30 protein-coding genes are annotated in these 41,977 nt (G+C 39.2%); 16 read left to right on the plus strand and 14 right to left on the minus strand.

Annotation, left to right across the window (positions count from 1 at the left end; translation table 11 throughout):
- Positions 1–595: 595 nt before the first annotated feature.
- The 5 genes from mrdA (at position 596) to B4U84_RS09895 (ending at position 5,227) form a co-directional block, all read left to right on the plus strand.
- Positions 596–2,440 carry a penicillin-binding protein 2 gene (gene mrdA, locus B4U84_RS09875; RefSeq protein WP_131117402.1) on the plus strand — a complete coding sequence of 615 codons (1,845 nt, stop codon included), beginning with the start codon at positions 596–598 and terminating at the stop codon, positions 2,438–2,440.
- An 88-nt stretch (positions 2,441–2,528) separates the two neighbouring features.
- Entirely contained in the window at positions 2,529–3,080 is a 552-nt protein-coding gene (locus B4U84_RS09880) for a 1,2-dihydroxy-3-keto-5-methylthiopentene dioxygenase (protein WP_131117405.1), read from the plus strand.
- A gap of 3 nt (positions 3,081–3,083) precedes the next feature.
- Positions 3,084–3,719, plus strand: coding sequence for an HAD-IB family phosphatase (locus tag B4U84_RS09885; RefSeq protein WP_131117408.1), 636 nt, complete (start codon positions 3,084–3,086; stop codon positions 3,717–3,719).
- 4 nt (positions 3,720–3,723) lie between these two features.
- Positions 3,724–4,356, plus strand: coding sequence for a methylthioribulose 1-phosphate dehydratase (mtnB, locus tag B4U84_RS09890; protein ID WP_131117411.1), 633 nt, complete (start codon positions 3,724–3,726; stop codon positions 4,354–4,356).
- A gap of 136 nt (positions 4,357–4,492) precedes the next feature.
- Positions 4,493–5,227, plus strand: a complete 735-nt coding sequence (locus B4U84_RS09895; protein WP_017313516.1) for a 2-phosphosulfolactate phosphatase family protein — start codon at positions 4,493–4,495, stop codon at positions 5,225–5,227.
- A 61-nt stretch (positions 5,228–5,288) separates the two neighbouring features.
- Here B4U84_RS09895 and B4U84_RS09900 read toward each other — a convergent pair whose 3' ends face one another.
- From B4U84_RS09900 to rd, 3 genes are all read right to left on the minus strand, one after another.
- A complete protein-coding gene (locus B4U84_RS09900) occupies positions 5,289–5,714 on the minus strand; it encodes a hypothetical protein (RefSeq protein ID WP_026082178.1) in 426 nt (141 codons plus the stop codon).
- 632 nt (positions 5,715–6,346) lie between these two features.
- Positions 6,347–7,597 carry a BaiN/RdsA family NAD(P)/FAD-dependent oxidoreductase gene (locus tag B4U84_RS09905; protein WP_131117414.1) on the minus strand — a complete coding sequence of 417 codons (1,251 nt, stop codon included), beginning with the start codon at positions 7,595–7,597 and terminating at the stop codon, positions 6,347–6,349.
- A gap of 151 nt (positions 7,598–7,748) precedes the next feature.
- Entirely contained in the window at positions 7,749–7,910 is a 162-nt protein-coding gene (gene rd, locus B4U84_RS09910; RefSeq protein ID WP_044447736.1) for a rubredoxin, read from the minus strand.
- A 505-nt stretch (positions 7,911–8,415) separates the two neighbouring features.
- Here rd and B4U84_RS09915 point away from each other — a divergent pair.
- Complete coding sequence (locus B4U84_RS09915; protein WP_131117417.1) at positions 8,416–11,052, plus strand: EAL domain-containing protein; 2,637 nt, start codon at positions 8,416–8,418, stop codon at positions 11,050–11,052.
- Positions 11,053–11,134: 82 nt separating this feature from the next.
- Here B4U84_RS09915 and B4U84_RS09920 read toward each other — a convergent pair whose 3' ends face one another.
- Both B4U84_RS09920 and B4U84_RS09925 read right to left on the minus strand, forming a co-directional pair.
- Entirely contained in the window at positions 11,135–12,919 is a 1,785-nt protein-coding gene (locus B4U84_RS09920) for a M61 family metallopeptidase (RefSeq protein WP_131117420.1), read from the minus strand.
- Positions 12,920–13,029: 110 nt separating this feature from the next.
- On the minus strand, positions 13,030–13,713 hold the full coding sequence (locus tag B4U84_RS09925) for a Crp/Fnr family transcriptional regulator (protein WP_017313509.1): 684 nt from the start codon (positions 13,711–13,713) through the stop codon (positions 13,030–13,032).
- Between the two features lie 1,473 nt (positions 13,714–15,186).
- Between B4U84_RS09925 and B4U84_RS09930 the strand changes: the two genes are divergently transcribed.
- Entirely contained in the window at positions 15,187–16,155 is a 969-nt protein-coding gene (locus B4U84_RS09930; protein WP_131117423.1) for a terpene synthase family protein, read from the plus strand.
- 121 nt (positions 16,156–16,276) lie between these two features.
- Entirely contained in the window at positions 16,277–17,683 is a 1,407-nt protein-coding gene (locus tag B4U84_RS09935; RefSeq protein ID WP_131117426.1) for an FAD-dependent oxidoreductase, read from the plus strand.
- Between the two features lie 62 nt (positions 17,684–17,745).
- Here B4U84_RS09935 and B4U84_RS09940 read toward each other — a convergent pair whose 3' ends face one another.
- Both B4U84_RS09940 and B4U84_RS09945 read right to left on the minus strand, forming a co-directional pair.
- Positions 17,746–23,427 (minus strand): ATP-binding sensor histidine kinase, encoded by a 5,682-nt coding sequence (locus B4U84_RS09940; protein WP_131117429.1) that lies wholly within the window; start codon positions 23,425–23,427, stop codon positions 17,746–17,748.
- Positions 23,428–23,658: 231 nt separating this feature from the next.
- Complete coding sequence (locus B4U84_RS09945) at positions 23,659–24,234, minus strand: response regulator (RefSeq protein ID WP_017313505.1); 576 nt, start codon at positions 24,232–24,234, stop codon at positions 23,659–23,661.
- Between the two features lie 307 nt (positions 24,235–24,541).
- Between B4U84_RS09945 and lipA the strand changes: the two genes are divergently transcribed.
- The gene (gene lipA / locus B4U84_RS09950; protein WP_131117432.1) at positions 24,542–25,426 is read left to right on the plus strand and encodes a lipoyl synthase; all 885 of its coding nucleotides are present in this window, start codon (positions 24,542–24,544) and stop codon (positions 25,424–25,426) included.
- A gap of 307 nt (positions 25,427–25,733) precedes the next feature.
- Complete coding sequence (gene psaX / locus B4U84_RS09955; protein WP_016858731.1) at positions 25,734–25,880, plus strand: photosystem I protein PsaX; 147 nt, start codon at positions 25,734–25,736, stop codon at positions 25,878–25,880.
- A 139-nt stretch (positions 25,881–26,019) separates the two neighbouring features.
- Here the strand turns inward: psaX and B4U84_RS09960 are convergent, their stop codons facing one another.
- Positions 26,020–26,886 (minus strand): branched-chain amino acid ABC transporter permease, encoded by an 867-nt coding sequence (locus tag B4U84_RS09960; RefSeq protein ID WP_131117435.1) that lies wholly within the window; start codon positions 26,884–26,886, stop codon positions 26,020–26,022.
- Between the two features lie 183 nt (positions 26,887–27,069).
- On the opposite strand from B4U84_RS09960, the gene hrmK reads away from it, so the two are divergent.
- The 3 genes from hrmK (at position 27,070) to larE (ending at position 31,511) form a co-directional block, all read left to right on the plus strand.
- A complete protein-coding gene (gene hrmK / locus B4U84_RS09965) occupies positions 27,070–28,878 on the plus strand; it encodes a hybrid histidine kinase/response regulator HrmK (RefSeq protein ID WP_131117438.1) in 1,809 nt (602 codons plus the stop codon).
- 272 nt (positions 28,879–29,150) lie between these two features.
- On the plus strand, positions 29,151–30,407 hold the full coding sequence (locus B4U84_RS09970; protein ID WP_131117441.1) for an alkaline phosphatase PhoX: 1,257 nt from the start codon (positions 29,151–29,153) through the stop codon (positions 30,405–30,407).
- A 264-nt stretch (positions 30,408–30,671) separates the two neighbouring features.
- A complete protein-coding gene (larE, locus tag B4U84_RS09975; protein ID WP_131117444.1) occupies positions 30,672–31,511 on the plus strand; it encodes an ATP-dependent sacrificial sulfur transferase LarE in 840 nt (279 codons plus the stop codon).
- Positions 31,512–31,544: 33 nt separating this feature from the next.
- Here larE and B4U84_RS09980 read toward each other — a convergent pair whose 3' ends face one another.
- The 5 genes from B4U84_RS09980 to pstS all read right to left on the minus strand — a co-directional run bounded on the left by B4U84_RS09980 (position 31,545) and on the right by pstS (position 36,449).
- Positions 31,545–32,159, minus strand: coding sequence for a Uma2 family endonuclease (locus B4U84_RS09980; protein WP_131117447.1), 615 nt, complete (start codon positions 32,157–32,159; stop codon positions 31,545–31,547).
- Between the two features lie 137 nt (positions 32,160–32,296).
- A complete protein-coding gene (gene pstB, locus B4U84_RS09985) occupies positions 32,297–33,103 on the minus strand; it encodes a phosphate ABC transporter ATP-binding protein PstB (protein ID WP_131117450.1) in 807 nt (268 codons plus the stop codon).
- A gap of 56 nt (positions 33,104–33,159) precedes the next feature.
- Entirely contained in the window at positions 33,160–33,960 is an 801-nt protein-coding gene (gene pstA / locus B4U84_RS09990) for a phosphate ABC transporter permease PstA (protein ID WP_131118854.1), read from the minus strand.
- Between the two features lie 123 nt (positions 33,961–34,083).
- Positions 34,084–35,037 (minus strand): phosphate ABC transporter permease subunit PstC, encoded by a 954-nt coding sequence (gene pstC, locus B4U84_RS09995; protein ID WP_131117453.1) that lies wholly within the window; start codon positions 35,035–35,037, stop codon positions 34,084–34,086.
- A gap of 224 nt (positions 35,038–35,261) precedes the next feature.
- Entirely contained in the window at positions 35,262–36,449 is a 1,188-nt protein-coding gene (pstS, locus tag B4U84_RS10000; RefSeq protein ID WP_131117456.1) for a phosphate ABC transporter substrate-binding protein PstS, read from the minus strand.
- 670 nt (positions 36,450–37,119) lie between these two features.
- Here pstS and B4U84_RS10005 point away from each other — a divergent pair.
- Complete coding sequence (locus B4U84_RS10005; protein WP_131117459.1) at positions 37,120–37,707, plus strand: biotin transporter BioY; 588 nt, start codon at positions 37,120–37,122, stop codon at positions 37,705–37,707.
- Positions 37,708–37,972: 265 nt separating this feature from the next.
- Positions 37,973–38,443 carry a signal peptidase II gene (gene lspA / locus B4U84_RS10010; protein ID WP_017313491.1) on the plus strand — a complete coding sequence of 157 codons (471 nt, stop codon included), beginning with the start codon at positions 37,973–37,975 and terminating at the stop codon, positions 38,441–38,443.
- Between the two features lie 224 nt (positions 38,444–38,667).
- Here lspA and B4U84_RS10015 read toward each other — a convergent pair whose 3' ends face one another.
- Positions 38,668–39,156, minus strand: a complete 489-nt coding sequence (locus B4U84_RS10015) for a hypothetical protein (RefSeq protein ID WP_131117461.1) — start codon at positions 39,154–39,156, stop codon at positions 38,668–38,670.
- A gap of 441 nt (positions 39,157–39,597) precedes the next feature.
- On the opposite strand from B4U84_RS10015, the gene B4U84_RS10020 reads away from it, so the two are divergent.
- Positions 39,598–41,871, plus strand: a complete 2,274-nt coding sequence (locus tag B4U84_RS10020) for a transglycosylase domain-containing protein (protein ID WP_131117464.1) — start codon at positions 39,598–39,600, stop codon at positions 41,869–41,871.
- The last annotated feature ends 106 nt before the right edge of the window (positions 41,872–41,977 follow it).

The raw sequence follows: 41,977 nt of genomic DNA on the forward strand, positions 1-41,977 counted from the left end.
AAAAATAAGTCCTTTGTTTCAAAAATAAGTCCGTTAGCTCAAAAAATAAGTCCGTTGGTTCAAAAATAAGTCCGTTGGTTCAAAAATAAGTCCGTTGGTTCAAAAATAAGTCCGTTGCGATCGCAAGCCCCCATTTTCCATGATTTTCTATAACATTTGTCAAAAGTGATCAATTGAGCTTATATTTTTGTAACTAAACAAATTAATATAGTCTATTGACTTTCATACTGAATCAAAATGTTGTTTATTCTATACCAAGAAAAAAATAGAGGTTTGTACTACTAATATTCCGAGTTAGACTGAAATATGTAATAAATAACACAAAAATAATATGAAAATCTATTCCCTAATCCTTAATTCCTGTTTTCAAGATAGTCCATCATGGGAAAATCCCTCTAAGTAGCACGAAAATAGAACTCCTCTACACCTCTACACCCATTAGTAGAAAATAAGGACTGAAGTCCTGACTACGAACTTTCTTATACATCAATATTAAAGTTGACGCGTGCTAGCCGAATTATTTTTCTCTGAATACGGTTAGTATTAGAGCGTAATTGTATACATATTAAGTATCTTTTGGATCAAAGTTAATAGTATGTCTCTATTACAATCTCCTCTAGGAAGCAATAATAAACAATCACGTACCGTTGGACGGGGTATCCAGTCTATATTTTTGATTGTGTTTACCTTGTTGTTGACAAATGGTATTTTGGCACGGTTAGTGTATTTGCAAATTGTTCAAGGCCCTTCTTTCCGAGAACGAGCCGAGTCTAATCGGATTCGGCTTTTGCATAAGCAACCAGAAAGAGGTAACATTTTTGACCGAAATGGGAAACTTTTAGCTACTACTCGTTATCCTCATTCTGTTTATTTGTGGCCTATGGCTCACAAGAAAAATGATTCTTGGTCAAAAATAGGAGCGCGTTTATCTGAGATTCTTAACATTCCGCTAAATGAAATAGAAAAGAAACTCGAAGAAGCAGAAAAAGACCCTGATTATTCCGGACTAGTGCGGATTAAACGGAATTTAAGCCTAGATGAAATTACTGCATTAAAAGAATATGAAAGCGAACTAAACAAAGTAGAAATACATAGAGATGCGGTTCGTTATTATCCACATGGGAAAGAATTTGCTCATGTACTGGGTTATACTCGTGAGTTAACTCGCGAACAATTAGAGCAAAAGAGACATGAAGGCTACCGTCTCAGAGATGTAATTGGTCAAATGGGAGTTGAAAAAGCTTATGAAGACTTGCTTCGGGGTGAATGGGGTGGTCAGCAATTGGAAGTAGATGGTAGTGGTCGTCCATTGCGGATTTTAGGACAGAAACAGGCAAAAGCTGGTGAAGATCTGCGTTTGACCCTAGATGCGGATTTGCAAATCGCAGCAGAAAAAGCTCTAGGCGATCGCAATGGTACTATCATCGCGATGAATCCCCACAACGGCGCTATCTTAGCAATGGTGTCTCATCCCACTTTTGACCCCAATGTTTTTTCCAAACCAAAAGCTTCTCAAAAAGAATTACAACAAATCTTGTTAGGTGCAAACCATCCCTTACTCAATCGTGCTTTAAGAGCCTATCCTCCAGCAAGTACATTTAAAATTGTCACCACTACTGCGGGGTTAGAGTCCGGTGAATTTTCTCCAGGTACGGTGCTACCAACCTATGGTTATCTAACCTTTGGTGGTACTCGCTTTAATGAGTGGAATCATGCAGGATTTGGAACAGTGGGATTTGCAGGAGCGATCGCCATGAGTAGCGATACCTTTTTCTATCAAGTTGGTGCGCGAGTGGGCGGCCCGACTTTAATTGAATGGACACGTAAATATGGTTTTGGCAAAAGAACCGGGTTTGAATTCGCCTCAGAAGAATCAAAAGGTTTTGTCCCAGATGAAACTTGGAAACAAAAAACCTGGAAAATGCCTTGGACTGTAGGCGATTCTGTAAATATGTCCATTGGTCAAGGAGCGCTACTCGCCACACCTCTGCAAGTCGGTGTCATGTTTGCTGTACCCGCTAATGGTGGTTACAGAGTTCAACCGCATTTACTCGAAGACAACAAACAAGCAAAAACTTGGCGTGAACCAGTCAATATGAAACCCTCCACAGTCAAAGTTCTTCAAGATGGATTGCGGAAAGTCGTAAGTGAAGGTACAGGTAAAGCCCTAAATGTCCCAACTCTTCCTCCTGTCGCTGGTAAAACAGGAACTGCTGAAGCTTGGTTACGTCATGGCGTCAAAGCTAATCATGCATGGTTTGGTGGTTATGCTCCAGCAGACAAACCAGAAATTTTGGTTGTCGCATTTGCAGAACATTCCGGTGGTGGTGGTGGTAGTGTGGCTGGACCAATGGCGTTACAAGTGATGGAAAATTATTTCCACAAGAAATATCCAGGCAAATACAATAAGTCTGAGGCTAATAAATTAGGAAATAATTAAAACATCGTACACCAATGTAGACCTCTCCAAGGGCGTCTACCGTAAACTGCTAGAATTAGCGTACAATATCTGATGCAGGAGGTAAACTATGGCGATATTACAACTAGAAGACGGCAAAGTATATACTGACCTGAAAGATATTTCTCGCGAATTAGCGCCCCTCAACATTCAACTTGATTATTGGTCTGTAGGGGAAGATCCCCAATTACACAAACTGCTAGCAAAAGATAGTCTCAGTGAAGACGAAAAAGAACAAGTATTAGTAGCTTTAGATCAATATTTTAACGAGTTGCAAAAAACAGCTGGCTATCAATCCCGTGACTTAATTGTTCTTCATCCAGATACCCCCAACTTGGATGGACTGCTAGCAAAATTTGACAAGATTCATACTCATGCAGATGATGAAGTACGCTACATCGTCGCGGGGGAAGGTATTTTTGGCTTTGTGCGTCCCGACGGTAGTCAGGTAGAACTGACTGTACAACCACAAGAGTATATCAATGTACCTGCTGGGACAGAACACTGGTTTTATCTTACACCAGAGCGACGAGTGAAAGCTGTACGTTATTTCACCAACACAGAAGGCTGGATTCCTGAGTATACAGGTACACCAATTCATCGACGTCAGGCTGTTGCTTAAAAAATGAAACGTATCATTTTCTGTGATTTTGACGGTACTATTACGGTATCAGAAACCTTTGTGGCAGTGCTGAAGCATTTTTCACCTCAGCTTTCTGCCGAATTGATACCAGAAATGTACGCACAGAGACTGACATTACGCGAGGGAGTCAAGCGGATTTTGGAGTCAATTCCATCTTCTCGCTACCCCGAAATTTTGGAATTTACTCGCAAACAACCAATTCGTTCGGGGTTTACAGAATTACTGGACTTCTTAGATACACAAAAAGTACCCTTGGTCGTAATTTCTGGCGGACTGCGGGGTATGGTGGAAGTTGTTTTGGATGAACTATTACCACGAATTCATGCGATCCATGCTGTTGATATTGACATAAATACTGAGTACTTGCAGGTAAATTCTGAGTTTGAAGGTGGGACAGAATTAGTTGCGAAAGTGCAAGTGATGGAAAAGTATCCAGCAGATGAGAAAATAGCTATTGGTGATTCGATTACTGATTTAAATATGGCGTTGGCAACACCGATAGTTTTTGCTCGCGATCGCCTAGCCTATTATTTAGAAAACAATCAAAAATCCTACATTCTCTGGCAAGACTTTTTTGATGTGCGCGATACATTAGCACAATTGTGGAAATCTGTCTAGAATAATGAACAGCCCAACCCTAAATGATACCCGTCTGGAGTTAATTAATGCCGCCCGTTACTTTTACCAACAGGGTTGGATGCTGGGAACAGCAGGTAATCTCTCAGCACGTCTATCTGATGGTAGCTTCTGGATTACTGCTAGCGGCAAATCCAAAGGAGAATTAGTCATCGATGACTTTGTACGAATTTATCCAGATGGGAGAGTAGAACAACCCACAAAAGACTCTAAACCTAGTGCTGAGACTTCTATTCACCAGGTTATTTATGATCTTTTTCCGGAAGCCAAAAGTTGCTATCATGTCCACTCGGTAGAAGCAAACCTGGTTTCTCGGTTTGGAAATACAGATTCTTTACCTTTACCACCACTAGAAATGCTCAAAGGACTTGGGGTATGGGAACAAAACCCTGATTGTGTTATGCCTATATTTGCTAATCATTTACAGGTGCAGCAAATTGCGGATGAAATCAAAGCAAGATTTAGCAAGACAACCCCCCAATTACCAGCCCTACTTATCCGTGATCACGGTGTCACAGTCTGGGGTTCTTCCTCAACAGAAGCTCGTAACTATATTGAGTTAGTGGAATATATATTTCGTTATTTGGTTGCAGCACGGCGGGTTTTTGGTGAAAAGTAGGATTGAGTTGATAAAAACAGCAGATCATCTAGTTCAGTTGGTAATGATGCGAACCACTTAACCATTGACTTGACAAAGCACAAAAAACTAGAGTGAATGTGATATCGGCAGTCTCAAATCAGGTATAACCCAGCGCGTGAAGCTATTCATTTACCATACTCCAGAATCTACCCCAGTGGATAAAGTACCAGAATGTGCGATCGTAGTTGACGTACTGCGAGCCACTTCTACAATTGCAACAGCTTTAGCTGCTGGTGGTGAAGCAGTCCAAGCGTTCAGCGATTTAGATCAACTTATACAAGTCAGTGAATCTTGGCCAGTCGAAAAACGGCTACGAGCCGGAGAACGTGGCGGAGCCAAAGTTCCTGACTTCGATTTGGGAAATTCTCCTCTCGATTGTACCCCACAGAGGGTAAAAGGAAGGCGCTTGTTTATCAGTACTACCAATGGTACTAGGACTTTACAACGAGTCCAAGATGCTAAAACTGTGATTGCAGCAGCATTTATCAACCGTGGTGCAGTAGTGAAATTTGTCTTGGAAAAGCAGCCAGAAACAGTTTGGATTGTCGGTTCTGGTTGGGAAGGTAGTTTTTCTCTAGAAGATACCGCCTGTGCAGGTGCGATCGCTCACGATATTTTGCAAAAAACTAACTTCTCAGCTGATGAAATTTCAGGTAATGATGAAGTCATCAATGCGATCGCCCTTTATTCTCAGTGGCAAGATAATTTATTAGGATTATTTCATCATGCCAGTCATGGTAAACGTTTATTACGTCTGGAGTGTCATGAAGACTTAAAATATTGTTCTCAATCTGATACTTTAGATGTCTTGCCTATACAAAAAGAACCAGGCGTTTTAAAAAAATACTAAATATTCAGTGAACAGTTATCAGTTATCAGTTATTAACAGGTAACTGATAACTGAATCTACTTTAAGAATTTGGTTTTAGCAAGGGATACACACCAACAGCAAGACTGATAAATCCAATCACAATCCACCATGTGTCATTTTGCTCGACCTGCAAAGATGGTAGTTCGCTGTTTCTAACAAAATTATTGATTTGGGATGCGATCGCTCGCTGCTGATTTTCATTAGCGTAACTTGTAAACGAAGAAAATGCTACTTCGCTGTTACTAGTATTGATGACAACTTTAGATGATTCGTCGTTTTTTGGGCTATAAAATTTAGCACCTCGTAATCTATTTACTGGCAATTCTTTTTCTTCCGACCATAAAAAACCGGAACGTACTAACCTACATGATCCCTGCTTTTCAGTGCGAGTACAAGTAAGTTTATTTGATTGTGCAAAGGAAATTAAAATAATCCCTAGTATGATAAAGCCGAGTCTCAGTTTCAATTTTCCCTCCCAACTTACATTTAAGTCAGTTATACCTACACTCAAATAACACCGTAGTTTCTCGGTGATAAACTAAAAATTTCATAACAAGTTTCTAGAGAAAAATTACTAATTTTTCTCCTAAGAAATATTCTTCAGTGATTAATCATAACCACTGATACAGTTTGTAATGAGATAGCTTATGAGCTATATTCTATGTTTTTGAAACTTCCTTGTCAGCCCGAATTTATACAATTTTGGTGATGAATTGCAGATGATTATTGTTTATCATTTACTTAAAAAATCATACAAGGGGTAGCAGACAGAAACTATAAGCTGCAAAGAAAATAAAGTTTCGTTCTACATTGCCAATTTTACAATAAATACTTAATTGTTATGCAAATAGTCAGTAATTTTCCTGAAAATAGCAAAAATTATGTCAGTTTTTTAATTATTATTTATTTTTATTCACCTTTTTTTTGCAACGAAAAAACATTATTTAAAACATATTTGAAATTACAAATATGATTGCATTGTCACTAGGTAGCTCAGTCTTAACAAAGAGAACACAAGTTAGGAAACACAAATCCCATTAAAATCCTTATGAATGACCAATGACGATCATCACTAGTAGCTTCAGTGTCCCGATCTACTTAACTTATAGATGCAGAACCTGCTAGATAAGCTGTAGTCCAGGCACTTTGGAAATTAAAACCACCAGTGATACCATCGATGTCTAAAATTTCTCCTGCAAAGTAAAGACCAGAAACCAATTTACTTTCCATCGTCTTAAAGTTGATTTCTTTAAGATTTACACCACCACAAGTTACGAATTCTTCTTTAAACACTCCTTTCCCATTAATGGAGTATTGTGCTTGGGTAAGTTCTTGCACTAATTTATTTAAACTTTTGTTTGATAATTCTGCCCAACGATCTTCAACAGAAATACCTACACAAGAAACAATGTATTGCCATAGGCGATGGGGTAAGTCAACATCGCGATGAGATGCAATCAGACGCTTCGGTGAATTGTTCTTAACTGTCAACAATTGTTGACGCACTTGTTCTTGTTTGAGATGGGGTAGCCAATTAATAACTAAAGTGGCTTGGTAATTACTAGAGTGCAGCATTCTTGCACCCCAAGCAGATAATTTCAACACAGCTGGGCCGCTTAAACCCCAATGGGTAATTAGTAATGGGCCTGTTTGTTCTAGATGTGGGTATTCTGGTACAATAAGGCGCAATTTCACAGGATTGACACTCACACCAGCCAACTCTGTAAGCTTTTGATTTTTGATATTGAAAGTAAATAAAGATGGAACTGGTGACTCGATAGTATGTCCCAATTGTTGAGCTATTTTATAACCTATGGGGTTACTACCTGTAGCTAACAGTAAGCGATCGCACTGTAATTTTTCTCCTGATTTGAGAATCACCTCGAAATGAGAGAGTAGGGAATTACTGAGATTAGCCCCCTCTAATTTCACTGATGTCACCGCAGTCCCTATACGCAGTTCTACTCCAGCTGCTTTTGCTGCACCCACCAAACAATTGACGATGGTTTCTGAGGTATCTGTAATGGGAAACATTCTACCATCAGCCTCAGTTTTTAACTCTACACCATGAGCCTGAAACCAGGTGATAGTATCTTTTGGTTGAAAGCGCGTAAAAGCACCCAATAGTGCTTTGCTACCTCTGGGATAATTTTTGACTAACTCTGGTGGTTCAAAGCAAGCATGAGTAACATTGCAGCGTCCGCCACCAGAAATACGAACTTTAGCCAATGGTTGATGGCTAGCTTCAAGTAAAATTACATGGGCGCGAGGATTAGCTTTAGCAGCTGCTATAGCAGCAAAAAAACCAGCCGCTCCACCACCTACAATTACTATTTGTAATTTTGTCATTTGTCATTTGTCATTTGTCATTAGCTATTATCCCTCCTGTCTCCCCTGTTTCCCCCTCTCCCTTGTCTCCTTGTCTCCTTGTCTCCCTCCGATCCCCAATCCCCGATCCCCGATCCCCAATCCCCAATCCCCGCTCCCCAATCCCCGCTCCTCACTCATCTAATTCAAATTTATCTTTGTCTGATCCACATACAGGACATACCCAATCTTCAGATATATCTGCAAAAGCTGTGCCTGGTGGTACGCCACCATCTATATCTCCTTCCTCTGGGTCATATACGTAACCACAGACTGTGCATACATACTTTTCCATTTTTATTAACTACATTTTTTATGATCTTTATATTAATTCTATTCACTTGAAGCCCTATTCACTCTTCGGGAAGGCTAAGATCAACAAGCTTTGCCAGGGTGGGGTAGTTCAACAATTTTACGACTCCTAGTTGTAGAAGCGTCAAAAGATTCAAGAGATTATTGTTCTTATTGGGTAAAAAAATACAATTTTATTTATTATTTTAAGTAATTTACGAAAAATTTATCGGTGAGCTTGTAAGCCTAATTGCTTTTATAATGAGGGTTTTAATTTGCTTACAGTATTCTGTCTTTGATTCAAAATTTACGCAAATATACTATTTATTATACTAAGAGTTTAATCTTATTCTTAATACTTAAGAGAAAAAATGGTCGTACTATTGCTTCAGCAATGGGGATGATATCAAGTTCGGCTAATTGCTTACGATATTATACTTCGCTGTTGGTTAATGGGAGCAAGATCTTTCAGAATAAAAACCGAACAGATGAGAGTTTGAGGAAAAGTCATGCTAGGAAATGAGCGGGAAAAAATACGTCATCTGTTAGTTGTGCAAGACTTGCAAGGACAGCGAACAATTCCTTTGAAAGAGACTACATATTCTCTTGGGCGAGATATCAGAAATGCCATTGTACTTCGTTCTCGATCTGTCTCCAGACAGCACGCCATTTTATTACGAGTAACTCTACCAGACACAGAGCAATACGCCTTTCGGATTATTGATGGTAGTTTCAAGGGGAAAAAAAGTACAAATGGGCTATTTGTCAATGGTATGAAATGTTTTTCTCATGACCTCAAAAATGGAGACATGATTGAATTTGGCAATAATCAGGTCAAAGCCAAGTACTATGCGATCTCAAACTTATCAGAGCAAGCTTTTTCGGAATCTTGCGTTGCTGAGGATATATCTGGCTTCTTATCAGAACAAGCTAATCCTGTTAATCCTTTTGAAACTCTCAGTGTTCCCACAGATAGTGTTGAAGGTGCTAGCGAAGTTGCTCTGGCTCGGTTGGCGTCTTTTCCGGAATTGATTCCCAATCCCATCATTGAGATCGATTTAGAAGGAAAAGTGACTTATCTCAATCCTGCTGCGGCGTTAAAATTTCCGAATATCAGACAATTAGGTGTACAGCATACTATTTTGGCAGGATTGGCGATCGCTGTTCAAAATTGCCAAGGGAATTCTTTTATTCGCGAAGTAGAAGTTGGTAAAGAAGTCTTTGAACAATCAATTCACTATATTCCAGAAAGTGATTTAATTAGAACTTTTATTGTCAGGGATATTACAGAGCAAAAGCAAGCTGAACTCGAATTACGCCATCGCGATCGCCTGCTGCAAGCAGTAGCAGAAGCTACTAATTATTTACTGACAGAAATGAACTATGAGAAAGCCATTGAAAAAGCTTTGGCGGTGCTGGGTGAAGCTGCTCAGGTACATCGCGTTTATTTGTTGGAGAATCATCTCCACCCTGTGACTACTGAAATGGGGATGACGCTACGGTTTGAATGGAGAAGCGATTCTGTGCAGTCGGAAGTCACTAGACAAAATCAACCCAATCAATTTGCTGGGTTTAACCACTGGTATACTGCTCTCTCTCAAGGAAAGTCAATTGCGAGTTTGACTAGAGAATTAAATGTTACTGACCAAGCAATTCTTCAAGATGAAGGTATTTTATCTCTGTTAGTTGTGCCTTTGCTTCTAGATGAAAACTTCTGGGGTGTCCTGGGTTTAGCAGACTGTTCCGAGGAACGTCAGTGGTCAAGACACGAAGAATCGACGCTCTTAACAATGGCTGCTAGTATTAGTGGTGCGAAAAGACGACAACAGGTGGAGGAAATGATTCGTTACCAAGCTCTCCACGATTTGCTCACAGGATTACCGAATCGCCTATTGTTTAAAGAGCAGTTAGCTAGGACTTTACCGAATGCGATTCGCAGAGAAGAAAGTTTAGCTGTAATGTTTCTGGATTTGGATCGATTCAAAACAATTAATGATACTCTGGGACATACACTCGGCGATCAATTATTACAATGTGTTGCCCAAAGATTACAGAAATCCCTCAGAGCTGGTGACATTGTTGCTCGCTGGGGAGGCGATGAATTCATCATTTTATTAGCCGATGTTAATTATGTGGACGAGGTAGCCCAAGTAGCCCAAAGAATTCTCCAAGAATTAGAAACAGTTTTTAATATAGAAGAAAATGAACTTTATATCAGTGCTAGCCTTGGTATTGCTATGTTTGACGAGCATAGTCCTGATGTTGAAACTTTGATTCAGCACGCGGATGCAGCCTTGTATCATGCTAAAGACGAAGGTAGAAATAACTTTCAGTTTTATCAAACTTCTATAAGTTCTAAAACTCCTGAAATACTCACTTTAGAAAAGAGCTTACGCCATGCTCTAGAACGAGAAGAGCTTGTTGTTTATTACCAGCCTCGCATCAATATTGATACTGGAAAAATTACTGGTATGGAAGCGCTGCTGCGTTGGGAACATCCAGAGATGGGACTAGTTGCTCCCAGTAAATTTATTCCCTTAGCAGAGGAAAGCGGATTAATTATCCCAATTGGAGAATGGGTTCTGCGAACAGCTTGTAGGCAAAATAAAGCTTGGCAAGATGAAGGACTACCTAATTTGACCATGGCTGTCAATCTTTCTCTCAAACAGTTCCGCCAACCGAAGTTGGTGCAGACAGTGGCTAAGATTCTAGATGAGACAGGGTTAGAACCACATTTCTTAGAATTAGAGATTACAGAAACAACTGCTATTGAGGATCTTGAATTCACTAGAACGGTGTTGCAACAATTTGAGGAGATGAAAGTTTATCTTTCTATTGATGATTTTGGTACGGGTCATTCTTCTCTGTCACGTCTACAGTTGTTACCACTCCACAATTTAAAAATTGACGGTTCTTTCATCCGTGATTTGACCAAAGATGTGAAAGTAGCTCATATTATCAAGGCGATAGTTAACTTGGGGCGGAGTCTGGGGTTGAAACTGACCGCCGAAGGAGTAGAAAAGCAAGAGGAACTGGAGTTCTTAAAATCTATTAACTGCGAGGATGTACAAGGTTTTCTATTTTACCGTCCGCTTACTGCCCAAAAAGCAACGGAAATTCTTTGGGATGAAGGAATCAAAAATTAATGGTGGGCTAATACTGCTGGGATCAGACAAATTGATTGACATTTAAACCCACCAGAGACGTTGCACTGCAACGTCTCTACAACTACCGCAGATTTGCAAGCGATGCATTTAACCATCCGTCAAAGTTCCGTGTTTGTGTAGGAGAGGGATTGACAACAGGTTGTAACTGATACTTGCTTGCAGGTGGAGAAGCCAAATTGACAGGGTAAATGCGGAGTTCATCTTGGTGGAAGACCGCAACTTGGATCATGTCTGTGGGTTGGTAATCTTTCAGGCGATCGCTTAGTTGATTGGCTGTTACTTTTATCCCATCAATTGCTAACAATTCATCTCCAGGATCAATTCCAGCTAATTGTGCAGGAGAACCGACTTCGACAAATTTAATTATGTCTCGTCCATGTTCGTTACCCACTCTCATACCCAGGTAAGGTTCTGTTTCTGTGTGTGGTAATAATTGCAATCCAAAAGGCTCTAAATACTCATTGAAAGGTAATTCCTCAGTACCATCTATGTAGCATTTAAAGAAATCAGATAAATCGATTCCTGCGACAGATGCAATTACTTCCTGCAACTGTTGTGAAGTATAACCAATTTCACCTTTGCCAAATTTTTGCCACATTTGCACCATTACATCATCAAGCGATCGCTTGTTGTGATGGCGACAACGAATTAGCAAATCCAGCAAGAAGGAGATCATTTCTCCCTTCAAATAATAGGATATCTGGGAATTTCCACTGTTGGCATCCTGACGATACAGTTTAATCCAAGCATCAAAACTCGATTCCGAAAGGGGTTGTACTTTCCGCCCTGGAGTTGTCAGATACCTAGTAATTTCTTTACCCCAGTTATTCAAAAATGATTTGACATCGTAAATACCAGCCCGTAAGGGAATTAGTAAGTCGTAGAAACTAGTTGTTCCCTCACAGAACCACAAACAAGGGGTATAGTTTTCTTGATCGTAATCAAAAACTTCCAGTTCCTTGGGACGAATACGCTTGACATTCCACAAATGGAAAAATTCGTGGGCTACCAATTGCATGAAACGATCATATTTTTCGCGATCGCGAAATCCAAAACGCTGATAAATCAACGAGCAACTGTTTTTATGCTCTAAACCCCCGTATGCTTGGGAAAATAAATGCACCAGAAACACATATCTTTCATAAGGTAAACCGCCAAACATTTGTGCTTCGACTTCAACAATTTTCGTGATATCAGCAATCATCTGCTGCGCCTGAAAATTGCCACGTCCCCAGATAGCTAGTTCGTGAGGTTTATCCTGTACTTGAAAGTGATAGAGTTGATGAGAACCAATCTCAAAAGGACTATCCACAAGGGTGTCGAAATCCAAAGCACAAAAAGTGTTGACTTGTCCCGGAACAGGGGGTAGCGCTGTAGTTACCTGCCATTCTGAGCTTGGTGTGACAATTGTCACAAAAATTGATTGCTTGTCAAATTCTGGTATCCTAAAAAATAGCGCTGCACCATTAAAGTAACCGTGTGTAGAATCTAAATGATTTGTACGTACGGTAAGTTCGTTGGCAAAAATGCGGTATCTTATAGTGACTTCTGATACATTATCTGTATCTATTTGCCAATGATTTTTACTAATTTTTCGCCAATTTAAAGGTTTATTGTTGGCAAAAGCAGTAAAATCTTGTAGATGTTTAGCATACTCTCGCACTAAGTAAGAACCAGGAGTCCAAACTGGTAATTTTAAGTCAAGAGTAGAAAACGGGTAGCCGACAAGCTGTAGAGTTACCTCAAACAGATGATTCTCTGGTTGAGGCATTGCCACTTGGTAATGAATGGTCGGTAATTTTTTTTGAAGGCGCGTATCGGTACGAGGTGCTATTGTTTCATTCATCTGAGCTTAAGAGTAAACCTTGCACAATTATGAGTTAAAAGATTAATTTAACCCATAACTCCTAACTCATAACTCTTGTATGCACAGACTGCCATAATAACCTGAAAGTATTAAACTTTGCCAGCCAGGTTGGTCATTTGGCGAAAATTGACGAGATAAAGCACTTGATTAGCGGTGTCAATTTTTATCCAACCTTTTTCGTTTAATTTTTCCATAATTTTGGTGGTTTCTTCAACTCCAATTTCTGTGACATCTGCTAAATCTTTAAAAGGGATATTAAAAATTTTTCTACCTTTGTCTGATTCTTGACCATAGCTTTCGCTCAAGCTGACAAGAATGTGAGCAAGTTTGACTGCTGGTGCAAAAGAACGCATTTGCAAGCGTACGTTTGCATGTCGTAGTCGTCTCACCATTAATTGCAGCATTCGGTGGTGTAGCTGTGGATCTTTAAATAAAATATGAATAAATTTTTCTCTAGAGATACTTAGTAATTTTACGGCGGAAAGAGCAATCACATCGGTTGAACGAGGAGATTCATCCAAAATTGCCATTTCTCCAAAAAAATCGCCCCGACCCAAAATAGCTAAAGCCACGGAATCTTCACCTATAGTGCGCCGAACTTTTACCCAACCAGAAACTATGAGGTAAACTGCGTTACCCCAAGCATCTTCCATCAATACAGCTCGTCCAGCTGGGTATTCGTGTTCAATAGCAACTGAAAGTAACCATTCCAGAGTTTGTGGATTGGCTGTATTTATTAAAGGGAAAAGTTCACTAAAAACCTCTGTATGCATGTAATGCAGAAATAATATATTTAACCGCAACTTTTTGGTTAATTGCTATAGAGCTTCATTACAGCACAAAAATTATGCAATCAATATCAGCGGTTTCACTGAAAAAAACGATTGGGGAAACAATATTTTAAGAATAGCGATCGCACCTTGGGAAAGCTTTTAGTTTTACTAATTTTTTATACTATACCTTAAGTATTTTTATTTAAAAGTCTTTGGGATTATTTTTGTAGTATAAAACACTATATTTTGAATTACAAAAGTAGAAATCAAAATATATTTGACCGATATTTCCGAGCAGGGTACAAGCCCCTAACCCCCAATTTGGGCGAATGCAGGCTGGGACTCAATCCACAATCCAAAATCGGACAGTTTACCTTAGATCTACTGTTTTTGTAAATCTATCTATAGTATTAACTTTAATTACATAGATATATTTATTACTTTAAAAAGATGGTTATATTGTCATCTAACAATTTCAGTAGACAATGTTATAAATGTTATATAATTTACGATTTTAATAGCTAGTACTGCTGTGCATAAATTATAGCAGTTGTGTTTTCTAGCTTTTATCCTTATCAATAGATGATATTTTTATTTACAACACATTGTATTAGTAATTTGGCGGATTAGTTGTTAAGTGAATTAAATATTTATTCAGAAAATCTTAAAAAAATATCATTAAAACTTAACATTATCGTAATTATATTTAATTAAAAGGTTATTTTGTTACTTTTATTAAAACTAAAATATAAGCTATGTAGTATAAATACCAGTACAAAAACTTTAAAACAAGTTATTAATAATACGATGTATTTTTTATTGTGATTAAATATTAATATTTAAGAGTATTTACGGATAGATTTTTAATAAATAATTAAACATCATGTTTAGTAATGGTTTTTGGATAAAAAACATAGTTAACAAACATAAACAGTGTGGGCAATTGTCCCAAAATTTGATTTTGATACTGTTTGATTTTTTGTATGTTTAACTGATTGCTTTTTTATCCCAAATTCAGTATTTCCAATCATTGGATATTTATAATTTTGTCCTTTGTATTGGTTTGTTTATCTTTTTTCTGCAAAATTTCATTGTATACCCCAGATAAAGCTTAGTTAGACATCAGCTTTATTTAGTTTGTGTATCGGGAAAAAGCAGATACTGTGTTGATATGTAATGTTATCAAATAATCATCTAATTTGATTTTCAGACCTGTGTGTTAACGCCTCTAAAAACATATAGCGCGGTTAATTGCAGATACACCCGCCCTGTGTAAAGTTAGGGATGAATTTTAGTCATCACTAGAGGCTTAAACTAGTTGTCTTAGAAATCAAATGAATTTGCAATAGATATTTGGTAGCAAAGTAAATTGTACTCATCGTTAGTACGTACCAGTATTTCCTTCAATTTTTATACGCATATAGACTTACGGGGTCAAGTTGATCTGGTTTTTACTTGACTTGCAGAGTTTTTATGAATCAATTTACTTTACCTGAACTATACTGCCCATTTCCATCTCAACTCAATAAGCATGTGGATGTTTTGGAAGATTATGCTCTCAAATGGGTTTTGCGTTTTAATCTTCTGAGAAATGAATCAGTTGCTCGGAGTTTCTCCAAATCACAATTTTTTTTACTAACTGCTCGTTGCTATCCTTACTGCCAGCTAGAAGAATTAAAGATTATAAATGATTGGGTAAGTTGGATGATGACTTTTGATGATCTATGCGACGAGGAGGATATAGGGAAAAACCCTGATTTATTAAAGATTTATTACACAAGATTTGTTGAAATATTGAAGGGTTCGGAATTTACAGGCAGTGATATACCTCACGCTTATGCTTTACGTGATATTCGAGAGAGACTTCTCCAAATAGGAAGTGTCAAATGGTATGATTACTTCGTTCGAAGCATTGAAGATTTCTTCAACGGATGTGTTCAGGAAGCAGCTAATAAATCGCAGGTAAATGTACCTGATGTTGATACTTATATCATGATGCGTAGGTTAACCGGAGGGATGGAACATTTCCTTGATTTAATTGACTTTTGTTATCATTTGACCGTTCCTAATCTTTTACGAGAACATGATTGTTTGAAACAGTTAAGATTGATGGCAAATAATATGGCATCTTGGTGTAACGATATCTTTTCAGCATCCAAAGAAATAGCTATTGGTGATGTTAACAATTTGATAATAGTACTGGTTTACAAAGAAGAACTTCCTCTAGAAAAAGCAATTCAGCGTGCTGTACAAATGCATGATCAAGAAGTCAGAGATATGATTGCGCTAGAAGCATCTATTCCCGCTTTTGGAGAAGAGATAGATGTTCAAGTTACAAACTATATATCAGGTTTGCATAATTGGATACGCGGCAACCTTGATTGGCACTGTAAATCTAGGCGCTATCACGACATAGAAAAACTTCAGCTAGTTAAATCTTAACAACGGCTTGCCTTCCAAGATAAAACTAGTCAGAAAGATAAAGATATCTGCCATCAATTTTATCTTGGGCTGTAACTCAGACTAGTTCACTGTTTCATTTCTATATAAAAATCAGGAACTAATGGTTTTCCAAGACAAACAAGCTCTTGTAATCGGCGGAAGTATTGCTGGACTCCTAGCAGCTAAAGTACTAACTAAATACTTTGAAAAAGTAATCATTGTTGAACGAGATTACTTTCCTAAGCAACCAGAATACCGCCAAGGTGTACCTCAGGCAGCTCATGTTCATGTACTGTTAAAACGAGGTCAGCAGATACTGGAAGAGCTTTTCCCTGGTATAGATGCTGAATTAGCATCACTAGATGCACCAAGTATGGACTGGGGAGTTGCTTGCCCTTGGCTAGGTTTTAGTGGTTGGGCACCTGGGTTTAGTTCTGGCCTGATTACCCGCAACTGTAGCCGGAATCTTTTGGAGTGGACTATCCGTCATCGTTTGGCTACTAACAACCGTGTTGTATTTATGGAAGCAGGACAGGTAACTAGTTTGCTGTCTAACTCCGATAAAACCAGTGTTACAGGTGTGCGGGTACGCTTTCGCAATCAACCTGAAACAGATATCTGTGCTGATTTAGTAGTTGATGCGAGTGGTCGTAATTCCCAATCTCCTCAGTTTTTGGAGACAATGAGCTACGCATCACCTCAACAGACAGTTATCAAACCTTTTTTGGGCTATGCTAGTCGCTGGTTTCAGCGCCCAACTGATTTAAAAACTGACTGGCGGTGTGTGTATGTAACAGTACAACCACCTAATAACTCTCGCGGCGGTGTTATTTATCAAATAGAAGACAATCGGTGGATTGTAGTATTGATCGGTGTAGGTCGAGATTATCCACCTAATAACGAGGCTGGTTTTCTAGAATTTGCTCGTAGTTTGCGATCGCCTATTCTTTATGAAACGATTAAAGATGCCCAGGCCATCTCGCCTATTTACTCCTATCAGCGTACGGAAAATTGCCTGCGTCATTATGAAAAACTTTCTAGATTACCAGAAGGCTTTGTGCTACTTGGTGATGCTGTCTGTGCCTTCAATCCTGTCTACGGACAAGGTATGACGACCGCAGCTTTGGGGGCGTTAACCTTAGATCAATGTTTGAGTCAGAAATTATATGGGGATTGTGATGGGAATTTAATTGGTCTACCCCGATATTTTCAAAAACAACTAAGCAAGGTAATTGCTGTACCCTGGCTAATGACGACGGGCGAGGATTTACGTTGGCGTACTACTGAAGGAGGACGACCTAATTTCAGAACCCAGTTAATACAACGTTATCTGGAGCAAGTGTTACTTTTGCAATCGGAAAGTGCTGATATACACAAGACTTTTTTAGAAGTGATGCACATGATCAAGCCTCCCAGTGAATTTTTTCAGCCCAATATAATAGGGCTGGTGTTGAACCGACTTATAAATCGCCATAAGAGGGACTGTCTAGAATCATCAAAAGATTTTGCAACAGGACAAAAAGTTTAAAATATGAATTTGTAATTTAATTTTTGGACAAAGCTACCCATTGTTAGTCAATTGTGGGTAGCTTACTGTCGCATTGGAATTTCAATTACAAACTCAGTTCCTTCTCCAGGAGTAGAGTTACATATTAAATTACCCTTGTGTTTATCAACAACAATTTGATAACTAATTGATAATCCTAAACCTGTACCGCTTCCAACTGGCTTAGTGGTAAAAAATGGGTCAAAGATTTTTTGTTGCACCTCAGCATTCATGCCATTGCCATTATCAGCAATACGAATCCTGACCGTATTTTTTTCTGCTAATTCACTACTAATATGAATTGTGGGTAATCGAGAATATTCTTTTTCATTACCTATAGTCCATGATTTATTCCCCTCATCTAGTACATCTATCGCATTACTCAGGATATTCATAAAGACCTGATTTAACTGACCAGCATAACAAGCGACCTCCGGCAGTTCTTCATATTCTTTGATGACTTGTATCTCAGAACGGTCATTTTTTGCTTTCAGTTTGTGTTGCAAAATCATCAAAGTATTATCGATACCCTCATGAATATCTACAGGCTTCATGTCAGCCTCATCTAAGCGAGAGAAGTTGCGTAAACCCAAAACAATATTGCGGATACGCGATGTTCCCACATTCATAGAATCCAAGACTTTTGGTAAGTCTTGCATCAAGAAATCTAGGTCTATTTCTTCACATATTTCTACAATTTGAGCAGAGGAATTGCAACATTCTTGTTGATAAATAGTAATCAAATCTAATAAATCTTGCACATACCCTTGTGCATGAGTAATATTGCCATGAATAAAGTTGATAGGGTTATTGATTTCATGAGCAATTCCTGCTATCATTTGCCCCAAACTAGACATTTTTTCACTTTGAATCAGCTGAGTTTGAGCATTTTGTAAATCCACAATTACTTTTTTTAAGCGTTGATTATTCTCGTTGAGTTCCTGTGTTCTCCGTTCAACTTTTTCTTCTAAAGTGTGACTATATTCCTCTAAGCGTTCTTTTGCTTGTGTCAAATCTTGATAGAGGATAGCATTTTCTAAAGAGATTGCTGCTTGAGTAGTAATTACTTGTAAAAGTTCCAGACGATCACGCGTAAATACTCCTGTTATCAAATTATTTTCTAGATATAGAATACCAATAAATTTGCCTTTATTAATAATTGGAATACATAACAAGCTTTTCGGTTGTTCACGAATAATGTAGCGATCATTTACTAGAAAATTTTCAAGTTTGGCATCATCAGCAACAAATATTTCCTTTGTACGTTTGACGTAATTAATCAAATTAATTGGAAGTTCATAGCTACAAGAAAGGCTAATTGCAGGAAATTCTGTGTCAGTAGATGCCAAACTGGAATTAGAACTCATAACAGTAACAGTTAAGTCCAAGTCATCACCTGGATTTAGCATTAAAGCACATTTAGAAGCTCCTGCATTTTCCATTACTACTTTCATCAAAGTAGATAATAACTGCTCTAGTTCAATTTCTCCAGAAAGTGCTTGTGATGCTTTAATTACAGATTTCAAATCTAAAGAGTCAGAAATACTTATACCAGAGCTAATTAAAGTCTGATTACTGCTTTGATTTGATAAAGTTGTATGATGAGAGGGAATACTTTTTTCACTAATGTATGGACTTAGTTTGTCTTGCTGAATAATCGGAGCAAGTAATTGGGGATAGCGTTTGATCAAATCTTCAACTTTGGCTTTTGCTCCCCAGCGCATGTAGCAATAATAGGCATCAGTGAGGTAGGTTTTAGCAATCTTCTGTTTTCCCCATTCTAGATAGAAACGAGCAGCCAGTTCATTAGCAAGAGCTTCTTCATTAATGTAATCATGTTTTTTTGCCAAAGCAATGGCGTGATCATAATCATCCATTGCTTTGAGGTATTCACCCAGAACTCGATGTTTTTCTGCCTCTACTAAATAATATTTGTGCAAATAATTCATTGGAGCATGATGTATCCAATTCTGTATATTTTTCTGATTATCAATAACCTTTTCTAATATTTGTTTTTGTTTAGATTCTTCAACGTCAAAATACATTGATAAATGCACTAGTGAAGTGTAAAAGTGAAATAGAGGAAAAACTAATTGTCCCGTGCCACCTGCTAAATACTTTTCTGCAAAATTAGAATTCTCCAACGCTTGTGGAAAATCTTGAAATAGATAACACAAATGTAATTTATTAAAATATAAGTACAAAATTCCAACTGCATCATTTACTTCTAAATGAAGCGGTAACATTTTTTCTTCGTTATAAGCTTCACCAATTAAACGACAGGGATTTTCCACAGATCCTAAGAGATTTAAGACACTTTGTTGATAGATAGCACACCAATGATATATCCTTTCTTGCTTGATATGGCTAATGGCATTGCTGTAGGTTGAAATTTCGCGTTCTAGCTCTATTAAATCTTTACCGATGAGATACGAATAGCTACAGTAATACATCAGAGAATAGGCTGCAAACTCTAAATCTCCTGTTTCTAGTCCAGCAGAGTAATATCTCAGAAAATATGTCAATGTTTCATTAGCATGGTTTTGCCAAATGCTGACAAGTGCATAAAATGTCATGCCTACTTTAACTATAGTTTCTTGAGTCTGAAATCTTGCCAATAGACTTAAAGCTAGTTTGCCAAATTTATATCCAGAACCAATATCTCCTACTACCCCACAGAGTATAAATCCGTAAACTACATAGACAAAGGAAGACAAAGGAGCGTTTCCATATTTTAAAGATAATTCGATTTGTTGCAGAACAATTAATATAAATAATTCCGGAGCAACTTGATAGGTAAAAGGAGTTGCATTTGATAGGATACGCATCACTGCTAAAGCTTTGGCTTCAGTCATCTGTGGCATATCAATTAAGTCTTCAATGTATCTAGTCGCTAGATTTGATGTTATTTGTACCATTGCTAGCTGCACATCAGATTGGTGGGGATTTTGGGGTAATTCTATTCCCAATTGCTTTAAAAAATTTAGTGCAGTATTAACTGCTTCTAATGCTTTATTTTGCGCCCCATAAGCTTGAATTTTGATTTCATAAATTTTAACTTTTTCTAGTATTGTTTTAGCTTGTGATAATACTATCTGGACACATTTATCCATCTGTTCAAAGTCACCAGCCAAGTATGCTGCTTCTGCTGCCATTTCATATAAAGATAGAGTCAGAGTATATGCTCTTTCCCAGCTATTATCTTTTAATAATTTGATACCTATAATTAAATAGTTTATTGCTGTTCCATAAGCTGTGGATGCTAAAGCTCTACGTCCAGCAATTAAATTCATAGCAGCGAGTTCATCACCTTCTACCTGGTTGGTGATTAAATCTAACGCTATATTTAACTGATTAACTAGAACAAAAATATTTTCTTCTCTATCTGAAATTGGAATTTTTTTCAATAATAAATTTCCGATTTTGAGATGAATTGATTTTTTCTTATCTTCAGGAATTAGTGAATAAGCAGCTTGTTGAACTCGATCATGGACAAATTTATATTTTGGTAATTGATTTTTGGTAGTTGCTAATTGATTTGATTGTCTAACATCATCTATTATTAATGATGTATCAGTATCTTCAATAAATAACTTATACTCTTCAGTTTCAGGTATAATCAATCCTTCGTGTAAAGCCGTCCATAGATCAGAGGCAGTGTCTATTGCATTTTTTTCATATACAGTCGATAGTGTTTTTAAGTCAAATTTATTACCAATACATGCTGCTAACTTTAAGATTTCTTGGCTATGTTTCGGCAATTTTTCTATTTGCATAGCCATAAACTCTACAACGTCATCTGTAAGTGACAATGCCATTATCTTTGAAAGATTATATTGCCAATAACCAACATCAAAGTGAAATTTAATTAGTTGTTCTGTATGTAAAGACTTCAGAAATTGATTGGTAAAGAATGGATTACCTTTGGTTTTGGCAAACACCATTTGAGTCAGAGGAATAGCCATTGATTCAGTACAGTGAAGAGTATCAGCAATCAAGCAATTTAAATCAGTCTGATTTAATGATTTAAGTGTAATTTTATGAAAAATTCCTCTAGTTTTTTCAATTTCTTTGAATGTTAAATAGAGTGGATGTGTTCTAGAGACTTCATTATCTCGATATGCACCAATCAGCAATAAAGTTCTTTCATTAATACCTACTTCTTCTGCTGCCAACTCTAGTGTATCCTCTGATTTCATAGAATACAAAATAGGAGAATGAATTGAAGTTGTCAATAATTGAAGAAATTTTAAAGATGCAGTATCTGCCCATTGTAAGTCGTCTAGAAATATAACCAAGGGATGCTCTTTGCTAGTAAAAACATGGATGAATTTTTGGAATAATAAATTAAAACGATTTTCCGCTGCATTGCTAAACAGTTCATCAACTGGAGATTGCTTACCAGTTATTTGTTCTAGTTGAGGAATGACATTAATAATGACTTGAGCTTGCTCCCCCAAAGCTGACAATATCTTCGCTTTCCATCGTTGAATTTCTGCATCAGATTCTAACAACAACTGTCTGATTAAATCTTGAAAAGCTTCTACCCAACCAGAAAAAGGGATATCGCGTTGAAACTGGTCAAATTTTCCTTTGATGAAGTAGCTGCGCTGACGAACAATAGGTTTATGAACTTCGTTAACAACAGCAGTTTTACCGACACCAGGATCACCAACAACTAATATCATTTCTGCTTGTCTAGCAAAATTAAAATTCCCAAGACTTTCAAAAGCAGCAAGTAAAGTTTCCACTTCCCGTTGACGACCGTAGAGTTTTTCGGGAATAAGAAAACGGTTTGAGATATCCTTAGTAGCTAACTCAAAGGAATCTATACCACCACTTTCTTGCCACTTTTGTTTACATATTTCTAAATCGTACTTTAAACCTAAAGCACTTTGATAGCGATCTTCGGCATTTTTCGCCATGAGCTTGCTGATAATCTCAGACAAAATTGGTGGAATTTTAGAATTAATTTGATTGGCTTTTGGCGCTTCTTTGGCAATATGAGAGTAAACTAACTCCATCGAATCAGCAGCTATGAACGGTAACTGGCCTGTAAGGAGTTCAAAGAAGGTTATACCGAGAGAATAAAAGTCGGTGCGGTAGTCAATTCCTCGATTCATTCGTCCAGTTTGTTCTGGAGAAATATAGGATAGCGTGCCTTCTAAAACATTGGGATTGGTAAGACATTGAATCTCTCTTGGTAAAAGAGAAGCTATACTGAAATCAATAATTTTGATCTCTTTTGTGGTGGGATGGATCAAAATATTGGCAGGTTTAATGTCTTTATGAATAACACGTTGGCGATGTAATTGGTCAAGGATTAAAGCAATTTTAATCCCAATGTCAAGAAAGTCGTAAATAGTTAATTCAAAAGTCTTAATATTCTCAATATTAGATATTTCTAGGTTGGTTTTCCCTATCCACTGTGGAAGTGAAATTCCGCCAAAATCTTCCATCACAATGGCATAACCGTTGTGGTAATTTTCTAAGCTATAAGTTTTAACTATGCCCGGATAATTAAATTTTTGATTAATTATATATTGATTGCGAAATTGAGCGATTTCACTGAGGCTAGGGTACTCATTTCGCATGATTTTGATGATAACAGGCTGTTGGTCTTTTTCTCTAATACCCCGATAAACAATAGTTCTACTACCTAAGTAGATTTGCTCAGTAATGCAATAGCCAGGAAAGGAAATAACTTGATCTAATGGTAATAACATTTTTTAGCTGATTCTGATGATAGTATCGATAAATTTAGTATTCCCACTGATCTATTACTGCTATCATTTACTTTCATCAAATTGTGTATCTTTTGTGTAATATATTAAGTAAACTCAGAGATTAGATATACAAAACTAAAAATTATCTCTATGAATAATAAGTATTTAAGCAAAAAAGCCTGCTTAGGCAGGCTAGTGGCTCTAAGTAGGAGTATAAAAGTTAAATTAAGACTACTTGATTTTCTGTTTTACAAAGGTTACAACCTGAGCTAATTGTTTCTTCAAAGCATCTATTTCTGCTTGCATTTTGACAATTTTTTCATTTAATGCCTGAATCTCATTAGCTGATGAAGTAATGCTGAGATCTGAACTTGCTGTTACATTGTTTTCAGCAGTAGATGCTGTTAATGGTGTCTGTTCTGGACGCGGCTGTTTAGCTTTTGTCATAGCTGACTTAATTGCGCCAATGAGTTGCTTTTGATCAAAAGGCTTACCGAGAAATTCAAAATTTTCAAAGGGTTCTGAGATTTTCTCTGTAACCTCTTCTTTACGACCAGACATGATCACCAGAGGAATTTTCCTGAGATCGCTTTGAGATTGAATCTGCTGAAAAACTTCCCAGCCACTCATTTTTGGTAACAGGAAATCCAACATAATCAAGCTGAGTTTTTCTTGGCGGATTAAATTCAATCCTTCTAGACCGTCTTTCGCTTCCAATACATCGAAGTTACCCGGAGGCAACATTTCTCGTACTTTTACCCGGACAACTGTAGTGTCATCGATAACTAGAACTTTGTTACTTGCCACGACTGCTTGCTCTAACAGAAACTTTAGGTTTTGATAGTGTTTTTACTGCCTTGCGGCTCTGAATTCTCCCACTATACTCAATATTTATCTTGATTGGGGGATAGTATTTTTATGGAAAAATTTTGATTTGTAAAAGTGTTTTAACTAACTTCGGCTGTTGTGATTTGTAATTTGTGTCATGGTGATAAAAGTAGACTTTTTGCAAAAATCGGGAAAGGGTAACGGTTAAAGGGATAAAAACTTCCTTTCTTCTTTGCTCTTTATCTTTGCCCCGGTTAAAATAAACCTCCTGAATTTTTTGGATGTCATGACCTCGTCTAAAACAAACCAACTCAAGTCTGAAATTGCTGCTATTATGCCAACGTGGTTACGTCGCCCAATTGGCAAAGCTAGTGAACTCTCGACGGTACAACGTATTATCAAGCAGCGCCAGATTCATACTATTTGCGAAGAAGGACGTTGTCCGAATCGGGGGGAGTGTTACGCCCAAAAAACTGCGACTTTTTTACTTATGGGGCCAACTTGCACTAGGTCTTGTGCTTTTTGTCAAGTAGATAAAGGTCATGCACCTATGCCTTTAGATCCAGAGGAACCCACAAAGGTGGCAGAAGCTGTGCAACTGTTGGGATTACGTTATGTAGTGCTGACTTCTGTAGCTCGTGATGATTTACCTGATCAAGGCGCTAGTTGGTTTGTGAAGACAATGGAAGCGATTCGCCAAGTCAACCCAGAGACTCAAATTGAGGTGTTGACTCCAGATTTTTATGGAGAACGACAACGTATAGCTGCGATCGCCAACAAAAAGCCAGCTTGTTATAACCATAATATTGAAACAGTACGACGGTTAACCAGACCAGTACGCCGAGGCGCAAAGTACGATCGCTCGCTTTTAGTTTTACAAATTGTCAAAGAAATCGACCCAAATATCCCCACCAAATCCGGTTTGATGCTAGGACACGGAGAAACTGTCCAAGAAGTCATCGAAACCATGACAGATCTGCGCCAAGTCGGATGCGATCGCTTGACAATTGGCCAGTATATGCGTCCTTCATTAGAACATTTATCAGTACAAAAATACTGGACACCAGCAGAATTTGACGAATTGGGTGCGATCGCCAAACAAATGGGATTTACCCATGTCCGTTCCGGTCCTCTAGTTCGTAGTTCCTATCATGCTGGGGAAGAAGAGTAAGGGCATTGGGCATTGGGCATTGGGCATTGGGCATTGGGAAGAGACTTGTCAAATAATTCTCCTCACACTTGCGCCACTTCCCCCACTCCCCCCACTTCCCACACTTCCCACACTTCCCACACTCCCGCCTCTCCCTTGTCCCCTACTCCCCACCTTAAGCGATCCCCAATCCCTGATCCCTGATCCCTGATCCCCGATCCCCGATCCCCAATTTACCCAAAATCACGAAAATATTTTTAACGAAAGTGGCAAATAGGGACATCTGTTTGGTATTTCTGAAGAAGTCCTTAAGTTAGGAGTTCATCCGATGGCTAAAGCAGATACTACAGCAGATTTACCCGTAGCTAAATCAACAGCAGCTAAACCCCCCTACCCATTCCGTACGGGTTGGGCTTTAGCGCTTTTAGCTCTCAATCTCCTTGTAGCTGCCTATTACTTCCATATCATTGAATAATTAAGCAGCTGAACTGGGAAGGGGGATCGGGGATCGGGGATCGGGGACTGAGTAAAATCCTTTCTCAATACCCATTACCCTGATTCCCAATCCCTGATTCCCAATCCCTGATTCCCAATCCCCAATCCCCGATCCCCGATCAAATCGTGCCTCGGAATAAACCTTTGGGACGAATGAGCAGGACTAAAATCATAATTAACAGGGCTACACCTTGTTTATACTGAGAACCAAGCAAAGGCGTACTCACTTCTTGGACAATGCCGATAATAAAAGCAGCAGCGATCGCACCATAAGGATTACCAATTCCACCGAGAATTACTGAAGCAAATAAAGGTAGTATTAAAAACCAACCCATATTAGGACGTACAGCTTCACTTAGCCCTAACATGCTTCCGCCTAAAGAAGTCAAGCTACCTGTGATCACCCAAGTCCACAATACAACTTGGTCAACATTGATACCAGACACCCGTGCTAAGTCAATATCATCGGCAACGGCTCGCATTGCTTTACCGATTTTCGTATTTTGTAGGAGGTAATGCAGAACCAAAATGACTAATATTGCTAAAACAACTACCAACAGCTTGACTTGAGGTATCTTTATTCCCCAAAAGTCTAAAGCTTGAGCAATTGGTAAATTGTATTTTTGATTGCTACCACCCCAGAAAAAGATAATTCCATTGCGAAGGAATAGAGCTAGCCCAATGGAAATAATAATAAAGGTAGTGGAAGTAGCCCGAATCGAACGCATTCTTGACCACAGCAATTTTTCTGACAGTAGCATTGCAGCAACAGTCCCTACTGCTGCTAGGATCATTGACAGCCAAATATTTATGCCAGTGGAATTGACAAGCAATGTTAAGTATGCGCCGAGAGTGAGAAAGTCACCATGGGCAAAATTGGACAATCGTAAAATCCCATAAGTCAGAGTAAGTCCAACAGCACCCAAAGCGATAATACTGCCTACCGAGATTCCATTGACGATTAATTGAACTAGTTGTGCATTCATAGCGTTATTTTTTGTTTTAAGCAATTACAGCATAAAAGTTTCATCAAAAAAATCTTGTATTGCTTTCAAACTCGACATTTCCAGTTTTAGTCTGTAAATATAAAAACAGGAGTGCGTTAATATACATAGCATCCTACTTGCACTTTTGTGCAAAGCTAAACTTCTTAAGCGGTCTAGTTGACCATGCAGCAGTATTCAAGCTTACCAGAACCAAACTCACAAGTAGATGCAACACCAACAGTTTTGACAACTATCCAACAACTGCAAGCTGAGTTGTGGCTGGAACACAGCTTGAGTCGGTTGCAAAATCGCCTCAATGATTGTCTGGTCAGTCTGACTAGCAATCAACAAACAGTGGTTGGAGAAGCAGAAATATTTCAAAGTGTGGTTAATGAACTAAATAGTGTTTTGAATCACAGCAAGGTGGCGATCGCACTTGTAGAACCACAAAAAAATGTTGGCAAAGTTTGTTTTGTTCCGACTTGTATCTCTCGACATTCACCATCATTAATGATTGAAGGGATGGTGAAAAAGAAAAAAAAACTCCCTTTGCAATTAGCAGAAGAAATAGACATTGATGATTTGCGGTTACTTGCACAACAAGAACCACCCAATGCTTGGCAATTAGCCAATGATATTGATGGCGTGATTGGCTGGTTAATTATTGCTAGAACACCTGTAGAGGCTGATGTTAATTCATTCCAAGACACTTGTGTACAAATCACACCACAACTTTTGACACGCGCTGCACAACAATGCGTTACCACCATAACCCAATTGCGGAAAGTACAATCTTTACAGCGCCACTGTCAACAGTTAGAAACTATCAATCAAGAACTAGAACGTACTAATCAACTTAAAAATCAATTTTTAGCAAATACCAGTCACGAAATCCGTACTCCTCTAAGTTCAATTACTGGTTTTACCCACCTACTGATAGCCCAAGGGTATGAACCATCCAAAGAACGTCATCAAGAATATTTAGGCATTATTCAATCTAGTAGTAAGCACCTGTTGGCTTTGATTAACGATATTTTGGATTTGTCTAAGATTGAAGCAAATCAATTAGAAATGCAATGGGAACAAGTTGATTTGCAAACATTATGTCGCAATATTTTAATTCTATTAAAAGAAAAAGCCACTAGTAAAGGTTTAAAACTATCACTCGAATTAGACCCCAATGTTAATACCTTATTATCTGATTCATTACGACTTAAGCAAATGTTGCTCAACTTGTTGTTTAATGCCATTAAATTTACCACTAATGGCAGCGTTGGTTTACAAGTTAAACTCAACAATTCTTTGATATATTTTACAGTTTGGGATACTGGTATTGGCATCTCTCAAGAACACCAAGCAGAACTTTTCCAACCTTATTTTCAGATTTATAACAGCGTAGTTAGTCAAAACGAAGGCACTGGTTTAGGATTGGTCGTAACTAGAAAACTCGCTGAACTTCATGGTGGTAGGGTAGAAGTAGAATCAGAACTAGGTTGTGGTTCTCGATTTACGATTGTACTTCCCCTCAAACAGGAATGTGAAACTGTGGAAGTACAAGAAGTAGAGGAAAAAGCGAAGATAGAAGATATATCTACAAGATCTCAACAAATTTCCCAAAATAATCATTCTCCAAATATTTTGTTAGTAGAAGACAACTCACACAATGCTCAATTAATACAAATTTATCTGCAAAAATCGGGTTATCAGATCAATTTGGTCAATAATGCAGAGCAAATGTGGAAAATGTTAGACCAAAACCAGCAAAAGCCAGCCGTAATTTTATTAGATATTAAATTACCTGATGAGAATGGTCTAGCAATTATACAAAAATTGCGAGAACATCAGCAGTATCGAACCATTCCGATAATTGTGCAAACTGCAATGGCGATGAAAGGCGATCGCGAAATTTGTTTAGCAGCAGGAGTCAATGAATATATTTCTAAACCAATAGATTTGCCATTGTTAGAAAATTTTATATCGAAATATATATGAAAAGGGAACAAGAAAAGTAATTTTATATAACAGAATCTTTCTTAATTACAAAGACCAATATTTTGTAATTTATATTAAGTTTTATTTCACAAATAAGTAAGCATACCAAAATGTTTATAACAAATTTAAATATTTTAAAAGCCCATAATCGTTATTATATAAGCTTATTTTAATCTAGCCTTAACTCTAAAATACCTGAATTTTCTCGATAATAACTATCGATATATTCCACTGCCGATAGACTTATTTAGAAATAATTAAGAGAGGGTTTAGTGACCTTATCAAGACGTCAGTTTTTTACGCTGGCTGGCACAAGTACTGCTGGTGCTCTACTGTTATCCCCATTGCAAGCTTTTTATGCTAAAAGAACTTTAGCAGCCGGACCCTATGGTGCTCTACAATCTGACCCTATGGGTGTTCTAGATCTACCTGCCGGATTTTCTTACGTGAGATTGTCTGAAACAGGGCAAACGATGACCGACGGCTACAGAGTTCCGGGTGGACACGACGGGATGGGGGCATTTTCAGGAGCTAATGGTAATACAATTCTGATCCGCAACCATGAACTATCACCAACATCAAGTAATGGGCTTGGTGCGCCCAATTCTAAGAAATACGACACCCAAGGAAGAGGTGGTACAACAACTTTGGTAGTCAGTCCCAATCGCACTTTAATCAGTCACTACGGTTCTTTGGCAGGTACATATCGTAACTGCGCTGGTGGACCAACCCCTTGGGGTTCGTGGCTCAGTTGCGAAGAGAGTTTTGAAACGGGAAATAAGAAGCATGGCTATGTATTTGAAGTACCTAGTAGCGCAACTGGGTTTGTTACACCAGTAGCCCTGACGGCGATGGGTCGTTTCAATCATGAAGCGGCAGCTGTAGACCCCAATACAGGCTATGTGTATCTGACTGAAGACCGGGGTGATGGCTTGTTATATCGCTTTGTACCTAACTCACAGAATAACTTGAGCGCAGGTGGTACGCTGTATGCTTTGAGAATTACTACAAGACCCCAGGCAAACACCACAACAGGATTTACAGTAGGTCAAGCCTTTGCAGTGGATTGGGTTCGGATTACCAACCCCGATCCTTCAACTGATACAGTACGGGCTGAGGGCTTTAACTTAGGAGCTGCTAAATTTGCTCGTGGCGAAGGCATTTTCTATGGCAACGGAGATATCTATTTCTGCTGTACCAGTGGTGGAAGTGCTGGATTGGGCCAAATCTGGCGCTATACCCCTGCAACTGAAACGCTTCGTCTCTACATAGAACCTAACAATGGAGGTATTCTAGACTTTCCAGATAACATTGTCGTTGCGCCTAATGGTGACTTATTCCTCTGCGAGGATGGTGGCGGTACTGACTTTATTATGGGTATCACGCCAAGCGGCGCACTTTATAAATTTGCACGAAATGCCTTGAACACAAACGAGTTTGCTGGAGTTTGCTTCTCACCTAACGGGCAAACTATGTTTGTAAATATGCAGACACCAGGAATTACTTTTGCTATTTGGGGTCCCTGGTAAAATCAGACCGTAGTTTATGGAAAAATGGGGTGAGAATGATTTACTCCGTATTCTTTCTTACCCTATAACAATGTCTAGTTTGGGTAAATGAGGAGATGAAACGGTGGGAGCTTGTAAAATATAATTGGTAAGGTGCTTTAGTTTTTGGTTAGACTAATAAGTACTTAGGCAAAATTATTTATATATCTCGTTTGCCTCTTTGGTTTGGCAAATCAAGCATACAAAATCAAAAATGTCTAATTAATTTTGCATAGGTACTTATCAATGATGCTGACAGAAAAATTTGAGGAACTAAAAGCAATATTTGCACAGATGCAGCAAGCTTTAATTGCTTACTCTGGTGGTGTTGATAGTACTTTGGTTGCTAAGGTTGCTTATGATGTCTTAGGCGATCGCGCTTTGGCTGTAACAGCTGTTTCACCAAGTCTGTTACCTGAAGAATTGGAAGATGCCAAAATTCAAGCAGCAACGATTGGGATTTCCCATCAAATTATCGCTACACACGAGATGGAAAATCCTAATTACACTTCCAACCCTGTTAATCGTTGTTATTTCTGCAAAAGTGAATTGCACGATACCCTCAAACCCTTAGCTGTGGAAATGGGTTATCCCTACGTGATTGATGGAGTAAATGCTGATGACTTGCATGATTATCGTCCAGGAATTCAAGCAGCCAAAGAAAGAGGTGCGCGATCGCCTCTAGCAGAAGTTGGTATTACTAAAGCCGAAGTTCGACAACTTTCTCAACAACTCGGTTTACCTTGGTGGGATAAACCCGCCCAACCTTGTCTGAGTTCCCGTTTTCCCTATGGCGAAGAAATTACTGTAGCGAAGTTACAACGTGTAGGTAGAGCAGAAATTTATTTGCGTAAGTTGGGATGGAAAAATTTACGAGTACGTTCACAAGGCGATACTGCCAGAATTGAATTATCACCAGAACAAATCAAAGATTTTGTGTTAAACACAGATTTAAAAACAGTAGTTTCCACATTTCAAGAGTTTGGTTTTATCTACGTAACTCTCGATTTGGAAGGTTATAGCAGTGGTAAATTAAATCGAGTGTTAAATTCGCAAGAAGCCCTAATTCACACAGGAGCATCCTAATGTTTTTCACACACTATGAAATATTACGGTTTTTCAGCTAACCGAGTCAAAAATCTGTTGCGCTGTGAGATTTAATTGGGGAAAAGTAGGGGATACAATTGGATTATTATTTTGAAATTGAGTCATTTGATACTCGCCATCCACTAATTGACATACGAAAATTGTAGGCTGTTTGGGATTGCCGAGAAATTTACGCGCACCTAATGCACCATAATCGACAATCCAATATTCGGGAATCCCCATTTCCTCATAGTCTGCATATTTTTTGTGATAGTCGTCTCGCCAGTTAGTCGAAACAACTTCAATTACCAACGGTACCGATTCGGACTGAATAACCGTAGATTCTTTTTTCCAAAGTGGTTCGTTTTTCAAATTGTTCTGGTTTACTACCAATACATCAGGTAAGTAGCTTGAATTAGCACTGGGAGTTCTAACAAAACCTGTTTTGGGGATATTAAAAGGAAGATTTAGCCTCTCAATTTCAACCCCTAATTTTCGCATCAAAAAACCGACAACATCTTCATGATCGCCAGATGGTGGAGGCATCTCGACTATAACTCCTTCATGCAGTTCGTAGCGTTTACCGTCGTTGGGATAGCATTCAATGAATTCATCGAAAGTTAGTAACTTTGGCAAGGCTTGGGTCATAATCTCACCTCCATATATTTGACTTTAGCTGAATCGTTGCACAAAATCTTAAAAAAGCTAGTTCCCTTTCCCTCCAGAGAACTAGCTTCGTAGTTTCTTTATACATCTTAATTGCTGCCCTGCTCAGGGTACAATTTCTAACCGAACTTACCGCTAACGTATTCCTTAGTAGCTTCTTGTTGAGGATTTTGGAAAATTGCCTCTGTGCGGTCAAATTCTACCAAATAGCCAGTCCGACCACCTTTTTCTGATGTTTGGACGTTGAAAAAGGCTGTCATATCCGATACACGGGAAGCTTGTTGCATGTTGTGAGTCACAATCACCACGGTATAGCGTTGTTTCAGTTCGTGGATTAGTTCTTCAACTTGCAAGGTAGAAATAGGATCAAGCGCCGAACAAGGTTCATCCATTAAAATAACATCTGGTTGAACAGCGATCGCGCGAGCAATACATAAACGCTGTTGTTGACCACCAGATAAAGATAAACCACTTTGTTTGAGTTTGTCTTTCACATCTTCCCACAAAGCAGCTTGTTTGAGCGATCGCTCTACCAATTCATCCATATCTCCTTTGTAGCCGTTGAGTCTTGGTCCAAAAGCGATATTGTCGTAAATTGATTTGGGGAAAGGGTTTGGTCTTTGAAACACCATCCCGATTTTACGGCGTACTTCTACAGGGTCAACCTGGGGTGCATAAAGGTTTTCACCATAGTAAAAGACTTTACCTTCTGCCCGAAATGATTCAATGAGATCATTGAGGCGGTTATAACATCTAAGTAAAGTACTTTTACCACATCCAGAAGGACCAATAAAGGCTGTGACGCGATTTTTGTGAACATCCATCCAGACATCGCGTACTGCTAAAAAGCTACCGTAGTAGATGTTAAGACCCTCGGCCCGTAAAACAGTGTCTGTTTGGTTGGCGGTGCTGATGTTTGTTACCATATAATACTAAAATTGCTAACTTGACAATTTAATAAAGATGTGCAGTTTCGCTGGCATCATGTATATTTTTTGCGACTAGTTGCCAAACGAGCAATAATACTCGTCAGCAGCACCATTAACACCAAAATTAGAGATGCAGCCCAAGCCATCGCCTGCCAGTTTTTATAGGGGGCGATCGCGAAGTTATAAACTAAAACTGCAAGGGAAGCTGTGGGTTTAAACAAACCATCAAACCAGTACTGAGAGAATAAAGCGGTGAATAATAGCGGTGCGGTTTCACCTGCGGCTCGTGCTATAGCTAGTGTAGAACCTGTAACAATTGCTGGTAAAGCTGCTGGTAAAACTACCCACACCACTTTTTGATAGTTTGTTGCTCCTAAACCAGTTGCAGCTTGGCGCAAATCATCTGATACTAACCGTAAGGCTTCGTCGGTAGTCTTTACAATAATAGGTAGCATCAATACTGACAGTGCTACTCCCCCACCAAAAGCGGAAAACGAGCCGATGGTCACTACCACAATACCGTAAGCAAACACCCCCGCAATGATTGAAGGCACACCACTGAGAATATTTGTAGAAAAGCGTACCCAGCGAGCAATTTTCCCAGAGCTAAACTCAGTCAAATAAACAGCACCTAAAACTCCTATGGGGATGCTAATCAAAGCACCAATGCCTACCATAATGATTGTACCGATGATGGCATTACCAAAACCCCCTCCTGGTGCTAGTGGTGGTGGTGGTAACTCAGTAAACAAACTTGGTTGCAGACTAGCAAAGCCTTGAATAATGACGTAAGAAAGTACTGCGATTAAAGGTATTAGTGCCAATATTCCACATATAAATGCGATGACTGTCATCACAGTGTTGAATATCGTTCGGGGTGACGACGAACGAGCCAGACTACTGTGGAGCGATGCACTTTGAGATTTGTCTGTATAAGCCATATTTCAACACACTTCAAAACACAAAAATGCTACAGTCTACAGTCGATTGACTCGCAGGACTATGAACTCAGCCAAAACATTTACTATCAGAGTTAAAACAAACAGAATCAAAGCAGCGTACATCAGAGCAGATATTTGCAGACCGCTTGCTTCGGCGAACTGGTTTGCTAGTAAAGAAGAAATAGTGTTAGCTGGTGCAAACAATGAAGGGCTAATTCTATTTGAGTTACCAATCAACATTGTTACAGCCATTGTTTCTCCCATCGCCCGACCTAAAGCCAGCATTACGGCGCTGACGATTCCAGAGAAAGCAGTAGGTAAAATTACTTTGAAAAGTGCTTCCCAACGGGTTGCTCCCAATCCTAGAGCTGCTTGACGCAAACTAGAAGGTACAGAAATTAACGCATCGCGAGAAATTGCTGTAATAATTGGCAAAGTCATGATACCTAAGATGATTCCCGCCGGAAACATCGATGGGCCTGTGGGAACAGTACTAAAAATTGGTAGCCAACCAAAGGAACCATGAAGCCATTTCCCTAAAGCGGTGAGCGGAGGAATCAAGACAAAAATTCCCCAGATACCATACACTACACTGGGAATTGCCGCTAAAAGTTCTACCAGAAACACCAGAACTGTACGTACAGATAAGGGTAGCCAATTTTCGCTTAAAAGTATAGCTGTGCCAACACCAATCGGTACAGCTAGCAACAGACCAATAAAAGCACTAACCAATGTTCCGTAAACTTGCGGTAGTACACCGTATACATTGTTAACTGGATTCCAGGTACTTTCTGTTAAAAAACGGACTAAACCAAATTCTTTGATCGCAGGTACAGACTCAATACCAACCTGTATGGCTATCCATAACAAAATAGCAGCGATCGCCAGAGCAAATATTCGTGTTATCCAAACAAAGCCTTTGTCTAAGGACTTTTCAAATTCCGAACGTGGTCTAACGGTAGGTTTATCACCTTGGGCTGATGTATTCATGAATGACTTTACTCATCAACGGTTCAAAAAGTAGGAGCGAACCATGCTAGTCATTAGTTAATAAGTCATTAGCCACTCGTCATTTATCTAAGTATTCGGACAAAATTAAATTTGTTTGTGGAGGCCTATAACAGAGAATAGAGAACTCTTAACAGAAAAACAATCTGTATCATTAATTCTGTCTAAATACTGATCACAAATGACAAATGACAAATGACTAAATATTATTTACTTGCACTGGCATCATTGCTTGAACCTACAGCAATTTTATAGTCAGGGCTAATCGCGTCTGCGGCCGCAGCTACTTTCTCAACTACGTTTGCAGGTAGAGGAACGTAACCTAGCTCCGTAGAGTTTTTCTGACCTTCTGTCAAGCCGTATTCAACCATTGCTTCAATCGCTTTGGCTTTTGCTGCTTCCGGATATTTTTTGTGAACCAAAAGCCAAGTGTAAGTAACGACCGGATAAGAAGCATCTCCTTCTGGATCTGTGATGAAGGCGCGGAGATTTTCCGGTAAAGTAACTGCTTCTAGGGTTTTAGCTGCTGACTCATCAGTAGGAACAACAAATTTACCTGCTTTATTTTCCAAAGCAGCAAACTTGAGATTATTTTGTTTAGCGTAGCCATACTCTATATAACCAATCGAGCCTGCGGTTTGAGTAATTTGAGCAGTCACACCTTCATTACCTTTAGCACCAACTCCTACAGGCCAGTTGACAGTTTTACCGTCACCTACTTTACTCTTCCATTCTGGGCTAACGGCGCTGAGGTGTTTTGTAAATACACCTGTAGTACCACTACCGTCAGAACGATAAATTACTGTAATTGGTTCGTTAGGAAGCTTTGCACCTGGGTTTGCAGCAGTGATTTTCGGATCGTTCCAAGACTTGATTTTGCCTAGAAGAATATCAGTGTAAACTGCTCGTGGAAGCTTTAACTCTGGAACATCTGGTAAGTTGTAAGCTAGCACAATGCTACCAGCAGTCATGGGTAACATGAGGACGCCTTTATCAGCTGGCACTTTTTGGATTTCTTCATCCTTCATTGCAACGTCGCTGGCGCCAAAGTCTACAGTACCTTGGGTAAATTGCTCAACTCCAGCACCGCTACCAACAGACTGATAGTTAACTTGCAGATCAGGATACTTTTTGTTTAAATCAAAAAACCAACGACTGTATAGAGGTGCTGGAAAAGTCGCACCAGCTCCAGTTAATGATACTTTTCCACCAAGATCCAATTTCGCAGGACTAGAAGCAGTTGCATCAGTAGCAGCACCAGGAGTTGCGTCACCAGTGGAAGTGTTATTTTGAGCTTCCTGTCCACCGCAAGCAGCTAGGCTCATCGCTAGTGCTAGTACCGAAACAGTTCTCGTTAGGCGAGATTTATCAATTACTGACATACGGGAAAGCATGGATTTATGATGTTTGATCTTATTTTTCCAGCTAAACCCCTATGATGATATAGCTTTTTGGTAAAGGGAAGGTTAAAGGCACATAGATTATGATGGTTTCACCAAGTAATTTTATACAAGTTTTAACTTTCTTGAGTTGACCTCGGTAGGCGCGTAGCGACTTCACAGAACCAGTCGATGTTGCGTCTAAGCGTCTATGTGTCTTGATGGTGAAAAAAGAATATTTTCAACACCAATACACATAGACACAAAGAGGAAATATAGCTTTTTAGCTGAGATGATGGTTCTTTTTCTATCCACCTTGAAAGGGCTAAATTCGGCGAGCGCAAAAGTCATTTCGCTCATTCTTGTGATTGATCACATGGGGTTCTAGCTCTAAATTAAAAGGCGCGCCCTTGGTTATATAATTAAATTTCTCAAAAAAAGGATAAAATATAGCATTTATAGAACAATGTCTGATAATTCCGAGTAGGGTTCGGATAAGACAAATCGATTGGCATTTAAACCTGTACAGATGTTGCAGTTCAACCTTCGTAACATGGTCAAAGTATGCAAAAAAATCCTTAACCTAATTGCATTGGAGGTCAATCTAAAATCCAAAATCGAATAACCTAATTATTGTTAGTTATTTTGCTTTTATATGAGAATTATTTGCACGAGTGTATTGTAAATGTTAGCCGCTTCCAATCAGTTGTTATGGTCTATGATTGGCTTACTGCTAACTATGGGTGGTACCTTCTTAGAAGCAAATATTACCACCTTACCTTGGATTTGGAGTAAGCACGGAATTCACACTTTTTCTTTGGGTGTAACTTTTCAAATTGGCGGGGTGCTACTTGTAGGATGTTTAGGAGGCAAAAATGCTGGCGCCATTTCACAAATAGCATATTTGGTGATGGGGCTAACTTTATTACCCGTATTTGCTAGTGGTGGTGGTCTTGGCTATGTTAAGCTATCACAGTTTGGTTATTTATTGGGCTTTATTCCAGGAGCTTGGGTTTGTGGCTTTTTTGCCTTTAAAGCTAGACCTCGACTGGAAGCACTAGCATTTAGTTGTATTTGTGGCTTGTTAACTGTTCACGTCTGCGGTATTGGTTATTTGATTCTCAGCTATGTTTTACAGTTACAAGGTACAGAAACTCTGACCCTGATGCAAGCAATCCTCAGATATTCCTGGTTTGCACTACCAGGACAATTAGCTGTGATCTGTGCTGTCACTGTCATAGCTTATGTGCTACGTCACTTAATGTTTTATTAGTCATTTGTTATTTGTCATTGGTCAATTGTCGTTTGTTATTTGCTTTTGACAAATGACTCATGACTAAAGTAAGTCGGCGGGATAAATATTACTATGTTATGAAAAAACAACATGTTTAAAACCATTATTAATGACCAATTACCAATTACCAATTACCAATTACCAATTACCAATTACCAATTACCAATTACCAATTACCAATAACGACCCCAACGAGACGCGATGAATCGCGTCTCTACATTTGTGCCGATTTACTTATTTTGCCATGCGTTTTAAAAATAAATTCTTCTGGATTACTGGCTTGATCGCTTTTTTTTTAGACCAAATCACAAAATATTGGGTAGTACAAACCTTTAGCTTGAAACAAACATTGCCACTCTTACCAGGTATATTTCACTTAACATATGTAACTAATACTGGTGCAGCTTTTAGTTTGCTATCAGGAAGGGTTGAGTGGTTACGCTGGTTATCTTTGGCAGTGAGTTTAGCACTCATAGCTTTCGCATGGTTGGGGCCAAACTTAAACCGTTGGGAGCAATGGGGTTATGGTTTAATATTGGGCGGTGCTATGGGTAATGGTATAGACCGCTTTGCTTTAGGTTATGTTGTTGATTTCTTAGACTTTCGACTGATTAACTTTCCTGTATTTAATCTGGCAGATGTGTTTATTAATATTGGTATTGTTTGTCTGTTGATTGCTACTTTTCAAAAAACGCCAACTTCTAGTCGCAGGTAAATTTTATCAAAAAAGTGTGTAGGAGGATTGATTGGATTGATCGCGATCGCACCTCATTTCATTTCCTCCTCTACACGCCACATATCCCAAAATACACAAACAAGAGGCTATGTAGAATAGCCTCTTGTTGTCCTAAAAAAGCAGCAAATTTTTAAACACGTCAAAAAACTAAGAAACCTGTATCAGAATCATCTCATAAACAAGGTGAAGGCTGATCTTTTTGATTATTGACCAGTACCAGTACCACTACCACTACCAGGAGTAATCTGAGTTGGACTGCTAGAGTCAGGTGCTGGAGTTGTGCTATCCGGTGCTGGGGTCATCTGAGTTGGACTGCTAGAGTCAGGTGCTGGAATTGTGCTATCCGGTGCTGGAGTGATTTGAGTTGGACTGCTAGAATCCGGTGCTGGRGTTGTGGTGCTATCCGGTGTTGTGCTATCCGGTGCTGGAGTTGTGGTGCTATCCGGTGTTGTGCTATCCGGTGTTGTAGTGTTACTCGATGCTCCCTGACAACGGGAATTTAATGGAAAATATTCACACAGAATCTTCTTACCCTCTGGTGAAAGTTTGATTTCTGGGGGTGAGGTAGTGGTTTCTTGATTCTGTTGATTTTGACTTAGTTCAGGAAATTTGGTGGATTGGGCAGCAGCAATATTGCTGGTTAACGCCAGAGTCAGGGCCGCGCCTGTCAGGGTAATAAATTTCCCCTTCATATTACTTAACCTCAACACCTTTGAAAGAATACTCGGCCCATTAAATCAAACAATAGGTTTTATAAAATCTTCCTAAAAGTAGATGTTTTTTTAGCATTTATATGATCTGTATTTTTTAGTTGTAAAAATTAAATCATTAAAGAATAAAATTTTAGTAGAAATAAATACTGCAAGCCCCAGCTTTAGCTGTTGTCATCCAGGCAAATAGGCTATTTAAAGAGAAAAGTGAGTAGAACAAACTGGAATTTTTTTGACTAGGGCAAGATGTAAAAAAACTAACGTTCAAAGTCATATTAATATATATTATCTTGATGTCAATAAAAATTGGGAACCACTCTGTGCCGCTAACGTCCTTACAACGTTATGAGTACAATGGTGGAATACAAACATCAAGATGGCAGTTCGCCGATTTTTCAGTAATATCCGTGGTTTCTTTAGCCGATGAGTTCCCCCCAACCCCCTCAAAAGCCACAAACATTGCTTGGTCAGATAACGCAAGCAGTACAAACAATTCAAGCTCGGGTTGATTTTTCCAAACTAGCACTAAAGCCTAATGCCAGAGTACCAGAACTCTGGGTGCAGGATGCAGGGGCGGATAAGGCAGAAGTATATCCGCTATTGGGCGATCGCTATATGCTAGGTCGCAGTTCCAAATCCTGCGATATCGTCGTCCGCAACCCGGTTGTCAGCCAAATTCACTTGTCACTGTCGCGGGATTCTACTCAACGGCAACCTATTTTTGTCATCAAAGATGAAAATTCTACAAATGGCATTTATCGTGGCAAGCGTCGGCTCACATCCCTAGAATTGCGTCATGGTGATGTCCTCACCTTGGGACCACCAGAACTGGCTGCTTCAGTGAAGCTACAATACGTTGATCCACCCCCTTGGTACGTCAAAGCCGCAACTTGGACTGGTTACGGAATTGGTGGTGTTAGCGCTCTGACGGCGCTAGTGATTAGTGCTGAATCACTGAGGTTTCGTGTTAGACCCCTACCGAACCCAACTCGCGCTCCTGTGGTTGTATATGCAGGTGATGGGGAAACACCGCTACGTGAGCCAAGGAATACGGCTCATGTAGACATGAAAGGACTCAAAGATTTCGGACCCTATTTAGCGGCGGCGGTAGTTGCTTCTGAAGATAGCCGTTATTACTGGCATTTTGGCGTAGATCCTTATGGGATTCTCCGAGCCGTCCTGATCAATACCCGTAGTGGTGATGTGCAACAAGGCGCTAGTACAGTTACCCAGCAAGTCGCTCGCAGTTTGTTTCGTGATTATGTGGGTAGACAAGATTCTCTGGGGCGCAAAGTGCGAGAGGCGATCGTTTCTCTAAAATTAGAAACCTTTTACAGCAAAGACCAGATTTTATTGACTTATTTAAACCGAGTATTTTTAGGGGCTGATACTTCTGGGTTTGAAGATGCGGCACGGTATTATTTTGACAAGTCAGCCAAAGAATTAACTTTGGCGGAATCTGCGACTTTAGTGGGTATTCTGCCCGGTCCTAACAGTTTTAATTTCTGTGGCGATAATCAAAGTAGAACACGCATTATAGAGTATCGTAACCGTGTTCTACGGCGGATGCTTGAAGCAGGGAAAATCAAGCAAGATGATTATAATCGAGCTAGGCGATCGCCTGTAGATGTCAGCCCGAAAGTCTGCCAACAACAAGCAAAAACTATCGCCCCCTATTTCTACAGTTATATTTTCCAAGAACTGGAATCCATCTTGGGAAAAGACTTGGCGGGTGAAGGTAACTTTATCATTGAAACTCAGCTTGATATTGGTATCCAACAACAGGCAGAAGCCTCATTGCGTAACTATGTAAACAACGCTGGGGGCAATTTTAACTTTTCGGAAGGAGCAATAGTTACCCTAGATTCCAGTACTGGTGGTATCCGAGCAATGGTAGGTGGTACAGATTACAGAACTAGTCAGTTCAATCGGGCTTATCAGGCTAAAAGACAACCTGGTTCCACCTTTAAAGTATTTGCTTATGCTGCCGCTTTAGAACAGGGAATTTCACCCGCTACGAGTTATTCCTGCTCTCCTTTAACTTGGCAGGGTTTTACCTATAAACCTTGTCGAGCAGGTTCTGATGTGAGTTTAAGTCTTGCTACTGGACTGGCCCAGTCTGAAAATCCCATCGCCCTACGACTTTCTAGACAAATAGGACTAAATAGAGTAGTAGAGATGGCAAAGCGTTTGGGGGTCAAATCAAATTTAGATCCAGTACCAGGATTGGTGTTAGGACAAAGCGAAGTCAATGTTTTGGAAATGACTGGTGCTTTTGGTGCTATAAGTAATGGCGGTGTGTGGAACCGTCCCCATGCAATTAGCCGTATTTTAGATAGTAGTGATTGTCGCGATCGCAAAGATTTAAAAACTTGTCGTGTAATTTACGCCTTTGATAAGGATGCCGAAGCTAACAAACGCGTACTGCGAAACGATATCGCTGATACTATGACTCGCTTACTCCGAGGAGTAGTCACAAATGGTACTGGTGGCCGCGCAGCCCTAGGTGATTTCGCAGTCTCTGGTAAAACTGGTACAACCAACGACAATGTTGACTTATGGTTTATTGGCTTTATTCCTACTCGTCAACTAGTAACTGGTATTTGGCTTGGCAACGACAATAATTCACCAACATCTGGTAGTAGCGCTCAAGCTGCCCAATTGTGGGGTAATTATATGGGTAGAGTCGTGAGATAGGGAGCAGGGAGCAGGGAGCAGGGAGCAGGGAGCAGGGAGCAGGGAGCAGGGGGACAAGGGAGACAAGGGAGAATTATTTAACAAGTCTCTTCCCAATCCCCGATCC

The organism is Westiellopsis prolifica IICB1 (assembly GCF_004323185.1).
GTDB classification, from domain to species: domain Bacteria; phylum Cyanobacteriota; class Cyanobacteriia; order Cyanobacteriales; family Nostocaceae; genus Pelatocladus; species Pelatocladus prolificus_A.

Bases quoted from the DNA above. Each gene is read 5' to 3' on its own strand.
- B4U84_RS09915 (WP_131117417.1), top strand. From the start codon at position 8,416: ATGCTAGGAAATGAGCGGGAAAAAATACGTCATCTGTTAGTTGTGCAA.
- B4U84_RS09960 (WP_131117435.1), bottom strand. From the start codon at position 26,886: ATGAATGCACAACTAGTTCAATTAATCGTCAATGGAATCTCGGTAGGC.
- rd (WP_044447736.1), bottom strand. From the start codon at position 7,910: ATGGAAAAGTATGTATGCACAGTCTGTGGTTACGTATATGACCCAGAG.
- psaX (WP_016858731.1), top strand. From the start codon at position 25,734: ATGGCTAAAGCAGATACTACAGCAGATTTACCCGTAGCTAAATCAACA.
- B4U84_RS09920 (WP_131117420.1), bottom strand. From the start codon at position 12,919: ATGAATGAAACAATAGCACCTCGTACCGATACGCGCCTTCAAAAAAAA.
- B4U84_RS10020 (WP_131117464.1), top strand. From the start codon at position 39,598: ATGAGTTCCCCCCAACCCCCTCAAAAGCCACAAACATTGCTTGGTCAG.
- mrdA (WP_131117402.1), top strand. From the start codon at position 596: ATGTCTCTATTACAATCTCCTCTAGGAAGCAATAATAAACAATCACGT.
- B4U84_RS09885 (WP_131117408.1), top strand. From the start codon at position 3,084: ATGAAACGTATCATTTTCTGTGATTTTGACGGTACTATTACGGTATCA.
- B4U84_RS09935 (WP_131117426.1), top strand. From the start codon at position 16,277: ATGGTTTTCCAAGACAAACAAGCTCTTGTAATCGGCGGAAGTATTGCT.
- pstS (WP_131117456.1), bottom strand. From the start codon at position 36,449: ATGCTTTCCCGTATGTCAGTAATTGATAAATCTCGCCTAACGAGAACT.
- pstA (WP_131118854.1), bottom strand. From the start codon at position 33,960: ATGACAGTCATCGCATTTATATGTGGAATATTGGCACTAATACCTTTA.
- lspA (WP_017313491.1), top strand. From the start codon at position 37,973: ATGCGTTTTAAAAATAAATTCTTCTGGATTACTGGCTTGATCGCTTTT.
- pstC (WP_131117453.1), bottom strand. From the start codon at position 35,037: ATGAATACATCAGCCCAAGGTGATAAACCTACCGTTAGACCACGTTCG.
- pstB (WP_131117450.1), bottom strand. From the start codon at position 33,103: ATGGTAACAAACATCAGCACCGCCAACCAAACAGACACTGTTTTACGG.
- B4U84_RS09940 (WP_131117429.1), bottom strand. From the start codon at position 23,427: ATGTTATTACCATTAGATCAAGTTATTTCCTTTCCTGGCTATTGCATT.
- larE (WP_131117444.1), top strand. From the start codon at position 30,672: ATGATGCTGACAGAAAAATTTGAGGAACTAAAAGCAATATTTGCACAG.
- B4U84_RS09880 (WP_131117405.1), top strand. From the start codon at position 2,529: ATGGCGATATTACAACTAGAAGACGGCAAAGTATATACTGACCTGAAA.
- hrmK (WP_131117438.1), top strand. From the start codon at position 27,070: ATGCAGCAGTATTCAAGCTTACCAGAACCAAACTCACAAGTAGATGCA.
- B4U84_RS09925 (WP_017313509.1), bottom strand. From the start codon at position 13,713: ATGCATACAGAGGTTTTTAGTGAACTTTTCCCTTTAATAAATACAGCC.
- B4U84_RS09905 (WP_131117414.1), bottom strand. From the start codon at position 7,597: ATGACAAAATTACAAATAGTAATTGTAGGTGGTGGAGCGGCTGGTTTT.
- mtnB (WP_131117411.1), top strand. From the start codon at position 3,724: ATGAACAGCCCAACCCTAAATGATACCCGTCTGGAGTTAATTAATGCC.
- B4U84_RS10005 (WP_131117459.1), top strand. From the start codon at position 37,120: ATGTTAGCCGCTTCCAATCAGTTGTTATGGTCTATGATTGGCTTACTG.
- lipA (WP_131117432.1), top strand. From the start codon at position 24,542: ATGACCTCGTCTAAAACAAACCAACTCAAGTCTGAAATTGCTGCTATT.
- B4U84_RS09930 (WP_131117423.1), top strand. From the start codon at position 15,187: ATGAATCAATTTACTTTACCTGAACTATACTGCCCATTTCCATCTCAA.
- B4U84_RS09980 (WP_131117447.1), bottom strand. From the start codon at position 32,159: ATGACCCAAGCCTTGCCAAAGTTACTAACTTTCGATGAATTCATTGAA.